General features: G+C 71.6%; 37 protein-coding genes and 1 tRNA gene (1 of these 38 cut by a window edge). 11 read left to right on the top strand and 27 right to left on the bottom strand.

Features of this window, described 5'->3' with window-relative positions; translation table 11 throughout:
* The 4 genes in view from ORI60_RS31450 to ORI60_RS31465 are tightly spaced (at most 60 nt apart) and all read right to left on the bottom strand, a layout consistent with a single transcriptional unit that may run on beyond the window.
* Positions 1–4,087 carry the 5' portion of a type I polyketide synthase gene (locus ORI60_RS31450; protein ID WP_266041629.1) on the bottom strand. 1,319 nt of this gene lie to the left of the window's left edge, so only the first 4,087 of its 5,406 coding nucleotides appear in the window; it begins with the start codon at positions 4,085–4,087; its stop codon lies beyond the left edge, outside the window.
* Positions 4,084–5,049: an enediyne biosynthesis protein UnbU gene (locus ORI60_RS31455; protein ID WP_266041630.1), complete on the bottom strand. Its 966-nt coding sequence runs from the start codon at positions 5,047–5,049 to the stop codon at positions 4,084–4,086. The genes ORI60_RS31450 and ORI60_RS31455 overlap by 4 nt, the downstream gene beginning before the upstream one ends.
* Before the next feature lie 60 nt (positions 5,050–5,109).
* A complete protein-coding gene (locus ORI60_RS31460) occupies positions 5,110–6,606 on the bottom strand; it encodes a vanadium-dependent haloperoxidase (RefSeq protein ID WP_266041631.1) in 1,497 nt (498 codons plus the stop codon).
* Positions 6,607–6,642: 36 nt separating this feature from the next.
* Positions 6,643–7,365: a nuclear transport factor 2 family protein gene (locus tag ORI60_RS31465; RefSeq protein ID WP_266041632.1), complete on the bottom strand. Its 723-nt coding sequence runs from the start codon at positions 7,363–7,365 to the stop codon at positions 6,643–6,645.
* Between the two features lie 219 nt (positions 7,366–7,584).
* Here ORI60_RS31465 and ORI60_RS31470 point away from each other — a divergent pair, with 219 nt between their 5' ends.
* The 6 genes from ORI60_RS31470 (at position 7,585) to ORI60_RS31495 (ending at position 14,690) form a co-directional block, all read left to right on the top strand.
* A complete protein-coding gene (locus tag ORI60_RS31470) occupies positions 7,585–9,330 on the top strand; it encodes a hypothetical protein (RefSeq protein WP_266041633.1) in 1,746 nt (581 codons plus the stop codon).
* Between the two features lie 68 nt (positions 9,331–9,398).
* Positions 9,399–10,247 carry a class I SAM-dependent methyltransferase gene (locus ORI60_RS31475; RefSeq protein ID WP_266041634.1) on the top strand — a complete coding sequence of 283 codons (849 nt, stop codon included), beginning with the start codon at positions 9,399–9,401 and terminating at the stop codon, positions 10,245–10,247.
* On the top strand, positions 10,244–10,441 hold the full coding sequence (locus ORI60_RS31480; RefSeq protein WP_266041635.1) for a hypothetical protein: 198 nt from the start codon (positions 10,244–10,246) through the stop codon (positions 10,439–10,441). Before ORI60_RS31475 ends, ORI60_RS31480 begins: the two co-directional genes overlap by 4 nt.
* The gene (locus ORI60_RS31485; RefSeq protein ID WP_266041636.1) at positions 10,438–11,370 is read left to right on the top strand and encodes a DUF1702 family protein; all 933 of its coding nucleotides are present in this window, start codon (positions 10,438–10,440) and stop codon (positions 11,368–11,370) included. Before ORI60_RS31480 ends, ORI60_RS31485 begins: the two co-directional genes overlap by 4 nt.
* Positions 11,371–11,394: 24 nt before the next feature.
* Positions 11,395–13,281: an FG-GAP repeat domain-containing protein gene (locus tag ORI60_RS31490; protein ID WP_266041637.1), complete on the top strand. Its 1,887-nt coding sequence runs from the start codon at positions 11,395–11,397 to the stop codon at positions 13,279–13,281.
* A 650-nt stretch (positions 13,282–13,931) separates the two neighbouring features.
* Positions 13,932–14,690 carry a helix-turn-helix transcriptional regulator gene (locus ORI60_RS31495; protein WP_266041638.1) on the top strand — a complete coding sequence of 253 codons (759 nt, stop codon included), beginning with the start codon at positions 13,932–13,934 and terminating at the stop codon, positions 14,688–14,690.
* A gap of 79 nt (positions 14,691–14,769) precedes the next feature.
* On the opposite strand, the gene ORI60_RS31500 is transcribed toward ORI60_RS31495, so the two are convergent.
* From ORI60_RS31500 to ORI60_RS31515, 4 genes are all read right to left on the bottom strand, one after another.
* Complete coding sequence (locus ORI60_RS31500) at positions 14,770–15,987, bottom strand: HEAT repeat domain-containing protein (protein ID WP_266041639.1); 1,218 nt, start codon at positions 15,985–15,987, stop codon at positions 14,770–14,772.
* A gap of 263 nt (positions 15,988–16,250) precedes the next feature.
* Positions 16,251–18,047 (bottom strand): SelB C-terminal domain-containing protein, encoded by a 1,797-nt coding sequence (locus ORI60_RS31505; protein ID WP_266041640.1) that lies wholly within the window; start codon positions 18,045–18,047, stop codon positions 16,251–16,253.
* Positions 18,038–19,312 (bottom strand): L-seryl-tRNA(Sec) selenium transferase, encoded by a 1,275-nt coding sequence (gene selA, locus ORI60_RS31510; RefSeq protein ID WP_266041641.1) that lies wholly within the window; start codon positions 19,310–19,312, stop codon positions 18,038–18,040. The genes ORI60_RS31505 and selA overlap by 10 nt, the downstream gene beginning before the upstream one ends.
* A 20-nt stretch (positions 19,313–19,332) precedes the next feature.
* Positions 19,333–19,427, bottom strand: a tRNA-Sec gene (locus ORI60_RS31515).
* A gap of 65 nt (positions 19,428–19,492) precedes the next feature.
* Between ORI60_RS31515 and selD the strand changes: the two genes are divergently transcribed.
* The 4 genes from selD to ORI60_RS31535 all read left to right on the top strand — a co-directional run bounded on the left by selD (position 19,493) and on the right by ORI60_RS31535 (position 22,293).
* Positions 19,493–20,467, top strand: coding sequence for a selenide, water dikinase SelD (selD, locus tag ORI60_RS31520; protein ID WP_266041642.1), 975 nt, complete (start codon positions 19,493–19,495; stop codon positions 20,465–20,467).
* 75 nt (positions 20,468–20,542) lie between these two features.
* Complete coding sequence (locus ORI60_RS31525; protein WP_266041643.1) at positions 20,543–21,160, top strand: ArsR/SmtB family transcription factor; 618 nt, start codon at positions 20,543–20,545, stop codon at positions 21,158–21,160.
* A complete protein-coding gene (locus ORI60_RS31530) occupies positions 21,157–21,873 on the top strand; it encodes an SRPBCC family protein (RefSeq protein ID WP_266041644.1) in 717 nt (238 codons plus the stop codon). The genes ORI60_RS31525 and ORI60_RS31530 overlap by 4 nt, the downstream gene beginning before the upstream one ends.
* Before the next feature lie 15 nt (positions 21,874–21,888).
* The gene (locus tag ORI60_RS31535) at positions 21,889–22,293 is read left to right on the top strand and encodes a VOC family protein (RefSeq protein WP_266041645.1); all 405 of its coding nucleotides are present in this window, start codon (positions 21,889–21,891) and stop codon (positions 22,291–22,293) included.
* Between the two features lie 26 nt (positions 22,294–22,319).
* Here ORI60_RS31535 and ORI60_RS31540 read toward each other — a convergent pair whose 3' ends face one another.
* From ORI60_RS31540 to ORI60_RS31630, 19 genes are all read right to left on the bottom strand, one after another.
* Positions 22,320–23,456, bottom strand: a complete 1,137-nt coding sequence (locus tag ORI60_RS31540; RefSeq protein ID WP_266041646.1) for an acyl-CoA dehydrogenase family protein — start codon at positions 23,454–23,456, stop codon at positions 22,320–22,322.
* Positions 23,453–24,175 (bottom strand): dTMP kinase, encoded by a 723-nt coding sequence (locus ORI60_RS31545; RefSeq protein WP_266041647.1) that lies wholly within the window; start codon positions 24,173–24,175, stop codon positions 23,453–23,455. Before ORI60_RS31545 ends, ORI60_RS31540 begins: the two co-directional genes overlap by 4 nt.
* Positions 24,141–25,775 (bottom strand): hypothetical protein, encoded by a 1,635-nt coding sequence (locus ORI60_RS31550; RefSeq protein ID WP_266041648.1) that lies wholly within the window; start codon positions 25,773–25,775, stop codon positions 24,141–24,143. Before ORI60_RS31550 ends, ORI60_RS31545 begins: the two co-directional genes overlap by 35 nt.
* Positions 25,772–28,405 (bottom strand): phosphoenolpyruvate synthase, encoded by a 2,634-nt coding sequence (locus ORI60_RS31555; protein WP_266041649.1) that lies wholly within the window; start codon positions 28,403–28,405, stop codon positions 25,772–25,774. The genes ORI60_RS31550 and ORI60_RS31555 overlap by 4 nt, the downstream gene beginning before the upstream one ends.
* Positions 28,402–29,196 (bottom strand): hypothetical protein, encoded by a 795-nt coding sequence (locus tag ORI60_RS31560; protein WP_266041650.1) that lies wholly within the window; start codon positions 29,194–29,196, stop codon positions 28,402–28,404. The genes ORI60_RS31555 and ORI60_RS31560 overlap by 4 nt, the downstream gene beginning before the upstream one ends.
* Positions 29,193–30,302 carry an SDR family oxidoreductase gene (locus tag ORI60_RS31565; RefSeq protein ID WP_266041651.1) on the bottom strand — a complete coding sequence of 370 codons (1,110 nt, stop codon included), beginning with the start codon at positions 30,300–30,302 and terminating at the stop codon, positions 29,193–29,195. Before ORI60_RS31565 ends, ORI60_RS31560 begins: the two co-directional genes overlap by 4 nt.
* The gene (locus ORI60_RS31570; RefSeq protein WP_266041652.1) at positions 30,299–30,556 is read right to left on the bottom strand and encodes an acyl carrier protein; all 258 of its coding nucleotides are present in this window, start codon (positions 30,554–30,556) and stop codon (positions 30,299–30,301) included. Before ORI60_RS31570 ends, ORI60_RS31565 begins: the two co-directional genes overlap by 4 nt.
* 24 nt (positions 30,557–30,580) lie before the next feature.
* The gene (locus ORI60_RS31575) at positions 30,581–31,354 is read right to left on the bottom strand and encodes a hypothetical protein (protein WP_266041653.1); all 774 of its coding nucleotides are present in this window, start codon (positions 31,352–31,354) and stop codon (positions 30,581–30,583) included.
* Positions 31,355–31,443: 89 nt separating this feature from the next.
* The gene (locus ORI60_RS31580) at positions 31,444–32,283 is read right to left on the bottom strand and encodes an SAM-dependent methyltransferase (RefSeq protein ID WP_266041654.1); all 840 of its coding nucleotides are present in this window, start codon (positions 32,281–32,283) and stop codon (positions 31,444–31,446) included.
* A gap of 30 nt (positions 32,284–32,313) precedes the next feature.
* On the bottom strand, positions 32,314–33,543 hold the full coding sequence (locus ORI60_RS31585; RefSeq protein WP_266041655.1) for a cytochrome P450: 1,230 nt from the start codon (positions 33,541–33,543) through the stop codon (positions 32,314–32,316).
* 364 nt (positions 33,544–33,907) lie between these two features.
* Positions 33,908–34,129 carry a tautomerase family protein gene (locus tag ORI60_RS31590; protein WP_266041656.1) on the bottom strand — a complete coding sequence of 74 codons (222 nt, stop codon included), beginning with the start codon at positions 34,127–34,129 and terminating at the stop codon, positions 33,908–33,910.
* Positions 34,117–37,953 carry an amino acid adenylation domain-containing protein gene (locus ORI60_RS31595; RefSeq protein WP_266041657.1) on the bottom strand — a complete coding sequence of 1,279 codons (3,837 nt, stop codon included), beginning with the start codon at positions 37,951–37,953 and terminating at the stop codon, positions 34,117–34,119. The genes ORI60_RS31590 and ORI60_RS31595 overlap by 13 nt, the downstream gene beginning before the upstream one ends.
* A 146-nt stretch (positions 37,954–38,099) precedes the next feature.
* A complete protein-coding gene (locus ORI60_RS31600) occupies positions 38,100–39,320 on the bottom strand; it encodes an MFS transporter (protein ID WP_266041658.1) in 1,221 nt (406 codons plus the stop codon).
* Positions 39,317–39,454 (bottom strand): hypothetical protein, encoded by a 138-nt coding sequence (locus tag ORI60_RS31605; RefSeq protein ID WP_266041659.1) that lies wholly within the window; start codon positions 39,452–39,454, stop codon positions 39,317–39,319. Before ORI60_RS31605 ends, ORI60_RS31600 begins: the two co-directional genes overlap by 4 nt.
* Positions 39,451–40,695 carry an ATP-grasp domain-containing protein gene (locus ORI60_RS31610; RefSeq protein WP_266041660.1) on the bottom strand — a complete coding sequence of 415 codons (1,245 nt, stop codon included), beginning with the start codon at positions 40,693–40,695 and terminating at the stop codon, positions 39,451–39,453. The genes ORI60_RS31605 and ORI60_RS31610 overlap by 4 nt, the downstream gene beginning before the upstream one ends.
* Positions 40,692–41,975: an ATP-grasp domain-containing protein gene (locus ORI60_RS31615; protein WP_266041661.1), complete on the bottom strand. Its 1,284-nt coding sequence runs from the start codon at positions 41,973–41,975 to the stop codon at positions 40,692–40,694. Before ORI60_RS31615 ends, ORI60_RS31610 begins: the two co-directional genes overlap by 4 nt.
* Positions 41,972–42,925, bottom strand: coding sequence for a PLP-dependent cysteine synthase family protein (locus ORI60_RS31620; RefSeq protein WP_266041662.1), 954 nt, complete (start codon positions 42,923–42,925; stop codon positions 41,972–41,974). The genes ORI60_RS31615 and ORI60_RS31620 overlap by 4 nt, the downstream gene beginning before the upstream one ends.
* Entirely contained in the window at positions 42,922–43,524 is a 603-nt protein-coding gene (gene epsC / locus ORI60_RS31625) for a serine O-acetyltransferase EpsC (RefSeq protein WP_266041663.1), read from the bottom strand. Before epsC ends, ORI60_RS31620 begins: the two co-directional genes overlap by 4 nt.
* A gap of 107 nt (positions 43,525–43,631) precedes the next feature.
* Positions 43,632–44,810 (bottom strand): MFS transporter, encoded by a 1,179-nt coding sequence (locus ORI60_RS31630; protein ID WP_416234523.1) that lies wholly within the window; start codon positions 44,808–44,810, stop codon positions 43,632–43,634.
* A 211-nt stretch (positions 44,811–45,021) separates the two neighbouring features.
* Between ORI60_RS31630 and ORI60_RS31635 the strand changes: the two genes are divergently transcribed.
* Complete coding sequence (locus ORI60_RS31635; protein WP_266041665.1) at positions 45,022–48,099, top strand: AfsR/SARP family transcriptional regulator; 3,078 nt, start codon at positions 45,022–45,024, stop codon at positions 48,097–48,099.
* Positions 48,100–48,192: the final 93 nt, after the last annotated feature.

Below are 48,192 nucleotides of genomic sequence, written 5' to 3' on the forward strand. Positions count from 1 at the left end.
TGCTCAGTCGCGTGGTGACGCGCATCCGGTCGGCCATGCCGACGTCGGACCACGCCGACCACTCGAGCAGGTGCGTGCGGCAACGGGGGCTGCGCCTCGCCCACCGCTCCAGCTCGACGCGCATCCAGTCGTTCGCCACGCAGTACTCGGACTGCCCGGCGAGGCCCTGCCTGCCGATGATCGACCCGAAGGCGACCACCAGCCGCAGCTCCTCGCCCGGCACCACGTCCTCGACCGCCGAGAGCAACGCCCGCAGGCCGTCCACCTTCGGCGAGACCGTGGCGGCGAGGCCCTCCTCGCCCACCTCGGCGAGCCGGCGCGGCCGGTTGACCCCCGCGCCGTGCAGCAGGCCGCGCACCGGGCCGAACCGGGCGGCCTCGCGCACCGCCGCCCGCACGGCCGCCGGGTCGGTCAGGTCGCAGCTGAGGTAGTCGGCACCGAGCGCCGCCACCGCCTCGGCCACGTCCGGGTCGTCGGCGGGTCGCCTGCCCAGCACGACGAGCTGTGCACCCGTCTGCTCCGCGAGCGCGGCGGCGCAGCGCGCGGTGATGCCGGTGGCCCCGCCGCTCACCAGGCACACGTCTCCCGGTCCGAGCGGCAACGCCACCGATCCCGGCGAGCCGGCGTGCGGCCGTGTCACCAGCCTTTCGACCACTCCCCCGCGCACGCGGAGCTCCGCGTACCCGGAGGCCGGCGTGACGGAGGCCGCCCTGGTCACGGCCGGCGCGCTCTCCCCAGGCGGCACGTCCAGCACGGTCACGGGGCAGCCGGGGAGCTCGGCCGAGACCGCCCTGCCCACCGCCGCCGCGGCCGGGTGTCCGCTGTGCGTCACGAGCAACCGCCGCGGCGCGCTCCCGGCGATCTCGCGCAGCAGCCGCGCGATCTCCCCCGTGCCGGCGGTGCCGGGCAGTTCCACCACCAGCTCCGCCGGGTCGTGGGCGGCGGGACGCTCGAGCGAGGGCCCGAGGGGCGCCCAGTGGTGGCTGAACAGCCCTACCCAGGGGCGCACCCCGCCGAGCTCCGCCTGACCGTCGGGGCCGTCCTCCGGCAGCTCCCCCAGCCGCCGCGCCAAGCCGCCCACGGTGACGCCGTCGAGCGACTCGTCCAGCACCAGCTGCCGGCCGTGCCGCGCGGCGATCTCGCTGACCAGGCGCACCACCTGCAGCGAGTTGACGTGCAGGTCGGACAGCAACATCGTGTCGTCGGTGATCGCCGAGACCGGCAGCTCCAGCTCGTCGGCCAGGTACTCGCGGACGGCCGTGAGCAGGTCCGTGCCCGTCGCGACCGGTGAGGCCGGCACCTCGGGTACGTCCACCGTCGCCACCACCTGAGGCCGCACCCCGTTCTTGGGCAACGACTCGCACGGGTTGGCCAGGAACTCGAGCGGGGTGTCCAGGTCGACCAGCCGGTGCGCGCGGTCACCGAACCACGCCCGGGGCTTGGCCGTCGCGGAGGCGAAGAGGGCCGCCGAGGCGAACGCAGTGCGCCGGGCGGAACCGCCGCAGTCGAGGCTCACCGCGGGAACTCCCGCCGGTGCCGCCAGGGTGGCGAGCATCGTGCCGGGCCCCGCCTCCACCAGCAGGTCGCACCTCGCGGCGAGCTCGCGGACGGCTTCCAGGAACCGCACCGGCTCGGTCAGCTGCTCGACGAGCAACGCCGCGATGTCGTCGAACGGGCCGAGCCGCGTGCCGGTCACCGTGGAGAAGACGGGTTTGTCGGGCGCGGCCATCGGCACTTCGCCGAGGCACTCGCGCCACGGTCCGGCCACGGCCGACATGGCCGAGCTGTGGAAACCGTGCGACACCGGCAACTTCGCCACGCGGACGCCTGCCGCCGCCGCCCGCACGGCCACGACGTCGAGCGCCGCGCTCGGTCCCGCGAGCACCACGGCCTGCGGCCCGTTCTCGGCCGCCAGCACCGCCTCCGTGCTCTCCGCGAGGTCGAGCGCCACGTCCGCCGACGCCGCCACCGAGATCATCCCGGTGCCGCGGGCGCCGTGCTCCGCCATCAACCGGCCGCGGCGCGCGGCCAGGTCGAGGACCTGCTCCTCGGTCAGCACGCCCGCCCAGGCCAGTGCGGTCAGCTCACCGAGGCTGTGCCCGAGTGCCGCGACCGGGTGACACCCGAGGTGCCGCAGCCACGCCAGGCCGGCCAGGGACTGCCACACCACGGCGGGCTGGGCGATCGCGGTGTCCGCGGCGCCGTCCACCAGACCGTCCGGAGTGGACGGCGGGTGCGGCAGCAGGCGACCCGGCAGGCCGAGCGCGGCCCGCACGGGTGCGGCCTGTCCCGGCAGCAGGAGGCCGACACGGGCACCCGGACCACGTCCGACCACCACTCCCGCGGTCTCGTCGACCAGCAGGTTCGTGTCCCATCCCGGCAACCGCTTGCGCGCGGCGGTGGCGGCCGCGGCGAGCCCGGCGGGATCGGCGGCCACGAGCACGCAGCGCACAGCGGCGCGCGGGTCGTGCCGCGCCGTCAGCGTCGCCGCGAGGTCGTGCAGCTCGGCCTCGCTCATGGCCGTGCACCGTTCGCTCACCGCGCCGAGCCGCCCGTCGAGCTCGGCGAGGTCGCCCGCGGTGATGAGGAACGGCTCCCACTCGGGCAGCGGCGCCGACCAGTGGCGGGCGGAGTCCGGCAGGGTCGTGACGGGCTCCGGGGCCGCCGGCACCAGCCTGCGCGGCGCCCTCCTCGTCACTGCGGTGCGCACCCCGGCGTCGAGCACCACGTGGGTGTTGATGCCACCGAACCCCGCCGAGGACACGCCCGCGACCGGGTTGCGGTGCGTCCACGGCTCGGGCTCGCCGGGCAACCGCAGACCGGCCGACGGTCCGGCGAGCAGGGGGTGCGGTTCGCGCACCCCGGTCATCGGCGGGATCACGCGGTGCGACACGGCGAGTGCCGCCTTGATCAGTCCCGCGACACCGGCCGCCGCCTTGGTGTGACCGATGTTGGCCTTGACGCTGCCGAGCGCGGCGACGGGCGAGCCGAAGCCCCGCACCGACAGCAGCGCCTCGAGCTCGACCTGGTCCCCCACCGCGGTGCCCGTGCCGTGGCCCTCGACCAACCCGGCCGCCGCGGGCAGGAGGCCCGCCCGCGCGTAGGCCCGGCGCAACGCCCTCGTCTGCCCGCCGACGGCCGGTCGCGTGACGCCGCCGGCACCGTCGGAGGACATGCCCCAGCCGACGAGGTGCGCGTAGATCCGCAGTCCCCGCGCCTCGGCGTCCTCGGCGCGCATCAGCGCGACGATCCCGCAGCCCTCCCCCGGCAGGAACCCGGTGGGACTCGCGTCGTAGACCCGCATCTCACCGGACGCCAGCGCGCCCACCCGCGCGAACCCGATCAGCTCGAACGGGTCCAGCGAGAGGTCCACGCCGCCCGCGAGCGCGAACGAGAGCTCGCCGCGGGCCAGCGCCTCGCTCGCGGTGATCACCGCGAGCAGGCTCGACGAGCACGCACCGTCGACGGTGTAGCCGGCTCCGTGGAAGTCGAAGTGGTTGCACACCCGGCCGGCGATCGTGTTGCTGAGCCCGCCCGCGAGCATCTCGTCGTCGGGCGCGGGGAACGGTTCCTTCAGCACGCGTTCGGCCGTGGCGAGGACCCTGGCGGCGGTGTCGCCCGCGACTCCGGACTCCTCCAGTGCCGCACCTACGACGTGCCGCAGCGACGGCCAGCGCAGCCGCAGCAGCGAGGCGCGGCTGAACTCGCCCGCCAGCGAGTTGCCGATGAAGACGCCGGCTCGGTCGCGGTCGACGCCCTCGCCACCGGGGACACCGGCGTCGTCGAGGGCCGCACGCGCGGTGTCGAGAGCGAGCCAGTGCGTCGGGTCCACCGCGCGGTACAGCGCTCCGGGAACGCGGAACCCGGCCCGGTCGAACGACCAGTTGCGCAGCACGGCCGCCCGGCGCGCGACCGTCTTGTCCACTTCGGACGGTCCGCCGCCGTAGTCGGCCAGGTCCAGCCTCTCCGGCGGGATGGCGCGGAACGCGCGCCTGCGGCCGAGCACCGTCTGCCACAGCTCCTCGGGGGTCGAGGCGTCCGGGTACCGGCAGGCCATGCCGACGATGGCGATCCTGGGGGTGCTCACCGCCCATCAACGCCCGCGAGCGAGGCCCTTCCCGTCGCGCGCTCCGCCGAGGCCGAGCGCAGTTCCGCCACCAGCAGCACGGCTCCGCGCAGGATGCAGACGATCACCAGGGCGAAGAAGAAGCCGAACACCACTCCGCCGAGCACGAGCACGCCGTAGGTGAACGCGGTGGCCAGACCGAACAGCACCTGGTTCCGCTTGCCCTGGGGGGTGCTGCCGGGGTCGGTGATCATGTAGTTGGTGAAGATCACGAAGGCCAGCCCCGTCATCGGCAGCAGCGCCGCCAGCAGCGCGTGGTCGAAGATCGCCCACCTCAGCACCGCCTGGGCGGCGAACCCTCCGGCCCAGCCCAGGATCAGGGGCAGCCTGCCGGTCAGCTTGGCGTTGATCATCGTGCCCGCGCCGAGGATGGCCAGCGGCAGGATCCAGTCGATGGCACCGGTGGGCTCGTTGGTGAAGTGGTACGGCGGCGCGATGCCCACCCACGGAAACAGCACCAGCGTGAGCGCGATGCCCGCGTTGGAGGGGTTGAGGAAATGCCGTTTCCGCCCGCGCACGCGCAGCCGCAACACGTACTTGGTGCTGATTCCGGCGGTCACCGCGAAGATGTAGGGCCACAGCGACGTGTTGCCGTACAACAGCATCGCCACGGCGAGGCCGCCGATGTGGCTCGGCAGCAGGAAGTTGAGCAGTGCGAGCCAGCCGCCCGCGTAGCCGGGCGTGCGGCCGTGGGCGCGCGCGTCCACGGTCTCGAGCAGCAGGTCGACGGCGTAGGCCACGAGGACCGTCGTGATCGGGGTGATCGGCGACTGCTCGAAACCGAGGACCAGGTGACCGATGACGTTGAACGCCGTGATCGACATGGCGAAGCGGCGCAACGCCATGAGCCGCTTGTCCGGCGGCCGGGCCGCGAGCCGGTGGCTCGGCGACGGTCGGGTGGTGTCAGCGGGCGTCGTGGTCATCGCGAGGTCACCGTCCGGGGAGTGGGGCTGCAGGGAGGGAAGAGGAGGGCGGCGGCGGGATCAGATGGTCACCGTGGTGCCGTCGAAACGGGTGACCGAGAAGCGGTGCCTCTCGTTGAACCACGACTTCTGTTCACGGAGCAGCTCGATCGCCAGACTCTCGCCCAGCTTCGCCGACTGGACGAAGTCGGACCGCCAGTGAACCCCCGCCATGTTGCGGCCGACTCCGATGTTGGCGGCGAGCTTGTTCAGCTCACCGCCGACGGTCAGCCGGTCCGCGTCGGCGCCGGTGTACGGCACCAGTTCCGTGCCGCTGTCGTTGGCCTGCACGGGATCCGGCATGATCGCCGTCTCCTCGTGCCAGGCCTTCAGGATCGTCGCGCAGGCTCCCGCCGCGGTGGCGTGACCGGCGGCGTAGGACGGGTGCGTCGGCGATCCCTCGGGGAACGCCTGGGGCAGCAGGTAGGAACCGAACTTGCTGAACACCCGGTCCACCGCGTCCGAGTCGAGCACCTCGCGGTCGAGGAACCCGTACTCCCGCGTGCCCGTGATCCGGTTGTGCACCCTGGCGCAGAACGCCTCCGGCCGCAGCCGCCGGTGCACGTACCACTTCTGGAACCACGCCGCGCGCAGCGCCCGGTTCGCCACCTCGGTCACCAGCGACAGCAGGTGCGGGATGCCGAACGTGCTGAACCCGAGCTGCGTCTTCGAGTCGACGTACGGGTTTCCCGCGTCCGTCGGCACGTTGTCGTAGTGCATGATCAGCGCGGCGTTGATGAACGCCTGTGCCGGCGTGGGGCCCGCGTCGTAGTGCACCCAGTGCGTCAGGTCCCTCGGCGTGGCCAGGTACCGGCGGTTGGCCTGGTCGCGGTCAGACGCCGCCAGCGACCGGTTCCACCCGTTCTGCAGCCGCAGGTACGTCTCGAACGTGGTGGCGTAGTCGTGGTTGGGCCGCACCGTGTCCTGACGCTGCTCGGTCCGGTAGGTGCCGAACTGGACGGGCCGGTAGAAGAACTGGGAGATGTACGGACCCGCGTGGTCCCCCGGCGTGTCGCCGCGGAACACGAGGTCCGGCTCCACCCGGCCGTCCCGCTTGGCCGCGCGGTAGTCCGACAACCTGCTCAGGTCGTCGGCCGCCGCCGCGACCAGGCGGTCGTCCGCGAACCTGGTGAACGGAACGTCCCTGCACAGCGCCATCCAGTACAGCTCGGTCGCCTCCGCGGACAGCTCGGCCGAGTCCATCCTCGGCGCGGGCGGAATCGTCATCGCGTGGCTCGGAGGGCCGACGGCGTCGACCGCGAGCCCGGCCTGCGGGTTCGTCAGCGGCCGCCCCTCGGCGAGGGGGATGCGGTCGATCTCGTCGGGGTTCTCACTGAGAAGAGCCCTGAGGTACTGCCGGTAGACGACGGGGTCGACCTCGCCGAACTCGTTGTGCGACAACCCCTTGCTGTAGTTGCCGAGGTAGTTCGGGTAGAGGTTCTCCTCGCCGTTGCTCACGTGCATCACCGGCAGCGCGTCCGCGTCGGACTTGGTCGACCGATCGACAGGTGGACTCATGTTCTCGTCCTATCTGGCCGTTCGCGGCGAACGGTCCTAGTCGCGCGGAGCAGTGCCGCCGCCATCGGTCTGGCCGTCGACGACGACGCGGCCCAGGCCGTTCTCGATCACGACGCGGGCGCCGGGGATCACGCGGCCGTTGTCGTCGATCGGCTGGCCGCCCAGGTTCACGCGGAAGCGCGGGCCGGCCTCGGACATGTGCCAGTGGCGCCACTTCCAGCCGTCGGCCGTCTTCACCGCGAGCGCGCTGGAGTACAGCGGCTGGTGCTCCTTGTGGTCGGCGCGCGTGATGATGACGTCGCCCTCCTCGTTGACCAGGCCGAGCGTCGGCGTCGCGATGGCCTGCGTCGCGAAGATCGTCTTGACCTGGCTGTCGGTGCTCGCGGGGAACAGCGTCGACAGGTACGTCCGCATGTTCTCCCGGCCCGTGATCTTCAACGGGCGACCGTTCACCGCCACCAGCTCGTAGGTCGTGAACTCGTCGGCGATGGTGTTGAGAATGTAGTCGATGTCGCCTCGCGAATAGGCCACCTGCAAGTCGGCCAAGAATCCGCGAATCTCGAGCTCGGCGTTGGCGTCCGACTCGAAAACTTCACCCTCACCCGAACCGGCGGAGGAACCGAGGAGGCCTCGCGCGAATTCGCTCAGCTGCCTGCCGAAATCCTGGATCTCAGTCACAATCAACTCTCCGATCAATAGCGTCGCCAGCCGACCGACCGTAGCGACGGACTGCTCTTCCTCGGTGTCCGTTGTAGTCACCCGCAGAGTGCGATGACTTCTCCTCTGTTGCTCTGAAGTCATTCCAGCAGCCTCGCCGGACATGTCCATCTTCTGCCTTGCTGGATTTCGCGAACTTTCCCCGCAAGGGATGAGAAGGAGTCCGAGCTGATCAAACTTACTGTCCCAGTAGTCGGTCTGCGCGCATTCGACAATCGGGGAGAGACGATGGAAGAACACGTGAGCGGATACCTCCCACCCATGCGTTCTCACGGACCCGAGTTCCGGTTGCGCCGCCTGACCCAGGACCCCGCGGGCGCGGGCGACGGCGCGATCTCCCCCGACGGCACCCGTTTCGTGGCCTCGTCGCGGCGCGCGGGATCGCTGAACCTGTGGTTCTACGAGCTCGCGACCGACCAGTGGCACCAGGGCACGCGCGGCGCCGGCGACGACATCGAGGCGCAGTGGTCACCGGACTCCAGCTGCCTCGCCTTCACCTCGTCGCGGGGCGGTCACAAGGCGATCTGGCTGTACCGGGCCCGCGACGGCCGGATCAGCCAGCTCACCTACGCCGACCACGAGGAGGAGTACCCGCAGTGGTCCCCCGACGGCACGCAGATCGCGTACGCCGGCGGCCCGTGGGGACACCGGCACTTCTACGTCGTCCCCGCGAAGGGAGGCAGGCCCCGCGCGGTCACCAGGACTCCCGGCCGCGCGGGCGCCTGCTCCTACCTGCCCGACGGGCACGCTCTCGTCTGCCACTCCTACGACACCGGCGCCGGCGCGATCTCCGTGCTGCCGCTCGACGGTTCCCCGCCGGTCGAGGTCACCGACGGCAGCGTGTGGGACTACAAGCCGTCGGTGTCGAGCGCCCACCCCGTCGTGGCGTTCTCCCGCAGCTTCGAAGGCCGTTCGGTGATCTGGGTGCAGCGGCTCGACGGCAGCGGCACCGGCCGGGCGCTCGTCACGGAGGCCGCCGACGACCGGTGGCCCAACTGGACCGCCGACGGCCAGAACCTCTTCTTCCACCGGCTCGTGGACCGCGGTGTCGGCATCTGGGTGCTGGACCGCCGCACCGGAGGCGTGCACCAGCTCGTCGGCGCCGACGAGCAGCCCCGGTACGGATCGCTGAGCCCGGACGGCACCAGGCTCGTGTACGCGGCCGAGGACTCCGGGCGTTCTGTGGTGAAGATCCGCGACCTCGCCGGCGGGCCGCCCCGGCTGCTCCCGCTCGGTGAGGCGGCCTTCCCCGCCTGGTCTCCGGACGGCCGCTCGATCGCCCACCTGTCCCGGCACGCCGCGCGGCCGCGGTGGGAGATCGCGACCTACGACCTCGCCGAGGGCGTGAGTCGCGTGTGGACACGGGGAATGGACCGGCTCAAGGGGATGCACGGTCCGCTCGACTGGTCCCCGGACAGCACGAGGCTGGTCTTCAAGTCCGACACCGAGCCGTTCGAGGCCGACCTGTGCGTGCTGGACGTGCGCACGGGTGAGGTGCACAGGCTGACCGAGGACCCGTGGTGGGACGAGGCTCCGTCGTGGACCCCGGACGGGCGCGGCGTGGTGTTCATGTCGACCCGGGGTGGCGACTGGACGTGGGGCTTCTACCGCAAGGACCTGGACACCGGCGAGATCACGACGCTCGCGGGGCCCGACTACGTCGAGCGCAACAACCCGCACCTGCTGCCCGACGGCACCCTGCTGTGCTCGCTCGTGGCGTCGGGAGCCGAGGAGCTGCACGAGCAGCAGCCCGACGGCCTGGGCCGCGTGCTCTCCGCCGCCGGCCCCTCGGTCCGCTACCCGGTGCCGTCGCGGGACGGCTCCCTGGTGGTGTTCACCCGCACGTACCGCACCGTCGAGTACTGGCTCGCCGAGAACGTGTGGGCTCCCGGCTCACCGATCGCCGACCTGGCAGGCGACTTCGACCGTCCACTCGAGACTGAACCCGGTCCCGCCCCCTGGAGCATGGGGCCGGTGCGCAGCCCGGTCGACACCCGGCGCAGATGACGCATGTGAAGCCCACCCGGTCGGGTGGCCCGCACCCTGTCCCGCTCACACGCACGAGGAGATCTCGCATGCACGGCAACTCCACCGACCCCGGCAGGCTCTCCGCCTCCCTGCCGGCCCAGAACAAGATCTACGACACCGCCGCGGGCGCGCTGTGGCACCTCGCGGTGTACGAACCGGTGCACGAGGGCCGGGAGTTCACCAACATGGCGGGCGCCGCGCTGCTCGACAGCATCGGCACCGAGTTCGGTCTCGGCGCCGGCCACAACGTGCTGGAGCTCTGCTCCGGCACCGGTGAGGTGTGCCGCTACCTGGCCGGCCGCTTCGACTGCCAGATCACCGGGATCGAGCTGAACCCGTCCCAGCTGGACCACGCCAGGCTCAAGCACCGGCAGCTGCCGACCAGCGTCCAGAAGCGGGTCCGCTACCTGCGCGGTGACGTCAACACGTGGATGCCCGACCGGGCCTACGACCTCGTCGTCGCCGTCGACTCGCTGGCGTTGATGAACGACCCGGGCGACGCGCTCGCCGTCGCGCACGCCGCGTTGCGTCCCGGCGGCCACCTGGTCTTCGCCGACATCCTGACCGGCCGCGAGCTGAGCGACCGGGTGCGCGGCACGGCCTGGGAGTACGACGGCATCCGGCCGCTGCCCCAGCCCGCCGACACCGCGGAGTTGTTGAGCCACCTGGGTTTCGTCGACATCGTCCACACCGACATCTCGGCGGCGGCCGTCGACTGCTTCCGGATCATCTCCGGCGCGCTGACGGTGCGGCAGCGCGCGATCCAGGACGTCTGCACGGCCGAGGAGTACCAGCACTGGTGCGAGTCGACGGAGTTCTACCTCGACAGCTTCGTCCGCCGGGAACTGTCCTACGGGCGGTTCACGGCACGCCGCCCGGCACAGGACGACTCGTGATCGCGTTCCTGCGCCGCGAACCCGTGCTGTTGCAGGCCGCGTTCCTGGCGCTCGTGAACCTCGTCGTCGCGTTCGGGCTCGTCGAGCTCACCGCCGAGCAGACCGGTGCGCTGGTCGGGATGCTCGCCGCCCTGCTCGGGTTGTGGGCGCGGCGGCTGGTCACGCCGGTCTCGAAACTGGAGGAGAAACCGTGAGCGCGCGGGTGCTGCCACCGTTGCCGTCCGGGCTGGTGGACTTCGAGAGCCGCGGCTTCCGCACCGATGACACGGCGGCGAGAGCGCTGCTGGAACGCCGCGCCGGCGCGTTCCTCACCGGCTACAACACCCTGCGGCGGCACGGCGTCGACGAGCTCCCGTTCCGCCTCGACCCGCTGCCGCTCGACGACCAGGGGTTCGCCTACGAGGGCGCCGCGTTCGCCGCCACCGCACACGACATGCTGCTGGGCCGCAAGCGGAACTCGACGCTGGACGACCTGTTCGCCCTCGCCGGTGACCGGTATCCGCACCTCATGCACGTCGGCGCCGGCTGGGTCGGTCTGGTCGCCCCGCCGTCGGCGGTGCTCCGGCGCGCGAAGCTCGACCCGTTGCTGCGCTGGCTCACCCTGGACGGTGCGGGGTTCTCCAGGGCCTTCCTGCGGGGCAGGAGGTGGAACGAGCGGTTCCGCCGCGCCGCCTGGTCCCCCGCCCCCTCGCACACCGTGCTGCACCAGGGGGTCGGCCGGGCCATGTGGTTCATGGAGTGCGCCGACCCCGCCGCGATCCGGCGGCGGATCGCGGCGTTCCCGCCACAGGCGCACGCCGAGCTCTGGTCGGGTGTCGGCCTGGCCGTCTGCTACGCGGGCGGGGCCGGCCACACCGCGCTCGACGACCTCACGTCGCTGACCGGGCCGGACCGGGTGGCCCTCGCCCAGGGAGCGGCCTTCGCGGCGGGGGCGAGGAGCGCCTCGGGGCACGTGCCCGAGCACACCGCCGTCGGGGTGCGCGAGCTGGCGGGCGTGCCGGTCGACGAGGCCGTCGAGTGGACGGTGGCCGCGGCGCACGTGGTGTCCGCGGACGAGCCCGACATCGCGGCGTACCGCCAGTGGCAGCACCTCATCCGCGAACGAGCGGCCCGGCACGTCTGACCAACTCACCTCGGAGACAACGCCATGACCTCACCCACGGTCCCCAAGTCACGAGCCGCCGGTCTGCTGCCGGCGGCGGTCGCGGTCGTGCTGATCGCCGCCACCGGTTTCGCCACGGCCCGGCCGGTGCTCCCGGACGCCGAGGCGGCGAGCCTCGCCTCCCGGTACGGGTTCACCGTCAAGGCCCTGAACCAGTCCCCGCCAGGAGCGCGCGGCCTGCGCGAGGTCGGCCCGGACGTCGAGCACATCAAATCGTGGATCTCCGCCGTCGGCGCCGCGGTCGCGGTGACGGACCACGACGGCAACGGCCGATCCGACGACGTCTGCCTGGTCGACCCGCGCGACGACTCGGTGCGGCTCTTCCCCGCGCCGGGCACCGGTGCGCGGTTCGCACCGCGGGTCCTCGTCCCCGACCGCGACTACGACGCCACGATGGCACCCATGGGCTGCGTGCCGGTCGACCTGGACGTGGACGGGGACACCGACTACGTCGTCCACTACTGGGGCCGCTCCCCCGTGCAGTTCCTCAACACCGGCACCGGGTTCCGCGTCGTGGAGCTGGTCGAGCCGCGGCAGGTGTGGAACTCCACGACGCTCAACGTCGGTGACGTCGACGGTGACGGGAACCTGGACCTGCTGGTGGCGAACTACTTCCCGGACAACGCCAAGGTGCTCGACCCGGCAGCGGGCCCGGACGAGCGGATGCGGATGCAGGACAGCATGGCGCGCGCCCTCAACGGCGGCACGAACCGGTTGCTGCTGTCCCGGCCGCGGGGCGCCGACCAGGCACCCGCGTGGACGGACGTGAGCGCGGCGCTGCCGCCGGAGGCCGCCCAGGCGTGGACGCTGGCCATCGGCCTGCAGGACCTCACCGGCGACCACCTGCCGGAGATCTACCAGGCCGAGGACTTCGGCCCCGACCACCTGATGGTCAACCTGTCGACGCCGGGGAACGTGCGGTTGCGCACGGTGAGGGGCGCGCGTGATCTCACCTCGCCCCGGTCGACGGTCCTCGGGCAGGACTCGTTCAAGGGCATGGGCGTCACCTTCACCTATCCGGACGGCGCCGAGATGCCAACGATGGTGGTCAGCAACATCACCGCCGAATGGGGTCTGCAGGAGAGCAACTTCGCGTTCACGCCGACCGGTCCCGGCTCGGACCTGCTTTCGGGTGATGTTCCGTTCATCGATCGCAGCGAAGAACTGGGGCTCGCCCGCAGCGGCTGGGGGTGGGACATCAAAGCCGCCGACTTCGACGGCGACGGAACCGACGAGATAATGCAGGCGACCGGGTTCCTGAAAGGTGAGAAATGGCACTGGGCACTGCTGCAGGAACTGGCACTCGGAAATGACCAGCTGCTCCAGTACCCGTCCGCCTGGCCCCGTTTCGGCCCCGAGTCCAATCTCTCCGGAGACGACCACAACCCATTTTGGGCCCGAACGGAGTCCGGTCGCTACGCCGACATGGCGAAACATCTTCACCTTGACGAGTCTGGCAACTCCCGCGGGATAGCGATCGGCGACGTGAACGCCGACGGCCGGCCGGACGCCCTCGTCGCCAATCAGTGGCAGGACTCCCGGCTGTTGCTCAACACGTCCACCGCGGAACCCCGCCAGACCGTGCTGAGCCTGCGCCGGCCCGGCGCCGGGACTTCGACCACCGCGGCGATTGGCGCGCAGGTCGTCGCACAGATCGACAACCGGCCCGCACAACGTGCTCAGCTTTATCCGGCGAATGGGCACACGGGTGTCTCGTCCACCGAGCTCTTCTTCGCGACGGGTTCTAACGAACACGCCGAATACACGATCCGCTGGCGGACTTCGTCAGGTCCGCGAACCGAACGGATCGTGCTTCCCTCCGGCAGCCATTCGCTATTGCTGGGCGACGACGGAAAGATCACCGTAGTGTAGTCAATTCAAGGGGCAACCCCCAAAGGAACCAGCGAAACTGCCCAGAGCGTCACTCCGACGGCGCATCTGGGCTTTTTCGTTGCTACGTTGGGTCAGATCGATCATTCCACTCTCGCCCAGAAAGACCAGAACGACCGTGCGTGACATATCATTCCACCTGAGGGCGAACGAGTGTCGCGCAATTGACTGAGCATGAAGCAGTACCGACCGAACGGGCGAGCAGCCCTTACTTCTCGATCACCACAATCCCGACAAATAGCAAGATCGCGACTACCCTCCGCGCGGTCACAGACGGTTAGCTCAGGTTGACAAACAAAGAAGAGGGCCAACCGTCGTACGGTATCTGTTCCGTCCCGTTCGCATAGCCGAGACTCTCGCTCCGCTGCCGGTGCTCCTGACCCAGCAGCCCTCGCGCAGGACAGGTACCGCACATTCGCCGCGGGTGGGGCCATCCGCGTCGGGGGTTTTGTTCGGGGCTCTGACCAAGGGGTAGGAGACTCACCTTGAAAGGCCATTCATCAATCCAATGGCGAACAGAGGCGAACTGCCTCAAGTGCGACAAGATCGGGCTGTGCTCCACCGTCGGCCGATGTCTGGCCGAGAGCACCGGAGCCGCCCGGATAACGTCGGTCGCCAAGGCGGTCGACTACATGATCGAACATCTGCCGGAACCAATTCAGCTGAGCGACGTGGCACGAGCGGGCACGTTGAGCCCATTTCACTTCCACCGCGTTTTCCGAGACGTCACCACGACGACGCCGGCCAGGTTCCTGACCTCGCTCAGAATGGCGGAGGCCCGTCGTCTGCTGCTGGTCACGCAGAAGACCGTGACCGACGTGTGCACCTCGATCGGCTATTCCAGCCTCGGGACCTTCATCAGCCAGTTCGGCAAGCTGACCGGGCTGTCGCCGCGCAGGTTCCGGTGCGTCGTCGAGCAGCTGGGGCACATTCCGGTCGAGGAGCTCGTCGAGGCGGGCCCGGAGCTGGCGGCGGCCTCCGGACCCATCGGCGCCGTAACCGGCCTGCACGGTGAGGCCTGCAACGCGTTGCTCGGGCTCTTCCGGCTGAACCGGCCGCAGGAGCTGCCGACGATGTTCCACGTCATCGCGACGAACCGGCTGGTCGCCCTTCCCCCGGTGGCGGACGGGGACTACGAGCCGATCGCGCTCGCGGCCTTACCGAACGCCACGGTGCGTGACGTTCTGGCGACCCCGATCGGCGTGCTCGGCCGGATCGGGTTCGGCTACTCGCCCGTGACCGTCGCCGGCGGCCGGTGCCGCCACCCGTTCCAGGTCGCGTTGCGCAGGCAACGCCGTTTCGACCCGCCGATCGAGTTCACCCGGCCGCTGCTGTCGCTCGCACGCCGGCGCGTTCTGCGCATCTCCCACTCCACTCCCGCCATCGGGTGACCTGACCCCGCAGCGGACTTCCGAGCTGAAAAAGCGGGGTGAGCGGCCGCAACCGCTCACCCCGCTTCGCCGTGCTGGGTCAGGAGTGCATCCAGCCGGTGCGGGTGCAGAACTGCACACCCGGCTCGTCCGCGATGTTGTCCTGGTTCGTGTCGACCTCGGCCTCGTGCGTCGAGTAGATGTCGAGGGAGTTGACGTCGATCTTGCCGTCGCCGTCCCAGTCGACCAGCTTGCCCTTGAACGTGCCCGTGATGTAGGCGTTGGCCAGCGGGCCGGTCGGGGTGTCGAGCGTGCCCAGGATGCTGTTGCCCGGGAACAGGATCTCCTCGAGCGAGCTGCCGCGCATCGTCTCGAAGTTGATGTAACCCCACGTCTGGACCGCACCGCGGACGTAGCGGATCGCGGGCTTGCCCTTGATCTCCATCAGCGGGTCCGTGGTCCACTCGCCGGAACGCTTGGCGGAGACCATCTCGTTGCGGTGGCCGAGCGAGTCGTTGTCGGCCTGGCCGGACATGAAGATCGGCCGCAGGCCGCGCGACTCGAAGAAGAAGCTGCCCCGGCCCGCGCTGGCGTGGTTGGTCACGCCGCGGAACAGGAAGTTCTCCACGTGCGGCGTGCCGTCGTCGTGCAGGCCCGCCAGGTTCTTGCTGATCACCAGCTGGTGGTCGCGCGTCGCCGAGTTCGGGCAGGCGTGCGCCTGGCCGTAGCTCCGCGCGAGGCCCTGGGGCGCCAGGGAGATCTTGCCCCAGTGCCGGCCGGTGTCGTCGAGCCGCACGTAGACGTCGACGTCGATGTTGAGCAGGATCGTCTCGTCGAACGTGCGGTCCGGGTCCTGCTTCCACGAACGGCTGTCGAACGCGGGCAGCCCCGTGGTGAGCTCCGACGCGAACAGGCGCGCCCACTCGCCGACGTCGGCGTCGTCGTCGTTCACGAAGCCCTGCAGCGCCTTGAGCGCCCTGGGGCCGCCGATCTTCTCCAGCGCCCACAGCGCGTTCCAGCGCACCTCGCGCACGCTGTCGGTCTTCACCGCTTCGGTGAGCAGGTCGACGGCGCCCGGCAGGCCGCGATCCACGTACTGGAACAGCGACTGCTCCCGGATCATCGGGTCCCGGTGGTTCAGCGCCTCCTGCGCGACCTGGTCGTCCGTGCGGACGTCGAGCCGGATCGCGGTCCGCTTGAGGAACTCCCCGAAATCACTGTTGAGACGTGCGGGGTCACCCTGGAGGTAGTGATCCCAGACAGGAGCCTGTGCTTCTACACCGCTTACCTGTCCCAGATCGACAGACTCAAGTGCCATGCCGGTCATCCTTTCCGAACCGATCAGCAAAATTGGCTCTAACTGTGGACGCCAGTAAGCCCTGACCAGCTGGAAGAGCGCGCTGGCCAGCTACTCGACGATCCATTTTCCGCTTCGGACAACCACGTTGAGAGCATTAATCCCGGGTGAGCGGATGAATTCCGGGCTGCCCTTCGACGCTGTCTCCACTAAAGCCGGATCCACGGCCGCAGTCAACGCGGTGCGCCAATCGAGCAATCGAGCGTAAAAACGTCGAAAAATGCTTACGAGAGCTCTCTCGAGCCGTCCGGCAGCCGCCGGGTGACACCCGCTCGGTCCAGGAGCTCGAGCAGCGGCACGGCGGTGCGGCGGGTCGTCCTCCACGCCTGGCGCGCCTGGCTGACCGTGAAGGTCCTCCCGACGCCGCGCACCACCTCGGCGGCGAGCCGGTCCGCGCCGGGCAGCAGCACCACACCGGGTGCGAGCAGCAGCAGCCTGCCCGCCCGGACCGCGCCGGCCAGTTCCGCCGGCCCCAGGCCCGCCCGCGCGAGGTCGCGCGCCTCCGGAGCGCGGAAGGGGTTCTGCCGCAACAGCTCCCCGATCACCGCGAGTCCCTTCTCGACGGAGACCGGCAGCGCGGCTCGTCCCACCACCACACCGTCCTCCGAGTTCAGGCCGGCGGCGCGGACGAGTTCGCGGGTGACCTCGGCCGACGGCACCGAGAGCCGATCGGCGAGCACCGGCAACGGCATCCCGCGCGCCAGCGGCCGTTCCGCGCACCAGGCGGCCACCTCGTCCCCCACCCGCCCGACGAGCGACTCCCATGCGGCCGGGTCGGCGTACCCACCGGCGACCGGCCGTCCGGTGACGGGCAGGCCGGCTGCCCGGAAGTCGCCGTCGCTCAGGAAACGTCTGCGCCGCAACAGATCCGCGGCAAGACCGGGGCCCACCTGGGCGCCGTCCGGGTGGGACTCCGCCGTGCCGCGGCCGCCGGCGAGCCCTGCCAGACCCACCAGTTCCGCACCCCTGCGCGCCCCGGCGCCCCGCCGCGCCAGCTCCTCGGGCCACACGTCGACCACCACCGCCCCCACCGGCGGACCGGCGCCTCCCGGATCACGCAGCAGCAGCCGGTCGCAGGGCCGCACCGGCACCTCGCACGCGGTCCGGAGCCTCGCCGCTCCCGGCCCCAGCGCGCGCACCCGCACGGACACCGCCGCCGTGCCGACGTGCAGCACCAGGGCCTTGGCACGCGGCGGACCGCCGCACCACAGGACGTCGAACTCGTCCACCGCGCGCCATGCGTCCGCCGGCGCGAGCAGTGCGTCACCACGGCGCACCTCCACCCGGCCACCCGTCAGGTTCACCGCCACCCGGCGGACCGGGCGCGCGACGGCCACCGGGCGCTCGCACACCTGCAGGCCCCGCACGCGGAGCAGCTGACCTGTGCGCGCGCACCTGAGCCGGTCGCCGAGGCGCAGCGTGCCCTCCGCGAGGGTCGCGGTGACCACGCTGCCCGCGCCGGTCACCGTGAACGAGCGGTCCACCCAGAGCCGCACGTCCGCGTTGTCGTCCGCCGCGTCGTCCTGGCCCGCCACCACCGCGTCGAGGCCCGCGCGCAGCTCCGGCAGGCCCGCACCGGTCACGGCGCTCACCGCGAACACGGGGAGGCCGGACAGCGACGTGCCCCCGAGCTCACGGCGTGCCTCGGCCGCGGCCGGCCGCGGGTCCGCTCGATCGGACTTGGTGACCGCCAGCACGCCGCGGCCGGTGCCCAGCGCGTCGAGCGCCGCCAGGTGCTCGGCCGACTGGGCGGACCAGCCCTCGTCCGCGGCGACGACGAACAGCACCGCCGGCGCGGGTGCGGCCCCGGCGAGCATCGTGGCCACCAGCCTGCGGTGCCCCGGCACGTCCACGAAGGACACCTCGGTCCCGCTGGGCAGCCGGGTCCACACGAAGCCGAGGCCGATGCTCATCCCCCGCTCCCGCTCCTGCGCCCAGCGGTCGGGCTCCCTCCCCGTCAGAGCCCTGACCAGCGCGGACTTGCCGTGGTCGATGTGTCCGGCGGTCACGATCACCGGCACGGCAGGTCGCCCACCGCGAGAACCGCACGCGCCAGCGCGTCGTCGTCGGACGGGTCGACCGTGCGCAGGTCGAGCAGGCACCGCCCGCCCTCGACCCGTCCTACCACGCGCTGCGCGCGCAGCGGCGCGGCGAACCGTTCCGGCAGCGCGACGGCGACACTGCGCAACCGCACTCCCGGCGCGGCACCGCCACCGACCACCGAGGTGGTCGCGACCACCTCGGCACCGCTCACGGTCCTGGCGAGCGCTCGAGCCCTGCGTTCCAGCGAGACGACATCCGCCGACAGCATCGCCTCGACCGGGGACTCCGGCCCGCGCAGCGTCGCCTCCAGCGCGGCCAGCACCAGCTTGCCCGCCCTCAGCGCCCGTGCCGCCGGATGCCTGCGCAACGAGGTCACGATCTCCCGGTCTCCCAGCAGCAACCCGCCCTGAGGTCCGCCCAGCAGCTTGTCCGCGCTCGCGGTCACCAGCGCCGCGCCGGAACGCAGGGCCGTCCTCGCGTCCGGCTCGCCGGGCAGCCGCGGGTCGGGCGCGAGCAGGCCGGAGCCGATGTCCACGACCACCGGGACCCCGCGGCCCGCCAGGTCCGCCACGCTCGCCGCCGAGGTGAAGCCCTCGACGCGGAAGTTCGACGGATGCACCTTCAGCACGAACCCGGTGTCCGGTCCGATCGCGGCGGCGTAGTCGCGGGCGGTCGTCCGGTTGGTGGTGCCGACCTCGCGCAGCCGCGCTCCCCCGGCCGTCAGCAGTTCGGGGATGCGGAACCCGTCGCCGATCTCGACCAGCTCACCCCTGCTGATCACGATCTCGCGTCCCGGCGCCAATGCCAAGGCGCACAACAACAACGCGGCGGCGTTGTTGTTCACGACGTGGACCGCCCCGGCGTCCGGCACGGCCTCGCGCAAGGCCGCGAGGGCTCCCCTGCCACGCGCGGCACGGCGTCCGGTGGCGAGGTCGAACTCGACGTCCGTCCACCCCGCGGCGGCGGCGAGCGCCGCACGGGCGGCGGCGGACAGCGGCGCGCGGCCGAGGTTGGTGTGGATCAGCACTCCCGTGGCGTTCAGCACCGGGCGCGCGGCGAGGCGGCCGAGCGCGGCCATCGCGGCCTCCGGCACCTCCGCGGGACCGAGCCGGCCTCCGCGGGCCTCCTGCTGGGCCGCGTGGATCGCCGCCTTGACCGCGGCACGGCCGTACACCGCCACGGCCTCGCGCAGCGGCGAGGAGGCGAGCAGCGCACCCGTGCTCGGGATGGTCCGCCACGACATGCAGCCTCCACCGTCGTCTGTGGCGGAGGCGGACGGGAATCGAACCCGCCGGCGGCAGGTCCTGCCGCCCGTCGGTGTTGAAGACCGCGCCGGCCACCAGACCGGATACGCCTCCCCGGCGCGTTCCAGGATCGGCAAGCCATCGGAACATCGGCTTCTCCTGGCTTGCCAAGGTCGATCATGACCACTTCCAGGCTGACCGAGACCGCCGCCGGTGGCGGTTGCGCGTGCAAGCTCCCTCCCGGCGAGCTGGAGGACCTCCTCGCCCGGGCCGTCCCCGCTTTCCCCGGGCTGCTGGTGGGCACCGGGGACGACGCGGCGGCGATCCGGATCGACGGCGAGCGCGCCGTCCTGTCCACTGTGGACTTCTTCACCCCCGTCGTCGACGACGCCCGCGACTGGGGACGCATCGCCGCCGCGAACGCCCTGTCGGACGTCTACGCCATGGGAGGGGAACCGGTGCTGGCGGTGAACCTCCTGTGCTGGCCGCGCGCGAAGCTGCCGATGGAGCTCGCCGCCGAAGTGCTGGGCGGCGGGGCGGAGATCGCGGCGCAGGCGCGGTGCCCGGTCGCGGGCGGCCACAGCATCGACGACGCCGAACCCAAGTACGGCATGGCCGTCACCGGCATCGCCCACCCGGATCGCCTGCTGCGCAACAGTTCCGGCGAGGCGGGCACACCGCTGTCGCTGACCAAGCCGCTGGGGATCGGTGTCCTCAACACCCGGCACAAGGCGACAGGCGAGGTGTTCGCCAACGCCGTGGCCACGATGGTGGCCTTGAACGCCATCGCGTCACGAGCCGCGGTGGCCGCCGGGATCCGGTGCGGCACCGACGTCACCGGTTTCGGCCTGCTCGGCCACACCCTCGAGCTGGCCAGGGCCAGCGGCGTGACCGCGGTGATCGACAGCGGGGCGGTGCCGGTGCTCGACGGCGCGTCCGAAGCGGTGCGCGACGGCTTCGTCAGCGGTGGCACCCGGCGCAACCTGGACTGGGTGCGCCCGCACAGCGACCTCGGCGGCGTGGACGAGACCACCGCGGTGCTGCTCGCCGACGCGCAGACGTCCGGTGGCCTGCTGCTGGCCGGCGAGATTCCCGGGGCACCCGTCGTCGGCGAGCTGGTCCCCCGCCGCGAGCACCTCGTCGTCGTCCGCTGACCTGTCCGTTTCGCCCGTTCCTCCAAACGTGTGACCCCGTTTGACAAATGAATTTGTCAATTGAACGATGGGTCCATGGGCGGTGGCATCAACTACCTCGACGAGCCGGGCGCGGTGGCGGCCGCACTGGCCCCACTGCGCAGGAAACTGCTGGCCAGGCTGCGCGAACCGGCGTCGGCGACCCAGCTCGCGGCGGCACTGGGCCTGCCGCGGCAGAAGGTGAACTACCACCTGCGGGCGCTCGAGACCGCGGGCCTGGTCGAGCTGGTCGAGGAGCGCCGGCGCCGCGGGTGCGTGGAGCGCATCATGCGGGCCAGGCCGGGCGCGATCGTCGTGGATCCGACAGTGGTGAGCCACGACGAGGACTCGCCGACCCAGCTCAGCCTGATCCAGGACCAGTACGCGGCCGAGCACCTCATCGACGTCGCCGCCGCGACCGTCCGCGACCTCGCCCGGATGCAGGTCAAGGCGGACGAGGCGGGCAAGCGCCTGCTCACCTTCACCGCCGAGACCGACGTGCGGTTCGCGAGCCCCGCGGACGTGCACAGCTTCACCGACGAGCTGACCGAGGCGCTGCGCCGGATCGCGGCCCGCTACGACACGCGGGACGGTCGCCAGTACCGGGTCGTGGTCGCCGGTCACCCGACCCCCAAGCCGATTGACAAGTCGAACGAACAGGGAGAGAACCGATGAGTGACGTCCAGGCCACCGACACCCCGCGGCTGGAGATCCGGGTGGCGACCACGGTCGACGCCGCCTGGCGGGCACTGCGGGACAAGGACGTGATCAGGCAGTGGCACGCGTGGCAGTCCGGCGAGCTCGAGGCCGAGCTCGACTCGATCTACTTCACCGACGTCGTCGAGGACGCCGAGAACCACACGCTCGTCCCCAACGGGGGTGACCGGTTCGAGATCCACGAGGACGGTGACAGCGTGCGCATCACGCTGGTCCGCGCCCCGCTGAGCGGCGACGCCGAGTGGGACGCGTACTACGACGACGTCACCGAGGGCTGGACCTCGTTCCTGCAGCAGCTGCGGTTCGCCCTGGAGCGCAAGCCGGGCGAGCAGCGGCGCACGCTCTTCTTCGGCAACCGCCAGACCTACTCCGGCACCGTCGTCGAGCGCCTCGAACTGGACTCCGCGGGCGAGCCGGGCAGCCGCTACACCGCCACCCTCGCCGGTGAGGCGGTCGAGGGCGAGGTGTGGTTCCGCTCGGAGCACCAGCTCGGTGTCACGGTCGACTCCTGGGGCGAGGGCCTGCTGATCATCGCGGGCACCGGCCCCTCCTCGACCGACCCGGCCGGGACGTCGATGGCGCTGCTGAGCACCTACGGCCTGGCCGACGACGTGTACTCCCTGCTCGACAAGCGGTGGTCCCAGTGGTGGGCCGAGAACACCGGCAAGTGAGCGAGGAGGACTCTCATGGCTGACAAGCGCAACCGGGCCGGCACGATCGTGGGCCTCGACCTGACCATCTCCGACGCGCCCGGCCTCCGGGACTTCTACGCCGAGGTCGTCGGCTGGAAGCCCGAGCCGCTGAGCATGGGCACGCACGACGACTACATGATGCTGGCGCCCGACGGCGCCCCCGTCGCGGGAATCTGCCACAAGGCGGGCGGCAACGCCGACCTGCCTCCCCAGTGGATCACCTACGTCGCGGTCGACGACCTGCCCGCCAGCCTGGAGAAGGTCACCGCGCGGGGCGGCGAGGTCGTGCGCGGCCCGGGCGGCGCGGGACCGGGTGCCTTCGCGCTGATCAGGGATCCGGCCGGGGCGACGCTCGCGCTCATGCAGAACCCCTACCCGGACGGGGACGACGGCCGGTAGGGCTCGGCGGGTGGTGGCGGGCACCGTCACCACCCGCCCCGTTCGGCGATCTCGCGCACCAGCGCGGCGCTGGGCGGGTCGTCGACGTCGAGGTTGGCGGCGATGACCTCGCACAGCATCTCGTCGGTGCCGCCGCCGATCCGGGTGAGCCGCACGTCGCGGTACATCCGCGCCAGCGGGAAGTCCTCCACGTAGCCGCGGCCGCCGAACGCCTGCAGTGCCGCGTCGACCGCGTCGGCGCAGTCCCTGGCGGCGATGAGCTTCGCGGCCGCCGCGGCGGAATGCGACACCTCGCCGCCGTGCCCCGGCGTCATCGCGGTGTCGAGCAGCGCGGCGGCCGCCGACACGCGTGCCCAGTGCCACGCCATCCGGTGGCGCAGGGCCTGGTGGTCGAACAGGCGTGCCGAGAACGCGGTGCGGTCGCGCATGTGCGCCAGGGCCAGCGCCATGGCCGCCCGTGCCGTGGCGACCAGCCCGGCGGCGGCCGCCAGGCGTTCGAAGTCGAGCACGCGCAACAGCTGCACCAGACCGGCTCGGGGACTGCCGACCGCGGCGGCGCCGGGCACGGTCACGTCGAGGTCGAGCACGGCGGTGTCCGCGGACCGGACCCCCAGCGTCGGCACGAACCGGGTGGGTGTCACGTCGGCGAGCGGCACCACGAACAGCCCGAACGACATCGCGCCGCCCGTTCTGGCCAGCACCAGCACGTGCGTCGCCCGGCCCGCGTTGGTGATGAGGCACTTGGTGCCGCGCACCCGCCACCGATCACCCTCGAGCCGGGCGGACGTCGTCACCGCGGGCACGTCGGACCCGGCGCCGGGCTCGGTGACCGCCGCACACCCGATGACCGACCCGTCGAGCGCGCCTTCGACGATCTCGGCCTGCCCACCGGCGCGGTGCAGGGCGTGCAGGAAGACCTCGCTGTGCAACGACACCGCGAGCGCCGCGCCCGCGTTGTGCACGGCGAGCTCCTCCACCAGCACCCGCGCCAGAGGCAGCCCCGCCACCGGGCCGAGCGCCCACCGCTCGCGGAAGGCACCGGCCGCCGCAAGAGCGCGGAACAGCTCGCGCGGCAGGTGCCCGTCCTCCTCCCAGGACGGCATGCAGGGCACGAACCCGGCGATCACCCGGCGGACCACCGCGCGGTAGTCGTCCACGTTCATCCCGCCTCCCGCAGCACTTCCAGGTCGGCGCACACCTCGGCCGCGATGCCCGCCACGTCCCGCAGCGCGGTGCGCACGACCCGCCACCTGCCGGACACCGCCATCGACAGCAGGTGCCCGCGCACCGCGCTCTGGTAGGTGACGAAGGCCGTTTCGGGGGTCGTGGTCTCCGCGTTCTGCGGCCCCAGCTCCCCGGGGTTCACGTCGGCCATCCGGCGCGCGGCGGCGGTCGCCACCGGGGTGTCGAGCAGGAACACGCGGTCGGGCCGCCGCACCGGCGCGAACAGCGGCAGGATCTGCTCCGGCCGGTCGAAGTCGCCGCCGGCGCGCACACCCCCCGCGGCGATGCGGGCGACGAACTTGTGGAACCAGCCGTCCGCGACGACGACGTGCCCGCGCTCCAGCGCCGGGGTGATCACGCACCGGTCGACGAGCGCGTAGTAGCTCGCCCTGATCAGCACCCAGTGCGGGTCGCCGAGCCGGAAGTACGGGCCGCGCAACGACATCTGCTGCAACGCGCGCAGCCCGTCCAGGTACTCGGCGACGAACGGGTCGTCCGGTTCGGCGGCGTTGTGCCGGACAAGGCGAACTGTCTCGTCCTGCCGGCGGAGCCGGGCGGCCACCACGGCGGCGGTGGCCGACTTCCCGGCCCCGTCGATCCCCTCCAGCGCGACGAACACCCGCTCACCCGCCACCACGCCGGTGCGGCTGGGCCCCACCGGACGTGAGGAGGTCGCGGGCCTCCTCGATCGGGAAGTCCGCGTCGAGGTACGCGCCCAGCCGGATCCAGTCGTGCCCGATCCGCAGCGTGGCCTCCCAGGCCGCGGCCGAGTCGAACGAGGCCGGGAACACCTCGGCCCGCACGAGATCGCGCACCCCGTCGACGAGCTCGTCCAGGCGTCGCGGCCACAGCTCCGGCTCGTCGCCGCGCAGGTCGCGCTCGACGGCGGCGGCCAGCGCGGCCAGGTCCGCCGGCACGGCGGTCAGCGCGGCCAGCCGGGCCACGATGGCGGCGTCGGGCGGCAACGGACTCATCCCGCACGCGCTCAGCAACGCGCGGCAGGCGTGGTGCAGCAGCCGCAGCCCGCTCGTCCGCGCCACCTCCCGCTGCCCGCCGTCGAGCGCTCCGGACAGGTCCTCCCGTGCGTTCTCGACCATGATGTTGGACCACACCTGCGCCATCCCGGCCGCCGCGAACCGCCTGGCGGGCAGGGGAACCAGCGACACGTGCCCGTCCGCGGCACCCCCGGCGAGGCCGAGCACCGGTATCCGGGTGGACGGCGGCGGCGTGATCGGTTCCGCGGGCGCCCACGGTTGCGCCGAGGCGATCGGCCCGCCGTCACGCCACCGCAGCTCGACCAGTCCGATGCGGTGGAACTCGGCCAGCGCGCTCGCGGCCACCGCGGGCTCCTCCGCGCCCTTCAGCACCTCGGCCACCGGACGTCCCGGCGCGATCGAACGCCATGCCCTCGCGGCGGAGGGGCCCAGCACGAAGACGTCGGCCCGGTCGCGCACCACGTGCACGCGGTCGCCGATCGGCCAGGTGGTGACGCCCGCACGCAGGCCGAGCAGCACCTGGTCCGCGGCGGCCGGACAGCCGCCGACCCCGAAGTCCGCGACCAGCGCGGCGTGCGACGCGATCGCCCGCTCGCCGGACCCGGGCCCTCGCCGCACCTCGGCGAGGCGGTCCCGCAACCGCGCCGCCTCGGCGTCACCACCGGCGACCAGCCGGTCGAACTGCCGGTCGAGCCACTTGGGTTCCAGGTAGGTCTCGCCGCGCGCGGCCACCCACGACTTCGCCGCGTGCCTCGCCGCGATCCCGGCCCACGCCAGTGCCTCGTGCTCCTCCTCCAGCACGTGCGACGCGACCGCGTGCCGCATGGCCTGCCTGCTGTGGTGCGCGTACCAGCCCGAGACGACCTCGGTCAGGGACAGGGGCCACTTCCGCGCCCGGCGCACGACGTCCTCCTCGCGCAGCACCACGGCTCCGCGCAGTCGCTGGCACCGGTCGAGCAACGCCGCGGGCAGTTCGCCGAACCCGGCGGCCACGTGCGCGCAGACCGCGTCGGCCTGCGCGCGGACCTGGCGCAACGACCGGGTGCGCACCTCGACCCGGCGGCCCCGCACGAACACGATCGTGGGCATGGTCGGGTGGTCGTGGTCGTCGTCGGCCAGCAGCAGGAAGTCGACGTCCGACGCCGAGTTGCCGAACCCCTCGGCGATCGAGCCCTCCAGCACCGCACCACACCCCGGCGGCGCGTCGACCAGGTCCAGCGTCTCGTCGAGCAGCGCGGCCAGCTCCGCGCGATCGATGATCACGACTCCTCCGGCCCTGCCAGCACGCGGATGGTCCCGGTCGCGCCGTCGACGTCGAGTCGCATGCCGTCCCGCACGCGGCTCGTGAGGCCGGGGACCTGCACCACGGTGGGCACACCCAGTTCACGGGCGACGATGGCGACGTGGGTCAGCGGGCTGCCGCGCTCGACGAGCAGGCCCGACGCGGACGGCAGCCACGCCACCCAGCCGGGATCGGTGCGGTAGGTGACGAGGATGTCGCCCTCGGCCTCCGACGGCAGGTCGACCACCCTCGCGCGCCCCTGCACCCTGCCCGGTCCGGCGGGCACGCCGGTGAGCTCCGTGCCCGCCGCCGCGGCGCGTCCGGGAACAGCGCGCGCCCACGCCACCCGGTTCGCCTTGGTGCCGACGGCGCCGCGGGTGGTGAAGCGGGACGGTGCGGTCAGCAGGCGGTCCGACTCGGCGACCGCCTTGCGCGAACGAACCAGTGCACGGAGGTCGACGTCCGCGGTGGAGGCGTCGAAGCACCCGCCGATCTCCTCCAGGTAGAGCCAGAAGACGTCCTCGGGCGCGTCGAGCAGCCCGAGCGAGGCGAACCGGCGGCCGATCGCCCGCACCATCACCTTCGCCGTGCCGAACGCGCGGGTGCGGCAGAAGCGGATGCGCTCGCGCAGCTCCAGCGCCCTGCGCACCTTGCCTCGGACCCGTTCGTACACCTGGCGCCGCAGGGGGGACAACGACTCGAGGACGGCGTCGGCGTCCGCCCGTCCCGTCATGCTCTCCACCGACGCCACGGCCGCGCGCAGCATCGGGAAGAACGTCGACGGGTCGTCGCGCAGGCTCGGTGCCTCGAGTTTCAGCTCGTCCAGGCTGCGGTCGCCGTAGCGCGCCACGTAGTCGTCCACTTCGGACACGAACGCGGTGTGCCCGCCGCTCAGCAACGTCTCCCTGGCCTGCCGGGGTTCGGACTCGGTGACGATGCGCCGCAGCTCGTCGTCGGCGCGCACCACGCCGGCGAGCTCGGCGATGCGGTGCGCGGGCCCCGCCGACTCGACCGAGTTCGCCGGACCCGCCACCGCCCACGTGAACCAGAGCGGGGCGTCGGGCAGCCACCGCCGGTTGAGCAGCTGCAGCGTCCCGAAGGACAGCCCGATGACGGCGTCGAGCACCGCGACCCTGCCCCAGCGCGCGACGAGGGTGCGTTCGAGCGCCTGGTAGCGGCGGTAGACCTGGTCGGCGGTGAGCGCGTCGTAGTCCGTGGCGCCGAACTCCTCGTAGGTGCGGTAGAAGTCCGCGATGAACCGCTCGCCGGTGCGTTCGATCAGGGCGAACCGGCTCGCGAACCGCAGTCGTGACCGCACGGTCACGCGGATCTCCTCCGCCCGCGATCCGAACGTGAACGGGTGCAGCCCGTCGGCCAGCTCGGGATCGAGCGTCTCCTCCACGCCGAGGGTGAGCTCGAGGCTGCGGCGGCCCAGCCGGTACAGCGGCGCGAGACGCACCAGCCGGTACCAGTTCAGCAGGTTGTAGTAGACGCGCCCGTGGAAGTAGCCGAGCAGCGACGGCAGCCACTCCTGCGCCTGGGCCAGCTGCGCGTCGGGCACCTTCAGCTCGCGGCAGTACTCCTCGTAGACGCGCTGGTACACGCGGCGCGCGAAGCTGTAGGTCAGCGGCGAGGTCATGCCCCGGAAGCTCTCGATGATGTTGGAGTTGTCCCAGACGTGCAGCTCGCCCGGCTCGTCGAGACCGGCGGTGATCGGCCGGCTCTGCAGCACCCACAGGACACCGTCCGCCATCGCCCACTCGACGTCCTGCGGTGCGCCGCGCGCCTTCTCGATCCGCCCGGCCAGGTCGCTGAGCGCGCGCAGCTCGGCGTCGGTCACGGCGAGTTCTTCTCGTGCCTCGACAGCGGTTTCGGTCACCCGGCACCCTCCCGCGGCATCCGGGTCGTACCGCTCCCGCTTCTCCCCCACCGTGACCTGCAGGACCCGGCCGGCCGCGTCGAGCACGACGGTGTCGGCGTCCACCGCACCGCCGACCAGTCCTTCGCCGAGCCCGAACACCGCGCTGACGACGCGTTCGGTGCGCTCGCCCGACATGGGGTTCGCGGTGAACAGCACACCGCTCTTCTCCGCCGCCACCAGGCGCTGGACGATCACCGCCATCCCGGCGCCGCCCGGCGGGAGACCGTGCGCGAGCCGGTACGCGAGCGCGCGGGCCGAGTACGCGCCCGCCCAGCAGCGCCGCACGTGGTCGGCGATCGCGTCGATCCCCTCGACGTTGAGGAACGTGTCGAACTGCCCGGCGAAGGAGAACCGCGGGCCGTCCTCGTCCAGTCCGGACGACCGCACCGCGACCGGGCCCTTCCCGACCGCCTCGACGGCGGCCGTGATCTCGGCCAGCGCCTCCGGTGCCAGCGGCGTCTCCAGGACCGCGCGCGCCACGGTCTCGGCGGCGGCCTCCGCGCGATCCGCGGCGAGGTCGCGCAGTGCGGCGTCGATCCGTTCGGCCAGCCCGGTCGCGGCCAGGTGCCGGTGCAGGACGTCCGCGCCGATCACGCGCCACGGCGGCACCGCGAACCCGGCGCCGGCCAGTTCGCGCAGACCTCGTGCCTTGGCACCGGCCACGTCGCTTTCCCGTGTCACGACAGTCATCCCCACACTCCCCACGCCGCGCACAAGACCAGGACCGTCACGTCGACGGCGAGCACGAACGTCAGCCCGGACCACCAGGCCCGCCCACCGCGACCCGCCCGCCACCACGAACGCATCGCGACCGCGCAGCTCGCGGCGATCAGCGCCACGCCCACCGGAACCGCCCACGGCACCGCGCCGGCCGCCGCGATCACCCCCGCCGCCACGACCGCGACCGCCGACAGCCCTGTCGCGGCGACGAGCCGGGCGCCCAGGCCGAGGCCGAACGGCCGGTAGCCCGGTTCGTCGAGCTTCCTCGTGAACTTCCAGTACTCGTAAGCACTCCAGAGCACCACCGCCGCCCCCACCACCACCATCGGGGGTGCTCCCGCCGTCACGCCGCCGTATCCCAGCACCAGGAGCGGTGCCACCTCGTAGGCGACGAACAGCACCACCGGATGCGTGATGCCGTGACGGGGCAGGAGCGGGGCGACGAGGGCGGCGGCGCATGCCCCGCCCGCGAGGGCGAGGGCGAGGAGGTCGTGGAAGTTGAACAGCACCACGGCGCCTGCCACGGCGACCATGCCGGCGCGCAGTCCCGCCGGGGCACCGCCGGTTCCGTCGTCCAGGTCGTCGACCAGGCGCAGGAAGAGGAACAGCAGCACGAAGGTCAGCCCGCCGGCCACCAGCGCGACCACGCCGAGCCGGGCTCCCGAGCACAGCGCGACGACGCAGGCGTAGGTCAGCAGCGCGGCGAGACCGTGCGTCCGCGGCGGGAACCGGAGGCGCACGTACCGGGCCGCGGCGATCACTCCCGCCTGCCTGCGCGCCGGAGCACCTCGCCGATGCCGGGTTCCGGGCGGCCGAGGTAGCCCACCCGCACGCAGTGGTCGAACAACGTGCGCAGGTACTCCACCCCGGTGGCCGCCGGCCGCCACGGCGCCAGCGACGCCGCGTTCGCGTCGTCGAACCTGGCGCGCCGGCGGAAGAAGCTCTCGTACATCGCGATGATCCGCCGGTAGTACACGCGCTCGTCCGGCGGGAGCGCGCCGGCGTCGAACGAGGACGGTGACACGTAGTGCGGCACCTGGAACATCGGGTACTCCGCCAGCGCGTTGCTCACGTCGAGCAACGTGTGCGGGGACGCGCCGACGGCGTGGAACGTGCGCCCCTCCGCCTCGGAGAAGCGGTTCACCACCTGGCAGATCAACGCCGCGACGTAGTCCACCGGCACGAGGTCGAGCAGCGCGTCGTAGAAGCCGGGCACCGATCGGACCCGCCCCTGCGTGAAGAGCTTCAGCACCACGTACATGTTCTTGAAGTCCCGGATCTCCCCGGACGTCTGCGTGCCGACGATCATGCTCGGCCGCACGACCGCGGTGGGCAGCCCGGTCGCGGCGGCCGCCGCGACCTCCTGTTCGGCGAGGAACTTGCTGCGCTCGTAGTCGGTGCCGAACCGTTGCCCCACGTCGAGCTCGTCCTCGAGGACCCGGCCCGTGCGTTCCCCGCAGACGTACGCCGTGCTCACGTGCACAAGGGGTACCGCACGCTCCGCGGCGAGCCGGACGACGTTGCGGGTGCCGTCCACGTTGAGCGACTCGTAGGTCTCCCAGCGCCGGCCGAAGTCGGTCGTGGCGGCGGCGTGCACGACGCGGTCGAGACCGGTGGCGAGGTACTCGTGGCGTTCCGCCGTGAGGCCCAGCATCGGCTTGGTCACGTCACCGGCCACACAGGACACGAGCCCCGGGCCGGACCGTTCGACCGGGACCGTGCGCACGACTCGCCCGTCGTTGCGCACGATCTCCGGCCGCGTGTGCACCAGCGCGAGGACCGTGTGCCCCTCGTTCGCCAGCCTCGCCGCGACCTCGGCACCGACCAGCCCGGCCGCACCCGTCACGAGGACGCGCAGCCCGCTCACGCCGCCTTCCCCGCGACGCGTTCGGTGACCAGGTCGACGAGCTCCCGCACCGTGGACACGGTGAGGGCCTCGTCGACGTCGACCGCGGCGAGCTCGAACCTCTCCTCGATGACGATGGCCAGTTCGAGCAGCCGCAACGAGTCGAACCCGAGGTCCGTGGCGATTCGCGCCTCGTCGGACAGCTCCTCCGCGTCCCCGTAGGACATGTGCCGCAGGATTCCGTGCACGGCTTCGCGCACTGCCTCGTTGTTCATCGGTGCCTCCGGGCCCGGGCCGGGTCAGCGCTTGAGCTCGGCCCGCATGGTCCACTTCCCGGTCATCAGCGTGTTCTTCGACGTGAGCGTGATCGGGAACCCGTACTTGTGGACGAGGTCGGTGTCACGGCCGGAGACGAGGATCGAGTTCGCCGCCTGCTCCCTGGCGCGGAACTGCATGTCGTAGACGAACTGGATCTCGCCCTTCGTGCCGGTGTAGTACCCGGTCGGCGTGTGGAAGTTCTGCACGGGCTCGGACGAGATGTCCTCGACGACGGCGTAGCGCTCGTGGTCCACCTTGGACCCGGTGTACTTGTTGTGCACTAACAACATTCCGTTGGCCATGGGTGTGATGCTTCTTGTGGCCTGGACGTGCCGCGCGGGCGCGCCGAGCCGCTGGACGGCGTTCGTCAGCGCGGGCTGGTTCGTGCCCCACCACAGCGGCTGCGTCGTTCCCCACGGCTGCTCGACGCCGTCGCGGTGGGAGATCTCCACCGTCGCCATGGTGATCATGGTCGGCTTCGCGCGGCCGCCGTTGACCGAGATGCCCGAGCACGAGTAGTCGCCCATGTAGACGTTCACCTTGCCCGGTGTGCCCTCGGCTTCGCGGACCTTGTAGCGCGACGGCACGAGCGCGCGGGCCTGGTCCGCGGTGATCTGGGTGATCTCGCCGAACTCCAGGCAGTCGCCCTCGGAGGTGACGACGACCGACGGGGTGCCGGCGTGCGCGGACGCCGGCACCAGCGTCGCCGCGAGGGCCAGCAGGACGGACGAGACGGCGAGCGATGACTTCTTCATGACTTTCTCCTTGTCGGGGAGGGGAAGAGCGCGTGCGTCATCGACGCGCGACCGGACGGGCGCGCGGAAGTGGTTGCCGTGCTGCGGGGTCAGCTGTCGGCGGAGCGCCTGGCGACGAAGAGCATGTAGCGGGGGACCAGCGACTCGGCGCAGCCCTTGAACGCCTTCACGAACCCCTCGAAGACGGCGTCGCCGTGGTCGGCGCGCAGCTCCTTCTCGGTGTCGTACAGGGACTGCAGCAACAGCGCGTACGTGCGGTGGGTGTTCTCGGTGATGTCGAGGAACTCGACCAGCTCGAACCCGGTCGACCGCAGCAGCGCGGGGTAGTCGTCGATGCGCAGGACCGGCCCGAGGCTGGCGACGCCCAGGAACGCGTCCACGGCCTCCTTGCGGGCACCGTCCAGGGGCACGTTCTCGAAGAAGTCGGTGGCGACGAGCGTGGCTCCGGGCTTCAGGACCGCGGCGATGTTGCGGAACGCCTTCTCCCGGTCCGGCATGTGCACGAGCGACTCGATCGCCCACGCGGCGTCGAACTCCCCGGCGCCGAACGGCAGGGGCTCCATCGCGTCCGCGTGCAGGAACCTCACCTGATCGGCCGCACCCGCTGCTTCCGCGGCCTCGTTGGCGCGCTTGACCTGTGCGGGGTCGTCGGAGATGCCGGCGACAGCACAACCGGTCCGCTCGGCGGCACGCCGCGCCGGTTTGCCGAGCCCGCATCCCACGTCGAGCAACCGCTGTCCGGCCGCGATCCGCGTGCGTTCGATCACGAAGTCGGTGAGCTGGTCGGTCGCCACCTCCACCGCGCTGGTGTCCTCGGGTCCCGACCAGTACCCGACGTGGAGGTTCTCGTCCCACACGTCGGTGCGCATGTCCTCGTCGGCCTTGTAGTCGTACTTCGCCTCGGCGGCCTGGTCGTCGGTGGTCGACATCGGCGCTGCTCGCTTTCCTCGTGAGGTCCGTCAGCGGTGGAAGGTGACCGGAAGGCTCCGCAGGCAGAAGATTCCGGGGGCGTCGTAGAACTTCAGCTCGTCGAGCACGGGGGTGATCTCCTCGGTGCGCCGGGCGAGCACCCGCAGCGCGGCGGTCGTCTCCACCCGCGCGAGCCCCGCTCCGAGGCAGTAGTGGATCCCCATGCCGAAACCGAGGTGCCTGCCGGTCGTCCGGCCGAGCCGGAACTCGTCGGGGTCGGCGAACTGCCGTTCGTCGCGGTTGCCGGACACGAGCCACACCCGCACGAGCTGGTCGGCGGGGATGACCGCGCCTCCGATCTCCACGTCGGTCGTGGTGAAGCGGTAGACCTCGGTGAACGGGCTGCGGTGGCGCAGCACCTCCTCCATCACCGAGGAGGGGTCCGCGGTGCCCGCCCGCCAGGCCGCCATCACCTCGGGGTTCTCCCCCAGCGACAGCACGGTGTTGCCCAGCAACGCGGTCGTCGTGATGTGGCCCGCCGTCAGCAGGAGCACGGCGAAGTTGCGGATCTCCCTGTCGGTCAGGCGTTCGCCCTCGATCTCCGCCAGGGCGAGCGCCGTCATCAGGTCGTCGGCGGGCTCGCGCCTGCGCAGCAGCGCGTGGTCGAGCATGTAGGCGTTCAACTCGTCCAAAGTGGACTGCATGGACTCCATGTACTCGCCGTTGAACGGGTCGTCGTGCTCGATCGCGTAGAACTCGTCCGCGCACCGCACGAGGAAGTCCCGGTCGGACGCCGGCAGTCCCAGCAACTCGCCGATGACGATCACCGGCAGCTCGTAGGCGAGGTCGCCCACGAGGTCGAACCGCCCGCTCCGGCCGGCCAGCGCCCGGTCGAGCAGGTCGTCGACGATCTGCTCGATCCGCGGGCCGAGTTGCTCGACCAGCCGGGGCGTGAACGCGTGGGACACGAGTCCGCGCAACCTGCCGTGCCGCGGCGGGTCGATCGAGACCATGCTCCCCTCGGCGTTCTCCGCCACTTCCGGCGGCAACGAGCGAGACGGGTCGGAGCAGAACGTGTCCGTGTCGCGCAGCGCTTGGACGATGTCGTTGTAGCGGAACAGGCTCCACGTGCCGTTCGACTCGTCGAACCAGGCCGGCTGATCGTCGCGCATCCCCTTGAGCCAGGCGAGAACCGCGGTCCCGCCATCGGCGAAGGTCAGTCGCGGGATGCCGCTGTCCCGCGACGTCCGCTGCGTCGAAACGTCCGACAACTCCGTCATGCTCGCCCCTCACCTCGAGCAACACACCCGCAGGTGTATGACTAATCGTCATACTAAGCACGCGGGTCAAAACAAGGCAAGGAAGCCGGAGCGACGATCAGCGCCCGAGTCGGACGGACGTCCCGGCGCCGGTGATCACGGGAACACCGGCACCGGTGGTGCCGTCAGCCGGTGGCCCGGCGCCCGAGGCATCCCGGGACACCTGGGAAGAGGCCCTGGCGGAGGCAGACGTCGATGTGACCGACGCGGCGCGGGTGAGGTCAGGACGGTCGGTGAGCGGCCGAGCCGGTTGTGGCAGGCGCTCACCTCCCGCTTCCCGCAGAACAGCATCGTGGGTCGACCGGTCCCCGAAGCCCGGCGAGCGTCAGTACCGCGGCTGTTTGAGCAAGGAGTCGCGTCCGGCGATCTCCGGCTCGTACACCTGCTCGTTCCACGACTCGGCCGGCACCGGCTGGAGCGCGATCGACACGACGTCGTCCGGGCATCCGAAGGCCTCGGTGATGGCCGCGGTCAGCGCGCCCGACAGCGCGGCCGCTTGGTCCGGGGAGAGGGTGGCGGGGAAGTGTTTGACGGTCACGTGCGGCATGGCAGGTCTCCTTGGACGGAACGGATGTGATCGACGAGCGACTCGACGAGCGGGAGGCGGAGCATTCCGTAGTGGTCCGCCGGTAAGTCCACAAAGGACACCGAAGCGCGGACCGCGGGCCTTTCGATGAACGACGGCTGGTCCCCCGCCGCCCGGAACACGGTCACGGGGGCGGCGATGGAGCGCATCGCCAGGTCGTGGTCGGTGTGGTCGAAGCGGTAGGTCTGGTGGACCACCCGGGCGATGCGGCGGACCAGCTCCTGGTCCAGGTCGAGGCGGGTGCTCACGAACGCGGTGAACGTGGCCTCGTCCCTGGTCGCGCGCAGGCAGTCCTCCAGCAGCTCGCCGGAGACAGCACCCGCGAAGACGGAGAACAGGATCGTGACGTAGCCGCGGCTGCGCCAGCTCGGGGTGCGGTCGGTGCCGCCGGCTCTCGGGTTGCCCGGCGCGATCAGGAAGAGCCGCTCCACCCGCTCTCCCGCCCGCTCCAGCTGGTGGGCCGCCTCGAAGGCGACGCGCGCGCCGAAGGAGTAGCCCCACAGGGTGTACGGGCCTCGCGGTTGCGTGCGGCGGATCAGCTCCAGGTCACGTGCCGCCATCTCGGCGATCGACGGGTACGCGGTCTCGCCCGCGTTCACGCCGTGCGCCTGCACGCCGTAGAACGGGCGGCCGGCCCGCGCGGCCAGCTGGCGCAGGTTCATCGGGTAGCCGCCCAGGCCAGGCCAGCAGTACACGGGTTCCAGCGTGCCCGCGGCGTTCAGCCTGATGAGCCTGGACGCCGCGTCCGCGGTGCCGCCCTCCACCACCTTCGCCAGTGCCTCGACCGTCGGCGCGTCGAACAGCACCTGCAGGGGCAGGGACAGGCCGAAGTCCCGGTTGATGCGGTTCACGAGCCCCACCGCCAGCAACGAGTTGCCGCCCGAGGCGAAGAAGTCGGCCTGCACCGAGACGACCTCGACCTTCATCAGCCTGCGCCAGACCTCGCCGATGCGGCGTTCGGTGTCGGTGCGCGGTTCGACCACCGGCTGGTCGGAGAGGTCCGCCTCGGCGAGTGCCGACTCGGCCAGGGACCGCGTGTCGATCTTGCCGTTCGCCGTGTGCGGGAGCCGGTCGAGCACGACCACCTTGTTCGGCATCATGTAGTCCGGCAGGAACGAGCGCAGGTCGTCGCGGATCATCTCGGTCGGCCCCTTCATGTGCACCGCGTCCTCCTTCATGCCGCGGTGGCGGATCTGCTCCGCGCTGACCTTGCCCCCGATGAAGAAGTACGACGGGCCCACCGGCAGTCCCCGCTCCCCCAGCAACGCCGTGAGTCGGCGGTGCGAGGGCAGGTCGTGGCCGCTCTTCGAGCTGTAGCCGGAGGACATGAGTCCCAGGCCGCGCACCGCCTGCAACCGGTGCAGCACCCGGCCGAGCTCCAGGTAGGAGAGCCACTCCCGCTCGGTGCGGCTGACCAGCGCGACGCCGAAGCTGGCCCGTTCGTAGGCCTGCTGGTTGATGGCGATGACGTGCCTGCGTTCGACCACGCCGTCCGCGACCCGCTCGAAACCGTTCTCCTCGAACCGGTAGAGGCCGGCGGGCAGACCGGCGACGCGGTCGCCGTGCGCCTGCACGTACACGTCCACGGGTTCCTCGGCCGGCGCCGGCAACGCGGGCACGAAGTCGAAGGCACCCAGGTAGTAGTCCTCCTCGGCGCATTCGAGGTGCTCCACGACCTCGGGGGCGTGATCGGCCGCGCGGAGGGTCAGGCCGTGCTCCGGCAGGATCTGCTCGAACAGGCCGACCATGTGCCCCGCCTCGATCTCCAGGACCTCCAGGATGTTGGTGCGGTACACCGGTTCGATTGCCCGCCGTTTGCCGACGAAGTGCACGCGGGCGCGCTGCCGCGGACCGGCCGCCTTCGGCTGGACGAGGTACAGCCGGTGCTCGACCGGGTGGTAGTAGTAGAACCCCGGCCCGAGGCCGAACAGGCCGTCGATCTCGAGGTACAGCTGGGTGGCGTAGAGCGAGCCGGGCGAGGCGTACCCGTACTTGGGCAGCAGCCGTTTGACGCTGTGGAACTGCCCGAAGTACCGCAGGATGCGGCCGAACTCCTCCTGCCCCACGGAAGCCGGGTCGCGCGACGTCGTCGCGGTCGTCCGCGTCCGCAGCAGTTCGAGGACGTCGTCCCTGGTGACGTCTCCGCCCTCGTAGAAGCGGTAGGTCTTGCGGGCGAACACGGTGCGGCGCTGCAGCGCCGTCGGTTCGCGGCCGGGCAGGTCCAGCGGCGGCTTGCCGCTCAGCTCGCCCTTCTCCCGGCACCCGAGGTTGGACAGCTGCGCGCGCAGCTGCACCCGGCCTTCCTTGGACTGGTGGTGCGCGCCGTGGCTGCCCTGGTCCATCAGCGCGGCCTCCTTGGGGTTCAGCTCGACGAACGCCAGGAGGTTCTGGAACCCCGTGCGCGGGTCGTCGCGCACCACCACGGCCGCGTGCTTGATCCACTCGTGCGTCTCCAGCGCGAGGCGCACCTCGTCGAGCTCGACCCGGAACCCGCGCAGCTTCACCTGGTTGTCCGTGCGGCCGACGAAGACCGCTGTGCCGTCGGGGTTCCAGTACGCCAGGTCGCCGGTGCGGTACAACTTGGGCGAACCGAAGTCCGCGTGGAACGGGTTGTCCACGAACCGGTCCGCGGTCAGGTCCGGCTTGCCGACGTAGCCGCGCGCGAGCTGCAGCCCGCCGATGTACAGCTCGCCGATCTCGCCGATGGCGACCGGTCTGCGATCGCCGTCCAGGACGTAGTACTGCGTGTTGTGCACCGGTGTGCCGATCGGCACGGTCGGCGGCCCGTCCGCGACCACGGCCGGGTCCACCCGGTGCGAGGACGAGTTGATCGTGCACTCGGTGGGTCCGTAGAGGTTGACCAGCTCGCGGTCGGGCAGCTCGGCGAAGAACCGCTGGGCGAGCGAACGGGACAGCGCCTCACCGCCGCAGAAGACCTGCTGGAGCGTCGTGCACTCGGTGATCCGCTCGGTGTCCACAATGGCCTGCAGCAACGTCGGCACGCACTGCAGCGTTGTCACGCCGTGCGCCTTCATCGTGTCCACGAGCGCCTCCGGGTCGCGGTACACGCCGGGTGCGGCCATGACCACGGTGCTGCCGCAGGCGGACGCCAGGATCTCCCACTGGGCCGCGTCGAAGCTCATCGGCGTCTTCTGCAGCACGACCCGGTGGTGGTCGATGCCGTGCGTCTCGGCGAGCCAGCACAGCTGGTTCACGATCGCCCGGTGCTCGATCATCGCGCCCTTGGGCTTGCCGGTGCTGCCGGAGGTGTAGATCACGTAGGCGAGATCCCCCGGCGCGGGCGGCGGCGGGTCGCCCTCGGGTGCGCCGATGTCGTCGAGCACGACGACGGTGGTGTGCGGCGGCACCATGCGGCGCAGCTTGCCGGCGAGGTCCCGTTGCGTGAGGACGACGTCGCCGCCGAAGTCCTCGACCATGTACCGGAGCCGGTCCTCCGGGTACTCCGGTGCCAGCGGGAGGTAGGCGCCGCCCGCGTGCAGCACGCCCCAGGCGCCCACGACCAGATCGGACGACGGGTGCACGAACAGTCCCACGCAGTCGTCCTGGCGCACACCGAGGTTCCTCAGGTGGGCCCCGACCCCTCGGGCCCGCGCCGCGAGGTCCGTGAACGTCAGCCGCTCGTCACCGTGCACCACCGCGACGTCAGGACCGCGCAGGCGCACCTGCTCGTCGAGCAGGTCCACCAGCGTCCGGTCCGGCAGTTCCCGCAGGGTCCGGTTGAACTCCCGCGTGTGCGCATCGGCGTCCAGCAAGGCGCGTTTCACGTCGACCCCCTTCGTTGCAGCGGCCCTTCTCCCTGTCAGGTTCAGAAAGAACGCTGTCGATGCGCTATCGGTCCGGTATGGACGGCGGAGAAACGACAGCGCCCGGCGGGAGAACCCGCCGGGCGCTGTACGTCCACAAAGGAATGTCAAGCCGGTATCGGCACCGGCGCGGCGATGCGCACCGCCTCCTGCGGCAGCCTGGGTTCCAGGCGCACCAGGGCCAGCGCGGACGCGGTCACCCCGGCCGCCAGCACGAGCCACATGCCCGTCGCCGAGAACGTCATGAGCCACGTCAGGACCGCCGGTGCCGTGGCGGTCGGGATCGCCCAGGAGAACTGGTACACCGAGAGGTGCCGCCCTCGCGTCTCGGCCGGCGCCGCGGAGGACACCAGCGCCGAGGCGGTCGCCCCGTGCATCAGCTCCCCCAGCGTGAACAGCGCCGTGGCCGCGAACGCGCCGGCCAGCAGCACCGCGGCCGACGACGACACCACACCGAGCGCCGCGAACACGACGAACGACACACCGATCACCGCCGCGCCCGCGGCCGTGGTCCTGGTGCGCGAGAACCGCACCAGGTACCGCGTGACCGGGATCTGCAGCAACGCGATCCCGATGGTGTTCACCGCGTACAGCGTGCCCACCAGCCCGGTCGGCGCACCGAGCTGGGTGGTGATGTACACCGGCAACGCCACCGCCAGCACCATGTAGCCGAACGCGATCGGCACGTTCAGCGCCGTCAGGGCGAGGAACGGCCGGTTCGCCAGCACCGCCCGGTATCCGCCGCGGGCCACGGTCCTCACCGCGGGCGCCACCGGCCGGTACCGGATGGAACCGACGATCACCGCGGCCAGCACGAACGCCAGGCCCGTGCCGAGCACGATCACCTGGTACGCCGCGTCACTGCCGAGCGTCAGCGCACCGGCCGCCACCAGGCCGCCCGCACCGAGCCCCGCGTTGCGCAGACTCCGTTGCGCGGCAAGCAGCTTGTCGCGTTCCGCGCCCTGGGTGATGTCGGCCACCAGCGCCTGGACGGACGGGGAGAACGAGCCGTCCCCGACCGCCACCAGCGCGACGGCGAGGAACATCCCCAGCGCCGAGTCCACGAACGGGTAGAGGCCGAACCCGACCGCCCGCAGCAGGTAGCCGCCGACGACCACGCAGCGCGCACCGAACCGGTCGACGAGCACCCCGGCGATCGGGTTGCCCACCAACGCGAACAGCGCGCCCGCCGTCATCAGCACGCCGACCCGTTCGATCGGCAGCCCGGTGACGTGGTGGAAGTACAGCAGGGACAACGGCAGGTACATGCCCGCGCCGGTCGCGTCGACGACCATCCCGGTCAGGTACCGGGTCCGCCAGCCGTTCATCGCCGGTCCTTCCTCCGCTGCTCGGGAATCCGCCCGCCGGGCCGCACCACGCGGGCACCGCTCGGGTTGGCGACGACGAGCACGAGGTCGACGGGCTTGAGGACGTCCATCTCCTGAGGAGTGTGCTTCTTCACGACGATCCCTCCTGGACTATGCGGGTCTGGTTCTCGAACCTGGCCCCGAGCGCGCGCAGGCGGGACTCCGCCTCCACCCGGTCGGCGCCGGTGGCCACGGCGGCGAGCAGGAAGTCCGCGGACCCGGCCGCCGGCGGGATGACGTCGCCGACCGCCGCGTAGCGCCAGAACCGCGCCACCCAGGGCTCGACGACCGCTGACGGCAGCGCCTCCACGAGACCCGGCCGTTTCATCATCAGCACCTGCCCGGACATCCGGGCGGGCACGGGCGGCGGCCCGCCGGCGAGGGTCGTGGCGAGCAACGGCAGGGACAGGCCCAGCTGTGCGCGCGTGACGTACTCGCCGTGGTTGATGCCGAAGATCGCGGCACCGACCTCGCGGATCTTGGCTCCGCCGGTCCTGGCGGCGATCTCGCACACCACCAGCCGGTCGTCGGGCGTGTGGAACACCTCGGCGTGGAAGGCGTGGTCGAGGTGCCGGTCCGACGTCCGCAACGCGGTCACCGCTCGCCCGGTCAGCTCCAGCAGCCGCGCCGACAGCGGATCGGACACGTCGAGCGTCAGGTCGACGCGCGCACCCGGATCGGAGCCGAACGACGAGAGCGAGTACTGGTACTGCGACGCCCACGCCAGCACGACGCGCCCGCCGACGACCAGGCCGTCGACGTGGCACATCCTGCCCGGCACGAACGACTCCACGAGCGCCGGACCGGCGAGCTCCAGCGGTTCCCCGCCGTGCAGCACGCGCAGGCCGATCGAGTTGAACCCGGCGATGTCCTTGACCACGACCGGGAACCCGTGTTCCGCGGCGAACGCCCACACCTCCGCGGCGGTCGAGACCACGGCGTGCCGCGCGACCTCGATCCCGGCGCCGGTGAGCCGCCGCTTCATGACCGCCTTGTCCCGGTACGGCACGGTGTCCGCGGTCCACGCGCCCGCGAGGCCCAGGTGTTCGCGCACCCGCGCCGCCACCAGCAGGTCCGCCTCGTGGTGCGCGACGACGTGGGTCACCTCGAACTTCTCGGCCAGCGCCAGCGCCCGGTCGAACACCAGCTCCTCGTCGTGGAAGTCCTGCACGACCTCGAGGTGGGTCAGTCCGAGGTGGTCGTCCGGAACCTCCTCGCCGGCGTGCGTGATCCGGTCGCGAGCGGCCAGGACGACGACGTCGGCGTCGTACCCGGCCAGCCACGCGCGGTACGGGAACGGTTCGAACGGGTTGCGGTGGATGATCAGCGCGCTCATGCCGGCACCGCCTCGGCGACCTCCGCGGCACCCGCGCGCACGACGGTGCCGTCCTCCACCTCGACCTGGACGTCGATCACCTCGTCGATCAGCCGGGCGCCGTTGGCGACGGCGTCGTCGGCGTCGACGCCCGTGACCGCGACCAGGCCGAGCCGGTCCCAGTTGTCCCGCAGGGAGCGGACCTCGTCGCCCGGCCGGGCGCTCAGCCGCACGACCAGTGCCTCGGGCGCGGCCGCGGCGGCCTCGGCACCCGCGACCGACACGACGCGGCCGGGCGGGCCGACGACGAACCGGGTGCTCGCGCCCGCGCGCGCCACCGGCCGTTCCGGGAGCTCGGGCACGAGCCCGAACGGCCAGCCGACCGAGTAGGTGACCAGGTCGATCCCGTAGGCGCCCTCGACCAGGTCCGTGATGGCGTCACCGGCGATCCGGTTGTGGCTCTCGATCACCGACAGCCCGCGCGAGCCGACCCGGACCTCGGTGTGCGCGACGCCGTCGCGCAACCCCATGGTGGTCAGGAACCGCGGCACCTCCGCCCGGATCAGCTCCTCGTCGGCCTCGCTGGTCCTGGCCGGCACGACGTGCCCGATCTCCGCGAACGACCGCGGGTCGACCCACTTCTCCGTCACCGCGACCACGACGTGACGCCCGTTGAAGCTGAACGTCTCGACGCTGTACTCCGCGCCGTCGATGTAGCGCTCCATCAGGAACTCGCCCAGGACGAACAGCGTCGAGACGCGGTCGGTGCGGGTCCCGCGCAGGCGCGACACGTGCTCCCACGCCCGGTCGAGCTCACCCGGCCCGTCGACCTTCAGCACCCCGATCCCCGCGGTCGCGTCCGTCGGCTTGACGATGAACGGGTAGCCGTGGCGCGCCGCGTAGGCGTCCAGGTCGCCGCGTTCCGCCAACGGCGCCGCCGGCACCGCCGCGGGGTCGTGCAGCGCCAGGTGCGCCCGCATGGCGAGCTTGTCGCGGAACAGCCGGGTGATCGCGAGACCCGTGCCGCCCAGACCGAACCTGTCGTTGATCCGGCCCGCGTTCTCGAGCCCCGGTTCGGTCAGCGACAACGCGAAGTCGAAGTGGTGGAGGTCCCACAGCTCCTCGGTCACCGGCTCGACCGCGGCCCAGCTGGTGAAGTCGACGACGCGGACGGCGTCCGCGGCCGCCTCCTGGATCGGCGAGATCTTGGTCGGGTGCTGCAGGAGCAGCACGGTGATGCCGAGCTCCTTCGCCTTGACGACGGTGTCGTCGGTTCCTCCGACCAGCAGTAGCGTGCTCATCGGTCCGTTCCCCTCGTGTCGGCCGACGTGAGCACGCTCAGGTAGCGCTCACCGGTGTCGGGCAGGATGGTGACGATCGTCTTGCCTTCGTTCTCCGGTCTCTCGGCGACGCGCAGCGCGCCGAAGGCGGCGGCTCCCGACGAGATCCCGGCCAGCACGCCGGCCTGGCGGGCCAGCCACAGCGCGGTGTTCGCGGCGTCCTGGTCGCTGACGGTCAGCACGTCGTCGATCAGCGCGACGTCGGTGGTGTCGGCGACGAACCCGCCGTTGAGGCCGGGGATGGCGTGGCTGCCCGCGTACCCCCTGGACAGCAGCGGGGAACCCTCCGGCTCCACGCCGACGGCCCGCACCAGCGGGTTGCGGGACTTCAGGTAGGCCGCGGTGCCGCAGAGCGTGCCGCCCGTGCCGATGCCGGCGACGAGGACGTCGACGGTGCCGGCCGTGTCGGCCCAGATCTCCGGCCCGGTGGACTCGAAGTGCGCGGCCGGGTTGTCGGGGTTGGCGTGCTGCTGCGGGAACCACGAGCCGGGCGTCTCCTCGTGCAGCTCCCTGGCCCGGTCGATGCAGCCCTGGTAGCGGAGCTCGGCCGGCGTCAGCACCACCTGGGCACCCAGTGCCCGGAGCAGTCCGATGCGCTCGCGCGTGGCGTTGTCGGGAAGCACGATGACGCACCGGTAGCTGCGGGCGGCGCTCAGCGCGGCCAGCGCGATCCCGGTGTTGCCGGAGGTCGCCTCGATGACGGTGCCGGAACCGGGGGTGAGCAGGCCGTCGCGCTCGGCACCGCGCAGCATCCACAGCGCCGCCCGGTCCTTGACGCTGGAGCCGGGGTTGGCCGACTCCAGCTTGGCGAGCACCCTCGCGTTCGCGGTGGGCAGCCGCAGCAGAGGCGTGTTGCCGACCAGGTCGTCGATCGATTCGGCCACCCGCTGGGTGCCCAGGGTCGCGGTCATGACGCCGTCCTCCGAAGGGTGTGGCCGGTGGACACGGCCGCTGTCGGCGCGAGTGCCGCGGCACGGCCGGGCACGTCCCTCACGACGAGAGCGCCGGCCCCGATGACGGCGCCGTCGCCGATCCTGATCGGGCCGAGCACGGTGGCACCGGTGCCGAGGACGACGTCCCTGCCGATCTCGGGGTGCCTGCGTTCGCCGGACGGGCGCAGGTTGTCGCGCCACCAGCCGACCGCGCCGAGCGTCACCTGGTGGTAGATCGTGACGTCGTCGCCGACGACGGCCGTCTCCCCGATGACGACGGCCGTGCCGTGGTCGATGAACACCCGGCGGCCGAGCCGCGCGCCGGGGTGGATCTCCACCCCCGTCACGGCGCGCACGAGCAGCATCAGCGCGCGGGAGGTCAGCCGAAGTCCGCGGTTGTGCAGGTGGTGCGCTACGCGGTGTGCCCACATCGCGGGCAACGCCGGGTGCAGCAACCCTTCCACGTGGCCGCGGATCGATGGATCCCGTTCGACCACGGTGTCCCAGTCCTCGCCGCACAGGCGCAGCAGTCCGAGCTCGGTGCCCGGCGCCGGCGCGGCTGTGGTGACCCGCTCCATCTGAGGGCCTCCTCCCATCCGTCGGTTGTCAGCAACCTCAGGGTGGGCGGAGGCCCTTTGGGTCGGCTTTTCCTCACGGGGCGCCGGCCGATAGCGGATCGATAGAGCTAACTTGCCTGGTCAGATGGCACGGGACGGGTGCGGCGGGCCCAGGCGACCGCCGGTCCGGTCGCCAGCGCGGCGGCCAGGAAGAGCACGCCGAGCCCCAGCCAGCCCGCGGCACCGCCGTCGATCACGAGCGCGGTCAGCGCCAGCGGGCCGAGCGTCCTCGCGACCGCGATGCCGCTGCCGAAGAACCCCTGGTACTGCCCCTGCTTGCCCTCCACCGCGAGACCGAAGCTGATCTCCCAGTAGCCCGAGGCCAGCATCATCTCGCCCGCGACCTGCAGCACGGCGCCCGCCGCGAGCACGACCGCCGCGACCCAGGCCGCCTGGCTTCCCGACGAGAACGCGAACACCACGCACGAGGCGAGCAGGAACAGCCCCGACAGCCGCACGATCCGGACCGCGCTGGTGAGGTCGTGGACCCGGTTCGCCACCGAGACCTGGAACAGCACCACGGCCACCGTGTTGATCACCATCAGCACGGACACCATCCAGCGCGGCGCCCCGGTGTGCCCGACGACCCACAGGGGCAGCACGACGCTCAACAACGGCATGTACAGCATCAGAACGGAGTTGAGCGCCGTCAGCACCGCATAGGGGCGGTCCCGCAGCACGACGAGAACCGGCTCGCCTTTCTCAGGCCGGGCGGCACCCGGTACCCGGGGAAGGCGCAGCAACACGAGTGCGGCGGCTAGAAAGGTCGCGGCGTCGAGCGCGAACGCGGTCAGATACGCGGCCTCGGTGTCGAACTGCAGCGCGACACCGCCGATCACGGCACCGATGGCGATACCTGCGTTCGCCGTCGACTGCATGTATGCGCGCGCCTTGGTCCGTCCGGCGGCGTCGACCACTCCCGCCAGAAGCGCCTGCCTGGCGGCGACCAACCCGCATTGGCAAATCGTATAGATGCACGCCACGACGAGGAACGCGGGAAAGGAGCGGACCAGTGCGAATGCCGCAACCGCGACCGCCGTGGCCCCCGCGAGCGCCACCGCCACGCCACGCGGACCACGCCGATCGGCCAAATGTCCGAGCGGAACGCTCGCAAACGTTCCCAGCGTCCACCCCACGGTCAGCCCGAGACCCACCTGCGTGGGCGTCAAGCCGACTATTCGGGTGAAATACAAGACTGAACAAACGTAATAGGCACCATCACCAATCGCATTGGTCAGCTGTGCCACGGCCAAACTATGAGACGGCCCGGCCGGAGGGAGCAATTTCCTTAACATCGTGCTCCTTTTTCCTCGTCACATGACATCATCACTCGGGACAACAGCTGACAACCGTGAGCGGATGGTAACCACCGTGTCACGGGCTGAACGCGTGTCCGGTTCATTCAGAACCGAAACGACAAATCGGACTGCCGTGGCGGGGCAGTTGAGGGGGCCAGTGATGCTGAGACTTCTGGGACCAGTGGAACTGGTGATCGACCAGCGGTCGCTCGATCTGGGAGGACCGCGTCAGCGGGTGGTGCTGACGATGCTCGGGCTCAACGCCAACCGCGTCGTGCCGGTCGACCAGCTCATCGACGCGGTGTGGAACAGCTCCCCTCCCTCGACCGCGAAGGGCCAGATCCAGATCTGCATCTCGGCCCTGCGCAAGGTCTTCACCGACGCCGGCATCGCCGAGGCGATCCGCACCAGGCCCCCCGGCTACATCCTGGAGATCTCCGACGACAACCTCGACAGCCTCCAGTTCTCCGCGCTCGTCGCGCGCGCCAGGGAGGAGAACGACGCCGGCTCCATCGAGGTCGCGGCCTCCACCCTGCGCACCGCGCTGGCGCTGTGGCGGGGGTCGGCCCTGTCCGGTGTCGCGAGCGAGATGATCCAGCGCGCCGCACTGCCGCTGGACGACCAGCGCCTCGCGGCCGTGGAGGAACGCATCCGGCTGGACCTCGTGCTGGGAAGGCACGAGGAGATCTGCGGGGAACTGCGCACCCTCGTGCACGACAACCCGTTGCGCGAACGGCTGCACGGCTTCCTCATGCTCGCCCTCTACCGCGGGGGCAGACAGGCCGACGCGCTCGAGGTGGGCCGCGCCGCCCGCACCGTGCTGATCGAGGAGATCGGCATCGAGCCCGGCCAGGAGCTGCAGGACCTGGAACAGGCCATCCTCAACCGCTCCCCCTCCCTCAACGCTCCCGCGGTGCGCCAGAAGGCCCCGGCGGGTCAGGCCGCGGCACCCGCGGCCGAGGCCGCCCCGACGACCATCCCGCGTCAGCTGCCCGCGAGCATCACCGACTTCACCGGCCGGAACGACTTGATCGAGGTGCTGCGCGCGGGACTCGCGACCGACTCCGACGCAGCGCGCTACGCCGTGCCCATCATGGCCATCTCCGGCAAGGGCGGTGTCGGCAAGTCCAGCATCGCGGTGCGGGTGGCGCACGAGGTCGCCGACCGGTTCCCCGACGGCCAGCTCTACGCCGACCTGCGCGTGCACAGCGGCGACGACCGCACCGGGCAGCTGCTCGCCCGGTTCCTGCGGTCGCTCGGAGTGCCCGGCACGGCGGTGCCCGACGACGTCGACGAACGGGTGGAGCTCTACCGCAGCAAGGTGTCCGGCAAGCGGCTGCTGCTCGTGCTGGACGACGTCACCAGCGAGGCCCAGGTGCTGCCGCTGCTGCCGGGCAGCGCGTCCTGCGCGGTGATCACCACGAGCCGGGTGCGGCTGTCCGGCCTGCCGGGCGCCCAGTGGTTCGACGTGGACGTGTTCGACGTCGAGCAGTCCGCGGACCTGCTCGCGCGGATCATCGGCCAGGAACGGGTGAACGCCGAGCCGGACGCGGCGATCGAGCTGATCACGTTCTGCGGCGGCCTGCCGCTGGCGTTGCGCATCGCGGGAGCGCGGCTCGCGTCGCGGCCGCACCTGCGCATCGACGGACTGGTCCGCAGGCTGCGCGACGAGGCCCGCCGGCTCGACGAGTTCGAGCACCACGGGCTGGAGCTGCGGTCCAACATCGGCCTGACCTACAAGGGCCTCGGTCCCGATGCCCAGCGGCTGTTCCAGTTGTTCTCCCTCATCCGCGCACCCGAGTTCCCGGCGTGGACGGCCGCCGCGCTGCTGGACATCGACATCTACGACGCCGAGGACATCCTCGAGAGCCTCGTGGACGCGCAGCTCGTCGACACCGTCGAGTACGCCGACGCGACCGCCCCGCGCTACCGGTTCCACGACCTGATCCAGGTCTACGCCAGGGAGAAGCTCACCGAATCCACCACGGAGGATGAACGCGCCGAGGCCCTCGCCCGGTTGCTGGGCGCGTGGCTCGCGCTCGCCGAGGAGGCGCACCGGCGCGAGTACGGCGGCGACTACACGATCATGCACGGCGACGCTCCCCGCTGGGCGGACGCCACCTGGGCGAACGTGGGCCTGACCGCGAACCCCATCGACTGGCTCGACAGCGAGCGGAGGTCGCTCGTCGCCGCCGTCCGCCAGGCCGCTCAGGCGGGCATGGACGAGCTGTGCTGGGACCTCGCCCTGACGTCGGTGACGTTGTTCGAGTCCAAGGGCTACTTCGACGACTGGCTGGAGTGCGCGAGGACGGCCGAGACCGTCGCCCGGTGTGCGGGCAACGACATCGGCGTGGCGGCCATGCGGTACTCGCTCGGCACGCTGCACATGTTCCAGACCCGGCTGCACGAGGCCGCGCAGTGCTTCGGCGAGGCGCTGGCGGGCTTCCGGGTGGCGGGTCACGAACACGGCCAGGCGTTGGTGCTGCGCAACGACGCCCACGTCGACGGACTGCGCGGTGACGTCGCGTCGATGCTCGTCAAGTACGCCGCGGCGCTGGTCACCATGCGCGCCTCCGGCGACCGCATCGGCGAGGCGCACATCCTGCGCAGCCTGGCCAAGCACCACCTGGAGGAGGGCGACACGACCACCGCGCGGGAGCTGCTCGACGACGCGGTGCGCATCACCCGCGAGGTCAACTGCCTGCGCGCCGAGGCCCAGGTGGAGCACCGCGTGGCCGAGCTGCACGTGGTGACCGGCCAGATCGACCAGGCGCGCAAGTCGCTGCACCGCGTCCTGCAGATCGTGCGCGACACCGGCGACCGCATCGGCGAGACCTACGCGCTCTACAGCCTCGGTGTCGTGCGGCACAAGGAAGGCCGCCTCGACAACGCCGAGACGACCCTGGTGCACGCGCTCGACCTGTCCCGCAAGATGGGCGAGCGGCTGATCGAGGCCAAGGCGCTGTACTCGCTGGGGCAGATCGCACTGGCTCGCGGCGGCAGCACGGCGGGCACCACGCATCTCGAGCGTGCGCGGCAGCTGTTCGAGGACCTGGGTTCGGCGCTCTGGCAGGCGAAGACCCTCCTCGCGCTGTCCGAGGCCTGCGAGGCGGGCGACGACGCGCTGGCGGCCGTGCGCCGCGCCGCCGACCTGCTCTCGACGGTCAGTTCCAAGGAGTCCGCCCAGCTGCTGGCAGAAGTGGAAATGACCCGCGCCGCGCTCACTTCGGCGGTCTAGGGCCTGTGTCGAGGTCCCGTTCGATGAGAGTCGCGCCTGAGGTGGTTCCTGGCGGTGCGGCCGAACGGCCTGCATACCGCTGTTGTACGGGGG

This window comes from Lentzea sp. NEAU-D7 (assembly GCF_026242055.1).
Lineage (GTDB): Bacteria > Actinomycetota > Actinomycetes > Mycobacteriales > Pseudonocardiaceae > Lentzea.

Bases quoted from the DNA above. Each gene is read 5' to 3' on its own strand.
- ORI60_RS31455 (WP_266041630.1), bottom strand. From the start codon at position 5,049: ATGACCACGACGCCCGCTGACACCACCCGACCGTCGCCGAGCCACCGG.
- ORI60_RS31460 (WP_266041631.1), bottom strand. From the start codon at position 6,606: ATGAGTCCACCTGTCGATCGGTCGACCAAGTCCGACGCGGACGCGCTG.
- ORI60_RS31470 (WP_266041633.1), top strand. From the start codon at position 7,585: ATGCGTTCTCACGGACCCGAGTTCCGGTTGCGCCGCCTGACCCAGGAC.
- ORI60_RS31475 (WP_266041634.1), top strand. From the start codon at position 9,399: ATGCACGGCAACTCCACCGACCCCGGCAGGCTCTCCGCCTCCCTGCCG.
- ORI60_RS31490 (WP_266041637.1), top strand. From the start codon at position 11,395: ATGACCTCACCCACGGTCCCCAAGTCACGAGCCGCCGGTCTGCTGCCG.
- ORI60_RS31495 (WP_266041638.1), top strand. From the start codon at position 13,932: ATGATCGAACATCTGCCGGAACCAATTCAGCTGAGCGACGTGGCACGA.
- ORI60_RS31500 (WP_266041639.1), bottom strand. From the start codon at position 15,987: ATGGCACTTGAGTCTGTCGATCTGGGACAGGTAAGCGGTGTAGAAGCA.
- selA (WP_266041641.1), bottom strand. From the start codon at position 19,312: ATGTCGTGGCGGACCATCCCGAGCACGGGTGCGCTGCTCGCCTCCTCG.
- selD (WP_266041642.1), top strand. From the start codon at position 19,493: ATGACCACTTCCAGGCTGACCGAGACCGCCGCCGGTGGCGGTTGCGCG.
- ORI60_RS31525 (WP_266041643.1), top strand. From the start codon at position 20,543: ATGGGCGGTGGCATCAACTACCTCGACGAGCCGGGCGCGGTGGCGGCC.
- ORI60_RS31530 (WP_266041644.1), top strand. From the start codon at position 21,157: ATGAGTGACGTCCAGGCCACCGACACCCCGCGGCTGGAGATCCGGGTG.
- ORI60_RS31535 (WP_266041645.1), top strand. From the start codon at position 21,889: ATGGCTGACAAGCGCAACCGGGCCGGCACGATCGTGGGCCTCGACCTG.
- ORI60_RS31540 (WP_266041646.1), bottom strand. From the start codon at position 23,456: ATGAACGTGGACGACTACCGCGCGGTGGTCCGCCGGGTGATCGCCGGG.
- ORI60_RS31555 (WP_266041649.1), bottom strand. From the start codon at position 28,405: ATGACTGTCGTGACACGGGAAAGCGACGTGGCCGGTGCCAAGGCACGA.
- ORI60_RS31570 (WP_266041652.1), bottom strand. From the start codon at position 30,556: ATGAACAACGAGGCAGTGCGCGAAGCCGTGCACGGAATCCTGCGGCAC.
- ORI60_RS31575 (WP_266041653.1), bottom strand. From the start codon at position 31,354: ATGAAGAAGTCATCGCTCGCCGTCTCGTCCGTCCTGCTGGCCCTCGCG.
- ORI60_RS31580 (WP_266041654.1), bottom strand. From the start codon at position 32,283: ATGTCGACCACCGACGACCAGGCCGCCGAGGCGAAGTACGACTACAAG.
- ORI60_RS31585 (WP_266041655.1), bottom strand. From the start codon at position 33,543: ATGACGGAGTTGTCGGACGTTTCGACGCAGCGGACGTCGCGGGACAGC.
- ORI60_RS31590 (WP_266041656.1), bottom strand. From the start codon at position 34,129: ATGCCGCACGTGACCGTCAAACACTTCCCCGCCACCCTCTCCCCGGAC.
- ORI60_RS31600 (WP_266041658.1), bottom strand. From the start codon at position 39,320: ATGAACGGCTGGCGGACCCGGTACCTGACCGGGATGGTCGTCGACGCG.
- ORI60_RS31610 (WP_266041660.1), bottom strand. From the start codon at position 40,695: ATGAGCGCGCTGATCATCCACCGCAACCCGTTCGAACCGTTCCCGTAC.
- ORI60_RS31615 (WP_266041661.1), bottom strand. From the start codon at position 41,975: ATGAGCACGCTACTGCTGGTCGGAGGAACCGACGACACCGTCGTCAAG.
- ORI60_RS31620 (WP_266041662.1), bottom strand. From the start codon at position 42,925: ATGACCGCGACCCTGGGCACCCAGCGGGTGGCCGAATCGATCGACGAC.
- epsC (WP_266041663.1), bottom strand. From the start codon at position 43,524: ATGGAGCGGGTCACCACAGCCGCGCCGGCGCCGGGCACCGAGCTCGGA.
- ORI60_RS31635 (WP_266041665.1), top strand. From the start codon at position 45,022: ATGCTGAGACTTCTGGGACCAGTGGAACTGGTGATCGACCAGCGGTCG.